The 40548-nt window shown below is 66.7% G+C and carries 32 protein-coding genes, 3 tRNA genes and 1 pseudogene; 34 read left to right on the plus strand and 2 right to left on the minus strand.

The genetic code is table 11. The features are described from left to right. Positions 1 to 356 precede the first annotated feature (356 nt). The 32 genes from ACN675_RS14990 to ACN675_RS15145 all read left to right on the plus strand — a co-directional run bounded on the left by ACN675_RS14990 (position 357) and on the right by ACN675_RS15145 (position 35330). Positions 357 to 429 (plus strand) — tRNA-Thr (locus tag ACN675_RS14990). 46 nt (positions 430 to 475) lie between these two features. Then, a tRNA-Met gene (locus tag ACN675_RS14995) sits at positions 476 to 551 on the plus strand. Positions 552 to 610: 59 nt separating this feature from the next. Continuing rightward, positions 611 to 778: a 50S ribosomal protein L33 gene (gene rpmG, locus ACN675_RS15000; RefSeq protein ID WP_068156180.1), complete on the plus strand. Its 168-nt coding sequence runs from the start codon at positions 611 to 613 to the stop codon at positions 776 to 778. Between the two features lie 85 nt (positions 779 to 863). After that, positions 864 to 1439 carry a (3R)-hydroxyacyl-ACP dehydratase subunit HadA gene (gene hadA, locus ACN675_RS15005; protein ID WP_197250544.1) on the plus strand — a complete coding sequence of 192 codons (576 nt, stop codon included), beginning with the start codon at positions 864 to 866 and terminating at the stop codon, positions 1437 to 1439. Next, the gene (gene hadB / locus ACN675_RS15010) at positions 1426 to 1851 is read left to right on the plus strand and encodes a (3R)-hydroxyacyl-ACP dehydratase subunit HadB (RefSeq protein WP_420751594.1); all 426 of its coding nucleotides are present in this window, start codon (positions 1426 to 1428) and stop codon (positions 1849 to 1851) included. Before hadA ends, hadB begins: the two co-directional genes overlap by 14 nt. Positions 1852 to 2024: 173 nt before the next feature. Further along, positions 2025 to 2097: transfer RNA gene (locus tag ACN675_RS15015), tRNA-Trp, on the plus strand. 32 nt (positions 2098 to 2129) lie between these two features. Beyond that, positions 2130 to 2564: a preprotein translocase subunit SecE gene (secE, locus tag ACN675_RS15020; protein ID WP_420751595.1), complete on the plus strand. Its 435-nt coding sequence runs from the start codon at positions 2130 to 2132 to the stop codon at positions 2562 to 2564. Positions 2565 to 2612: 48 nt separating this feature from the next. Continuing rightward, a complete protein-coding gene (nusG, locus tag ACN675_RS15025) occupies positions 2613 to 3386 on the plus strand; it encodes a transcription termination/antitermination protein NusG (protein WP_420751596.1) in 774 nt (257 codons plus the stop codon). A gap of 79 nt (positions 3387 to 3465) precedes the next feature. Next, on the plus strand, positions 3466 to 3900 hold the full coding sequence (gene rplK, locus ACN675_RS15030; protein ID WP_247273074.1) for a 50S ribosomal protein L11: 435 nt from the start codon (positions 3466 to 3468) through the stop codon (positions 3898 to 3900). A gap of 88 nt (positions 3901 to 3988) precedes the next feature. Continuing rightward, a complete protein-coding gene (rplA, locus tag ACN675_RS15035) occupies positions 3989 to 4705 on the plus strand; it encodes a 50S ribosomal protein L1 (RefSeq protein WP_420751597.1) in 717 nt (238 codons plus the stop codon). Positions 4706 to 5162: 457 nt separating this feature from the next. Then, positions 5163 to 5687, plus strand: coding sequence for a 50S ribosomal protein L10 (rplJ, locus tag ACN675_RS15040; protein ID WP_197250541.1), 525 nt, complete (start codon positions 5163 to 5165; stop codon positions 5685 to 5687). A 108-nt stretch (positions 5688 to 5795) separates the two neighbouring features. Further along, a complete protein-coding gene (gene rplL / locus ACN675_RS15045) occupies positions 5796 to 6182 on the plus strand; it encodes a 50S ribosomal protein L7/L12 (RefSeq protein ID WP_003937621.1) in 387 nt (128 codons plus the stop codon). A 309-nt stretch (positions 6183 to 6491) separates the two neighbouring features. Further along, positions 6492 to 7613, plus strand: a complete 1122-nt coding sequence (locus tag ACN675_RS15050) for an ABC transporter ATP-binding protein (protein ID WP_420751598.1) — start codon at positions 6492 to 6494, stop codon at positions 7611 to 7613. A gap of 8 nt (positions 7614 to 7621) precedes the next feature. Further along, complete coding sequence (locus ACN675_RS15055; RefSeq protein ID WP_197250540.1) at positions 7622 to 8416, plus strand: MlaE family ABC transporter permease; 795 nt, start codon at positions 7622 to 7624, stop codon at positions 8414 to 8416. A gap of 4 nt (positions 8417 to 8420) precedes the next feature. Beyond that, entirely contained in the window at positions 8421 to 9281 is an 861-nt protein-coding gene (locus ACN675_RS15060; RefSeq protein WP_420751599.1) for an MlaE family ABC transporter permease, read from the plus strand. Next, positions 9278 to 10633 carry an MCE family protein gene (locus tag ACN675_RS15065; protein WP_420751600.1) on the plus strand — a complete coding sequence of 452 codons (1356 nt, stop codon included), beginning with the start codon at positions 9278 to 9280 and terminating at the stop codon, positions 10631 to 10633. Before ACN675_RS15060 ends, ACN675_RS15065 begins: the two co-directional genes overlap by 4 nt. Further along, entirely contained in the window at positions 10630 to 11709 is a 1080-nt protein-coding gene (locus tag ACN675_RS15070; protein WP_420751601.1) for an MCE family protein, read from the plus strand. The genes ACN675_RS15065 and ACN675_RS15070 overlap by 4 nt, the downstream gene beginning before the upstream one ends. Further along, entirely contained in the window at positions 11706 to 12704 is a 999-nt protein-coding gene (locus ACN675_RS15075) for an MCE family protein (RefSeq protein ID WP_420751602.1), read from the plus strand. Before ACN675_RS15070 ends, ACN675_RS15075 begins: the two co-directional genes overlap by 4 nt. Then, positions 12704 to 13966 carry an MCE family protein gene (locus tag ACN675_RS15080; protein ID WP_420751603.1) on the plus strand — a complete coding sequence of 421 codons (1263 nt, stop codon included), beginning with the start codon at positions 12704 to 12706 and terminating at the stop codon, positions 13964 to 13966. The genes ACN675_RS15075 and ACN675_RS15080 overlap by 1 nt, the downstream gene beginning before the upstream one ends. Before the next feature lie 44 nt (positions 13967 to 14010). Then, positions 14011 to 15261, plus strand: a complete 1251-nt coding sequence (locus ACN675_RS15085) for an MCE family protein (protein ID WP_420751619.1) — start codon at positions 14011 to 14013, stop codon at positions 15259 to 15261. Beyond that, on the plus strand, positions 15258 to 16505 hold the full coding sequence (locus ACN675_RS15090) for an MCE family protein (RefSeq protein WP_420751604.1): 1248 nt from the start codon (positions 15258 to 15260) through the stop codon (positions 16503 to 16505). The genes ACN675_RS15085 and ACN675_RS15090 overlap by 4 nt, the downstream gene beginning before the upstream one ends. 18 nt (positions 16506 to 16523) lie before the next feature. Next, the gene (locus ACN675_RS15095; protein ID WP_420751605.1) at positions 16524 to 17171 is read left to right on the plus strand and encodes a hypothetical protein; all 648 of its coding nucleotides are present in this window, start codon (positions 16524 to 16526) and stop codon (positions 17169 to 17171) included. A 40-nt stretch (positions 17172 to 17211) separates the two neighbouring features. Then, positions 17212 to 18111, plus strand: a complete 900-nt coding sequence (locus tag ACN675_RS15100) for a hypothetical protein (RefSeq protein WP_420751606.1) — start codon at positions 17212 to 17214, stop codon at positions 18109 to 18111. A gap of 363 nt (positions 18112 to 18474) precedes the next feature. Further along, positions 18475 to 21981, plus strand: coding sequence for a DNA-directed RNA polymerase subunit beta (locus ACN675_RS15105; protein ID WP_420751607.1), 3507 nt, complete (start codon positions 18475 to 18477; stop codon positions 21979 to 21981). 129 nt (positions 21982 to 22110) lie between these two features. Next, positions 22111 to 26082 (plus strand): DNA-directed RNA polymerase subunit beta', encoded by a 3972-nt coding sequence (locus ACN675_RS15110; protein ID WP_420751608.1) that lies wholly within the window; start codon positions 22111 to 22113, stop codon positions 26080 to 26082. A 774-nt stretch (positions 26083 to 26856) separates the two neighbouring features. Next, positions 26857 to 27945: an NAD(P)/FAD-dependent oxidoreductase gene (locus ACN675_RS15115; protein WP_420751609.1), complete on the plus strand. Its 1089-nt coding sequence runs from the start codon at positions 26857 to 26859 to the stop codon at positions 27943 to 27945. Then, complete coding sequence (locus ACN675_RS15120; protein WP_420751610.1) at positions 27942 to 28229, plus strand: acyl carrier protein; 288 nt, start codon at positions 27942 to 27944, stop codon at positions 28227 to 28229. Before ACN675_RS15115 ends, ACN675_RS15120 begins: the two co-directional genes overlap by 4 nt. Then, on the plus strand, positions 28230 to 29918 hold the full coding sequence (locus ACN675_RS15125; RefSeq protein ID WP_420751611.1) for an AMP-binding protein: 1689 nt from the start codon (positions 28230 to 28232) through the stop codon (positions 29916 to 29918). It abuts the gene before it with no gap. A gap of 80 nt (positions 29919 to 29998) precedes the next feature. Then, complete coding sequence (locus tag ACN675_RS15130; protein ID WP_420751612.1) at positions 29999 to 31603, plus strand: AMP-binding protein; 1605 nt, start codon at positions 29999 to 30001, stop codon at positions 31601 to 31603. Then, positions 31594 to 32514 (plus strand): hypothetical protein, encoded by a 921-nt coding sequence (locus tag ACN675_RS15135; protein ID WP_420751613.1) that lies wholly within the window; start codon positions 31594 to 31596, stop codon positions 32512 to 32514. The genes ACN675_RS15130 and ACN675_RS15135 overlap by 10 nt, the downstream gene beginning before the upstream one ends. A gap of 2 nt (positions 32515 to 32516) precedes the next feature. Continuing rightward, positions 32517 to 33014 (plus strand): hypothetical protein, encoded by a 498-nt coding sequence (locus ACN675_RS15140; RefSeq protein WP_420751614.1) that lies wholly within the window; start codon positions 32517 to 32519, stop codon positions 33012 to 33014. A gap of 66 nt (positions 33015 to 33080) precedes the next feature. After that, a complete protein-coding gene (locus tag ACN675_RS15145) occupies positions 33081 to 35330 on the plus strand; it encodes an MMPL family transporter (RefSeq protein WP_420751615.1) in 2250 nt (749 codons plus the stop codon). A 22-nt stretch (positions 35331 to 35352) separates the two neighbouring features. Here ACN675_RS15145 and ACN675_RS15150 read toward each other — a convergent pair whose 3' ends face one another. Both ACN675_RS15150 and ACN675_RS15155 read right to left on the minus strand, forming a co-directional pair. Next, positions 35353 to 35844, minus strand: coding sequence for a SixA phosphatase family protein (locus ACN675_RS15150; RefSeq protein ID WP_420751616.1), 492 nt, complete (start codon positions 35842 to 35844; stop codon positions 35353 to 35355). Between the two features lie 149 nt (positions 35845 to 35993). Then, positions 35994 to 36770 (minus strand): annotated as a pseudogene (locus ACN675_RS15155) (acyl-[acyl-carrier-protein] thioesterase); the annotation flags it as partial. Between the two features lie 167 nt (positions 36771 to 36937). Here ACN675_RS15155 and ACN675_RS15160 point away from each other — a divergent pair. Together ACN675_RS15160 and ACN675_RS15165 are read left to right on the plus strand one after the other, a co-directional pair. Further along, positions 36938 to 38620: an FAD-dependent oxidoreductase gene (locus ACN675_RS15160; protein WP_420751617.1), complete on the plus strand. Its 1683-nt coding sequence runs from the start codon at positions 36938 to 36940 to the stop codon at positions 38618 to 38620. A gap of 213 nt (positions 38621 to 38833) precedes the next feature. After that, positions 38834 to 40357, plus strand: coding sequence for a DHA2 family efflux MFS transporter permease subunit (locus tag ACN675_RS15165; RefSeq protein WP_420751618.1), 1524 nt, complete (start codon positions 38834 to 38836; stop codon positions 40355 to 40357). Positions 40358 to 40548 lie beyond the last annotated feature (191 nt).

Below are 40548 nucleotides of genomic sequence, written 5' to 3' on the forward strand. Positions count from 1 at the left end.
TCGTTTCCGTACTCCCAGCCGGTGGCGTCGCCCCGACTCTCGCATCCCGCCTGCTGCGTCCCCGCTCGCTACGTCTCCGGCCCGCGCCGGGGTGCATCGAGGACGGCGATCGGGTGCCGGCGGTCCGGGGCCGCCCGGATCCAGGGTCGCCGCCCGGTGATGAGCACGGTGGTGGGGAGGGCGGTGCAGCCGGCGCTCCGTGCTGCCGGACGGACGCACGAGACTTCCGTACGGACACATCGGACAGGGCGCTCGAATGCCCGATTTATGCGCTCTGACCTGCTGATTTTGTACTGCGGGCGAGTGTGTGTAATCTTTTGGAGGCCGCAGGGAGCAGAGATGCGAACGGCGGCCACGCCCCCTTAGCTCAGTCGGCAGAGCGTTTCCATGGTAAGGAAAAGGTCGACGGTTCGATTCCGTCAGGGGGCTCGCTGGATTGTGGTGCCGCCCTATTTCGCGCGACACTCGACACCGAGGCGGTGTAGCTCAGTTGGTAGAGCAAACGACTCATAATCGTTGCGTCGCCGGTTCAAGTCCGGTCACCGCTACCAAAGTAGAATGAACCACCCTGATCTGACGAAGATCGGATTTACGCGAAAGAAGGCATCCCGTGGCCTCCTCAACTGACGTTCGGCCGAAGATCACTCTGGCCTGCGAGGTGTGCAAGCACCGCAACTACATCACCAAGAAGAACCGTCGCAACGACCCCGACCGGCTGGAACTGAAGAAGTTCTGCCCGAACTGCGGCAGCCACCAGGCGCACCGCGAGTCGAAGTAGTCAACAGGTCGACGTCGACGCGTGAGCTCTCCGCAGAACTGCCCACGTCACAGACGTCAGGGTGGATTTGCGGGGGGTTTTTCGTATGACGGACACACTGGTGAGTGAAGAGAACATCGTGGACGTGACCGAACAGGCCGGGATCCCGTTCGATGTCGCGGCTCACGCTGCGTCCATGGTCGGTCACCACTACCGGGTCGAGGACTTCTACGAGGTCGGCCGGGAGAAGGTGCGCGAGTATGCACGCGCCGTGCTGGATCCCAATCCGGCACACTACGACGAGGAAGCAGCGAAGGGCCTCGGTTACGACGGCCTCATCGCGCCGCTGACCTTCGTCTCGATCATCGGCATGATCGCCCAGCGCAAGTTGTTCGAAGAGATCGTCGTCGGCTACGACTTGAGCCAGATCATGCAGACCGATCAACGGATCGTGTTCCATCGCCCGATCCAGGTCGGTGACCGACTGTTCTGCGATGTGCACCTCGACGATTTCCGTCAGGCTGCCGGCAGTGACATCATCACCACCAAGAACATCATCACGGACCAGCACGACAACCTCGTGCTGACCACATGGACGACGCTGGTCGGTCGCACCGGCGGCGAGGTGGACGCTAATATCGCCCACGCGGTCAAGGATGTGATGATGCATGTCGCTTCGTAGGTTCGAGGACGTTTCGGTCGGAGACGAGCTGCCCCCGCGGGTCGTCACGCTGACCCGCGGCAACCTCGTCAACTACGCGGGTGTATCGGGTGATCCCAACCCGATCCACTGGAGCGACAAGGTTGCAGAACTCGCCGGGTTGCGCGGCGTCGTCGGTCACGGCATGCTCTCCATGGGCATCGCGGCCGGCTTCGTGACGGAGTGGCTCGGAGATCCGGGTGCGGTAACGGAATACAACGTCCGTTTCACCAGCCCGGTCTACGTGGAGGCCGACAAGGCCGCCGAGGTGGAGTTCACCGGCAAGATCCGGTCGGTGGACGAGACCAGCAAGACAGCAGTGGTCGCGATCGTGGCCAAGTCCGAGGGGCGTAAGATCTTCGGACGGGCCACCGCAACGGTTCGTCTGGCCTGAGTGCCGGGCGGATTGGGTTTGTTCCGGGGCTATGAAGTACACTAAGGCTTCTGGGATCGCATAGCGCAGCGCGCTGCTCTTCGGTGCTTGTAAAGACCGATTGGGTGGCGCGCGTGTCATGTGGTCACGGATAGGTCGACCGAAGACGCCGGTTCTCCGGTGAGGTCGACCAAAGGGGCGTAGCTCAACTGGCAGAGCAGCGGTCTCCAAAACCGCAGGTTGCAGGTTCAAGTCCTGTCGCCCCTGCACCCGGACGGCCAGCGACCGAGAGGAACGATGTGAGCGAGGAGCGCGGTACGCGCGACGGCAACACCGCCGGGATCTCCGATCCCCGCGACGGCCGGACTGCAACCGACGCAACCCCCGGCGTTTCCTCTCCGTCCTCCCGGCCGAGCGGCAAGCGTTCCGGTCGACGTTCCCCCGATTCCCCGCGCGCTGCCGCCGGGTCGGGACGTTCGGCAACCGCGGTCGCCACGAAGGCCCCCGCCGGAAAGTCCGGAAAATCCGGCACGAAGAAGCCCGAGAACATCTTCAAGCGTCTGCGGCGCTTCTTCCGCGAGGTCATCGCCGAGCTGCGTAAGGTCATCTGGCCCAATCGCAAGCAGCTCGTCACCTACACGACGGTCGTCGTGGTCTTCGTGACGGTCATGACCGCATTCATCTTTGGAATTGATCTGGCGTTCGTGAAGGGCGTCAGCTGGTTGTTCGGCTAGCGCGTACGCGTGCCGGCGAATTGTGATCGACGAGAGGAAAGTGCCCCGGTGAGCACCCCCGAGAACGACTCATACGAGCCTTCGGCCGAGGAGAGCGTTTCGGACGAGGTCTTTGTCGACGACACCGCGACCGCGGAAGCGGCCGAGGAGTCGGCAGAGGCGGGCATCGAGACCGTCGAAGAAGCGGCCGAAGCCGAGGCCGAGGTGGATCCCGCCGAGGCTCTCGAGAAGCAGCTGCGCCTCGAGCCCGGCGACTGGTACGTCGTGCATTCGTACGCGGGCTACGAGAACAAGGTGAAGGCCAACCTCGAGACCCGCGTGCAGAACCTGGACCTCGCCGAGTACATCTTCCAGGTCGAGGTGCCGACGGAAGAGGTCACCGAGATCAAGAACGGCCAGCGCAAGCAGGTCAACCGCAAGGTGCTGCCCGGCTACATCCTGGTGCGCATGGAACTGAACGACGAGTCGTGGGGCGCGGTGCGCAACACCCCCGGCGTCACCGGCTTCGTCGGCGCGACCTCGCGTCCGTCGCCGCTGACGATCAAGGAGGTCGTCAAGTTCCTGCTGCCGCAGCAGGCGAAGAAGAAGCCGGCCGCCGGTGCGGCTGCGACCGGCGAGGCCACCGCGGCCGCCGCCAAGCCCACGATCGAGGTGGACTTCGAGGTCGGCGAATCCGTGACCGTGATGGACGGACCGTTCGCGACGCTGCCCGCCTCCATCAGCGAGGTCAACGCCGAGCAGCAGAAGCTCAAGGTCCTGGTGTCGATCTTCGGTCGCGAGACACCCGTGGAACTGTCGTTCAACCAGGTCTCCAAGATCTGAGCGGCTCCGGGAACCGACCCCTCCAAACTTGCAGTAGCAGTACGCAAGAACCACACCGAGCAAGAAACTAGGAATAGAGATGCCCCCGAAGAAGAAGAAGATTGCCGGGCTCATCAAGCTCCAGATCCAGGCCGGTCAGGCCAACCCGGCGCCGCCGGTCGGCCCCGCGCTGGGCCAGCACGGCGTCAACATCATGGAGTTCTGCAAGGCCTACAACGCCGCGACCGAGTCGCAGCGCGGCAACGTCGTGCCGGTCGAGATCACGGTCTACGAGGACCGTACGTTCGACTTCAAGCTGAAGACCCCGCCGGCGGCGAAGCTGCTGCTCAAGGCTGCGGGTGTGCAGAAGGGCTCCGGCGAGCCGCACAAGACCAAGGTCGCCAAGGTCACCATGGACCAGGTGCGCGAGATCGCCAAGACCAAGCAGGAAGACCTGAACGCCAACGACATCGAGGCGGCCGCGAAGATCATCGCCGGCACCGCGCGCTCGATGGGCATCACGGTCGAGGGCTGACGCCCACAGCAGGAACCCGTGGGAGGGCCTGCCAGGCCCGCTACCACGACCGAACCATTCACCGTACGGTGAGAAGTTAGGACAGAACATGGCAAAGCGCAGCAAGGCGTACCTCGCCGCCGCTGAGAAGATCGACGCCTCCGCCCTCTACAGCCCGCTCGCGGCTGCGAAGCTGGCCAAGGAGACGTCGTCGAAGAACTACGACGCCACCGTCGAGGTCGCGATGCGTCTCGGTGTGGACCCCCGCAAGGCCGACCAGATGGTCCGCGGCACGGTCAACCTGCCGCACGGCACGGGTAAGACCGCCCGCGTCATCGTGTTCGCGGTCGGCGAGAAGGCCGCCGAGGCCGAGGCCGCCGGCGCCGATGTCGTCGGTGCCGAGGACCTGATCGAGCGGATCCAGGGCGGCTGGCTCGATTTCGACGCCGCGATCGCCACCCCGGACCAGATGGCCAAGGTCGGCCGCATCGCGCGTGTCCTCGGCCCGCGTGGTCTGATGCCGAACCCGAAGACGGGCACGGTCACCCCGGATGTCGCGAAGGCTGTCACCGACATCAAGGGCGGCAAGATCAACTTCCGCGTCGACAAGAACGCGAACCTGCACTTCGTGATCGGCAAGGCCTCGTTCGACGACGCCAAGCTGGTGGAGAACTACGCTGCTGCGCTGGACGAGGTCCTGCGTGCCAAGCCGTCCTCCGCGAAGGGCCGCTACCTCAAGAAGGTCACCATCGCGACGACCACCGGACCGGGCATCCCGGTGGATCCGGCGCGTACGCGTAACCTCCTCGAGGACGCCGACCAGTAAGGTCGACACCACGCTCTCGAAGCACGAACGGCCGGCCCGGACCTCGCGTCCGGGCCGGCCGTTCGCATTGCAGGGGAGGGGCCGTTCGCATCGCAGGGACTCCGTCCCGGGCCCGTTTTGCATTCACGGGACCGAGTCCGGTACTCTTTCCTGCGTAGTTCGGCATTGTGCCGATCTTCACCCCGATCATGTTCTACCCAAGACCGTTGGTCACCGGGTCCGCGTGCGGATTCGGTTGAAGGTCCGGAAACTGTCCGGCGGCCCACGCAGGTGAACGAGGTAAGGGGAGATGTGGACATCTCGCGCGGCGACGCGCGAATCGTGTGAGCCTTCTCCTTCTGCGCCCCGTGTGCCCTGCACCGGGGCGTTCGTCGTTTCCGGCCCGTGCGGTTTTCGTAAGTGGGACGTCCCGCACGGGACGGACGGGAAAACGACTGTTACTGAGAGGAGGCGAAGTATGGCAAAGCCCGAGAAGGTTTCCGCGGTTGCGGAGATCACCGAGCAGTTCAAGAACTCGACGGCCGCCGTGATCACGGAGTACCGCGGTCTGTCGGTCGGAAGTCTTACCCAGCTGCGACGCGCTCTCGGAGAGGGTGCCACCTACTCCGTCGCCAAGAACACCCTCGTCAAGCGTGCTGCCGCTGAGGCAGGCGTCGAGGGCCTTGACGATCTGTTCGTCGGACCCACCGCGATCGCTTTCATCGCCGGTGAGCCCGTCGACGCCGCGAAAGCTCTGAAGAACTTCGCGAAGGACAACAAGGCACTCGTCGTCAAGGGCGGGTACATGGACGGCGCTGTGCTGTCCGTGGACGAGGTCAACAAGATCGCGGACCTCGAGTCCCGCGAGGTGCTGTTGGCCAAGCTCGCAGGCGCGATGAAGGGCAACCTGGCAAAGGCCGCAGGCCTGTTCAACGCTCCTGCTTCGCAGGTGGCTCGCCTGGCGGCCGCCCTGCAGGAGAAGAAGGCCGAAGAGGCCGCCTGAAGCTGATCCGCGTCACCGCGAATCACTGACACATCCACGCGTGCTCCGGCACGCACCATCCCACGGTCGCGGATCAGCGACGAGGGACTTACAGGAAGGACCGCCATCATGGCGAAGCTCACCACCGAAGAGCTGCTCGACGCGTTCAAGGAACTGACCCTGCTCGAGCTCTCGGAGTTCGTGAAGGCATTCGAGGAGACCTTCGAGGTCACCGCTGCTGCTCCGGTCGCCGTTGCCGCTGCCGGCGCTCCGGCCGCCGCTGCCGAGGCCGAGTCCGAGCAGGACGAGTTCGACGTCATCCTCGAGGGTGCCGGCGACAAGAAGATCCAGGTCATCAAGGTCGTCCGCGAGATCGTCTCCGGCCTGGGCCTGAAGGAAGCCAAGGACCTCGTCGAGGGTGCTCCGAAGCCGATCCTGGAGAAGGTCGCCAAGGACGCTGCCGACGCTGCCAAGGCGAAGCTCGAGGAGGCCGGCGCCAAGGTCACCGTCAAGTAAGACGGCTGTTCCTGCGCTGCTCGCCGGGTGACCGGCGTTCGAGTGTGAACAGGGCCGTTTCCCATGGACCGCAAGGTCCGCGGGAAACGGCCCTGTTCGTGTTTTCCGGCAGTCCGGCGGGTTGGCCTGCGGGATCGAACGCACGGGGATATGTTGACGACGAACCGAGTGACGTGCGTCGCATCAGTGCAGGTCACAACATAAGTCAGGGTATGCAGCGCGCGTTGACCACCTTTCTTACTCTTGGGTAGTATCCAGTGTCACAGGTACCACTCCGATGCGATAGAGTGACGCGACCCACAGGTGGGGATGGTGTCGGAGAGGTGTGGAGGTAACACGGTGGGAGTTGAGGTAGCGGTCGAAGGACTCACCAAGTCGTTCGGCTCACAGAGGATCTGGCAGGACGTCACGCTGACGCTGCCCGCGGGTGAGGTCAGCGCGCTGCTGGGCCCGTCCGGTACGGGTAAGTCGGTGTTCCTGAAGTCGCTGATCGGCCTGCTCCGTCCGGAGCAGGGATCGATCGTCATCGACGGCACGGACATCCTGCAGTGCTCGAGCAAGGAGCTCTACGAGATCCGCAAGCTGTTCGGGGTGCTGTTCCAGGACGGCGCGCTGTTCGGGTCGATGAATCTGTACGACAACGTGGCGTTCCCGCTGCGCGAGCACACCAAGAAGTCCGAGTCCGACATCCGCAAGATCGTGATGGACAAGCTCGAGCTGGTCGGTCTGCTCGGTGCCGAGGACAAGCTGCCCGGTGAGATCTCCGGCGGTATGCGCAAGCGCGCCGGTCTGGCGCGGGCGCTGGTGCTCGATCCGCAGATCATCCTGGTCGACGAGCCGGACTCCGGTCTGGACCCGGTGCGCACGACGTACATCTCGCAGACGTTGATCGACATCAACGCCGAGATCGACGCGACGATCCTGATCGTCTCGCACAACATCAACCTGGCGCGCACGGTGCCGGACAACATCGGCATGCTGTTCCGTCGCGAACTGGTGATGTTCGGTCCGCGCGAGGTACTGCTGACCTCGGACGAGCCGGTGGTCAAGCAGTTCCTCAACGGCACGATGATCGGTCCGATCGGGATGTCGGAGGAGAAGGACGAGGCGCAGATGGCGCACGAGCAGGCGCTCGTCGACGCCGGGCATCATGCCGGTGGTGTCGACGACGTCGAGGGCATCGTGCCGCAGATGCAGGCCACCCCGGGCATGCCCGAACGCAAGGCCGTGGCGCGCCGTCACGAGCGGGTGCGGCAGATCCTGCACACCCTCCCGGAGAGCGCTCAGGCCGCCATCCTCGAGAGCTACGACCAGGAAGAAGCCGCCCACGTCGCGGCAGCGGTACCTGCGGGCTACGACGGCCGTGACGACGACACGCAGGTGATCCCCGTCTATCGCGAGGAATTCGATCAGCAGTACGGCCAGAAGTAGGAGACCAGATGGGGGTCGGCAGTAGTTCGCTGGTGCGTCCGGTACACGGTGCGCTCACTCAAGCCGGGAACATCGTCGAACTGTTCGTCGACGTCGTGCGGAACACCTTCCGTCGCCCGTTCCAGTTCCGGGAATTCATCGAGCAGGCGTGGTTCATCGCGAGCGTCACGATCCTGCCGACCGCGCTGGTCGCCATTCCGTTCGGGGCCGTCGTGTCCCTTCAGACCGGCTCGCTCATCAAGCAGCTCGGCGCCGAATCGTTCACCGGTGCCGCCAGCGTGCTCGCGGTGATCCAGCAGGGCAGTCCGATCGTGACCGCCCTGCTGATCGCCGGCGCGGCCGGATCCGCCGTCACCGCCGACCTCGGCTCGCGGACGATCCGCGAGGAGATCGACGCCATGAGGGTGCTGGGCATCGATCCGGTCCAGCGGCTCGTCGTCCCGCGTGTCCTGGCGATGATCCTGGTGGCGCTGCTGCTCAACGGACTCGTCTCGGTCGTCGGCATCGCCGGCGGCTACTTCTTCAACGTCATCCTGCAGGGAGGAACCCCGGGTGCGTATCTGGCGTCGTTCTCGGCGCTCGCCCAGTTGCCCGACCTGTACGTCGCCGAACTCAAGGCGGCCGTCTTCGGTCTCATCGCCGGAGTCGTCGCCGCCTACAAGGGACTGAATCCCGGGGCCGGCCCGAAGGGCGTCGGTGAAGCCGTCAACCAGACCGTCGTCATCACGTTCCTGCTGCTGTTCTTCGCGAACCTGATCCTGACGATGGTGTACCTGCAGATCGTGCCTGCGAAGGGATCCTGAAGCGATGACGATTGCAAAGGGCCGCGGAGATCTCTTCCTGCTCCGGGGCAGGAGGGTGCTGCGCACACCGTTGAACGTCCTGGATCGCGCCGGCGACCAGATGTCGTTCTATGCGCGGGCGGTCGCGTGGACTCCGAAGACGATCACGCACTACCGCAAGGAGGTGCTGCGGCTGCTCGCCGAAGTCACCTTCGGCAGCGGTGCGCTCGCCGTCATCGGCGGCACCATCGGCGTCATCGCGATGATGTCCGGTTTCACCGGCGTCGTCGTCGGCCTGCAGGGCTACGCCGCGCTCGAACAGCTCGGATCGTCGGTCCTGACCGGCTTCCTGTCGGCCTACGTCAACACCCGTGAGCTCGCGCCGGTCGTGGCCGCACTCGCGCTGTCCGCGACCGTGGGGTGCGGCTTCACCGCGCAGCTGGGCGCCATGCGCATCAGCGAGGAGATCGACGCGCTCGAGGTGATGGCGGTGCCGTCGGTGCCGTTCCTGGTCACCTCCCGGATGATCGCCGGATTCGTCGCCGTCATCCCGCTCTACATCATCGGCCTGCTCGCCGCGTATCTCGCGACACGTGTGATCAGCACGTTGTTCAACGGTCAGTCGTCCGGTTCGTACGACCACTACTTCTATCTGTTCCTGCCACCGGAGGACGTGCTCTATTCGTTCGCGAAGGTGCTGATCTTCGCGTTCGTGCTGATCCTCATCCACTGCTACTACGGCTTCCACGCCAGCGGTGGCCCGGCGGGTGTGGGTGTCGCGGTGGGCCGGGCGGTCCGTACCGCCATCGTCACCATCGCCGTTCTCGACTTCTTCCTCAGCCTCGCGATCTGGGGCACGACGACGACGGTGAGGGTGGCCGGATGATCGAGACACCCTCGACGCTCCGCCGCCGCGTGCTGGGACTGGTGTTCTTCCTGGTCCTGGCGTTGTTCCTCGGCGGCACCATCGCGATGTACAACAAGACCTTCAAGAAGGTCGTCGAGGTCGACCTGCTGACCGACAGCGTGGGCAACGCACTGCCGCACAATGCCGACGTCAAAGTTCGCGGCATGATCGTCGGCGAGGTGCGCTCGACCTCCGTCGAGGACGGTCAGGTCACCGCGCACCTGGCGATCGACCCGGACAAGGCGGAACTGATTCCGGCCAATTCGACGGCCCAGTTGCTGCCGAAGACGCTGTTCGGTGAGCGTTACGTCGCCCTGCTGCTGCCCGACGACCCGGCCCGTCCGCTCGCCGCCGGCGACGTCCTTGTGCAGGACACGAGCGCGCGGACCGTCGAACTCGGGGAAGTTCTCGACGGGGTTCTCCCGCTCCTGCAGGCCATCCCGCCGGAGGATCTGGCAAGCACGCTCGGTGCGCTCGCGCAGGGCCTCAGCGGTCGCGGCGAGACCCTGGGTCGCACGGTCGAGCATCTCGAGCAGATCTTCCGCGAGGTCGGAGCCGAGCTGCCGACCCTGCAGGAGGACCTGCGCGGACTCGCGGACTTCTCACAGACCTACGCGGAGGCGGCACCGGATCTGGTGAACGCGTTCAACAACCTGCGAACCACCGGAAACACCGTGGTCGAGCAGGAGAACCAGATCGCGACCCTGCTCGTGACCGCGACCGGTGCATCGTCCGACACCGCGGGCCTGCTGGAAACCAACGCGGCGTCGATCATCAGCATTTCCGCGGACTCGAAGGAGGCGTTGCAGCTGCTGGCCCGGTACTCACCGTCGTTCCCGTGCATGCTGAAGGGTTTCGCCGATGCCGCGCCGGCCGCCGCGGGTGTGCTCGCGGTGGACGATCCCTTCCCGGGTGTGCGCGCAAGCGTCCAGTTCACGAATCCGAAGGGTCGCTACCTGCCGAACCAGGACGAACCACGGCTGCTCGACGACCGGGGACCGGCCTGCTACGACAACGTCACCGCGCCCGGCCGGAAGTTCCCGCAGTACCCGGGCGGTTCGATCAACGACGGCTCCTACCAGGTTCCGTCCCGCAACCCCGGGCCCGAGACGATCCCGTTCTTCCCGGCCCCCGAGGGTTCCGGGGTTCCGGACGACGTCGGCGTGATCATCGGCACTGTGCCGGTGTCCTACACGGGCTCGGCGGCCGAACAGGAAACGCTCGACTTGGTCTACGGGGCCGCGACGGGTCTCGAGCCCGGTGAGGTGCCGCGGTGGACCACCCGGCTCGGCGCACCGGCGATGCGGGGAACGGAGGTGAGCTTCGAATGAGGGGACTGGCAGCGCCTCTGATCAAACTGATCGTCTTCGCGGTCGTCACGGTCGTCGCGACGGGCATCCTCGCCGCGACCATCGCCAGCTTCGGCGGCGGTGGCGGCGAGAAGTACCGCGCGATCTTCTCCGACGTCACCTCGCTCAACAAGGGTGACGAGATCCGTATCGCGGGCGTCCGGGTCGGCAAGGTGGAGGACATCGCGATCGTCGACGAGCGCAACGCCGAAGTGACGTTCACCGTCGAGGGCCGCGACTACCTGCCCGCATCGACCACCGCGACTATCCGGTACCGCAACCTCGTCGGCCAGCGGTACATCGCGCTCGGGCAGGGCGAAGGCGCACAGGGACAGAAACTGAATCCGGGTGAGACGATCCCGCTCGAGCGAACCAGGCCCGCCGTGAACCTGACGACGCTGTTCAACGGTTTCCGGCCCCTGTTCCAGACACTGTCCGCGGAGGACGTCAACAAGCTCTCGTACCAGATCGTCCAGGTGTTCCAAGGCGAATCGGGAACCGTCGACGACCTGGTGCGCAGCACCGCGTCGCTGACCAACACGATCGCCGACAAGGACGCGGTCATCGGTGCGGTCATCGACAACCTCAACACGGTGCTGACCACCGTCAACGAGCGGGACGACGAGCTCGATGCGCTGCTCGTGAACACCCAGGCACTGGTCAGCGGCCTGGCCGCGGATCGTGAGACGGTCGGCTCCGCGGTGCAGTCCCTCGCCGGTCTGACGGATGCGGTCGCCGACGTGCTCGAACCGACCCGTCCGGCGATCACGCAGTCGATCACCGCGGTGAACCAGCTCGCCGGCACCCTGAACGCCAATAGCGGCGCCGTCGACCAGGTGCTGGAGACGCTGCCCGTCAAGCTCGACAAGCTCGGCCGGGTCGCGAGCTACGGCTCGTGGTTCCAGTTCTACCTGTGCGGCATCGACATCATCGCCGGTCCGGGCTCGGTCCCGTATCTGAATCTGCCCACCGGGCTGCCCACGGTGAACCAGCCGATCTACACCAATGCCGCGAAACGGTGCACGCAGGACGGGATGCAGGAGTTGCAGGGACGATGAGTAGACGTCGCAGTCCGGCAGCGGCCGGGGCCCTGGGCATTCTGGTGGTTCTGCTGGCAACGCTGTCCGCGTTCTTCCTGGACTCGCTGCCGATCATCGGTGCCGGCGCCACCTACAAGGCCGAGTTCACCGAGGCGGCAGGCCTCAAGCCCACCAACGAGGTGCGCATCGCCGGCGTCAAGGTCGGCCAGGTCACCGCAGTCGAGCTCGAGGGCGACCGGGTCGTCGTCGAGTTCAACGCCAAGGACGCGTGGATCGGCGACGACACCTCGGCCTCGATCCAGATCAAGACGATCCTCGGCCAGAAGTACCTCGCTCTCGATCCGCGCGGAACCGAGGTGCTGAATCCGTCGGACGTGATTCCGCTCGAGCGCACGGTGGCGCCGTACGACGTGATCGAGGCGTTCTCGTCCGCAGCGACCACCCTCGGTGACATCGACTCCGAACAGCTCGCCGCCGGATTCGCTGCCCTGTCCGACGCGTTCTCCGAGACACCCGACGACGTGCGGGCCGCGCTCGACGGGGTGAGCCGGATCTCGGAGACGATCGCCAGCCGCGACCAGGAGCTGAAGAAGCTGCTCGACGCGACCGCGCAGACCTCGCAGATCCTCGCCGATCGCAATGCCGAGTTCAACAGGCTCATCAGCGACGGTGCGCTGCTGGTCGCGGAGCTCAACAACCGCCGGCAGGCGATTTCGCAGCTGCTCGACGGCACGCAGCGGATGTCGACCGAGCTGAGCGGTCTCGTCCAGGAGAACGAGGAGCAGTTCGGTCCCGCACTCGAACAGCTCCGCGGTGTCGTGCAGATCCTGCAGGACAACAACGACAATCTCGATCGTGCCTTCGAGCTGTACGAACCGTTCGTGCGCCTGTACACGAACGTCGTCGGCAACGGTCGCTGGTTCGACCAGGTCGTCGTGAACCTCACCCCGCCGGGGCTGCCGGACATTCCGGGCTACCGCGAGCCGGGCCGCACGCTGGAAGGGGGTAACTGATGGCGCACGCCGAGAACAGGGACGCCACCTCCCGCGGGAACGGACGCAAGGCAGTGCTCGTCGCGCTCGCCGCGGCACTGGTGGCAGCGCTGGTCGCCGGCGGCTGGTACGCCTACCAACGTGTCGGCACGACCGAGATCACCGCGTACTTCGACAAGGCCGTCGGCATCTACGAAGGCTCCGACGTCCGGGTGCTGGGGGTCGAGGTCGGCAAGGTCGTGTCGGTCGAACCGCAGGGCGATCTCGTGCAGGTCCGCATGCGGGTGAACCGCGGCGTGGACATCCCGGCCGACGCGCGGGCCGCGCAGATCACGCCGTCGGTCGTCGCCGACCGGTACGTGCAGCTCGCTCCCGCCTACACGGGCGGCGAGACGATGCAGAGCGGCGCGGTGATCCCGCGCGAACGCACGGCGACGCCCGTCGAGGTCGACGAGCTCTACGCCAGCATCGACGAGCTGTCGCGGGCGCTGGGACCGGAGGGCGCGAACAGGGAGGGCGCGCTGTCACAGTTCGTCGAGGTCGGCGCGGAGAACCTCGCCGGCAACGGGGAAGCGCTGGGCCGCAGTATCGATCAGCTGTCCGCGGCGACCCGCACCCTGAACTCCTCGCGTGACGACCTGTTCGGCACCGTCGAGAACCTGCAGGTGTTCGTGAGCGCTCTCGCCGCGAACGACGAGCAGGTGCGGGCCTTCAACAGCCAGCTCGCCGAGCTGTCCGGATTCCTCGCCGGGGAGCGGGAGGATCTCGGTCAGGCCCTGAATCAGCTGTCGGTGACGCTGGGGGACGTCGCGACGTTCGTGCAGGACAACCAGGCGATCCTGAAGGACAACGTCGACGCGCTCGTGCCGATCACGCAGACGCTCGCGGATCGCCGGGATTCGCTGGTCAACTCGCTGACCCTCCTGCCGCTCGCTGTGAGCAACCTCGTCAACTCGTACGACGCGGAGGCCGGGGCATTGTCGTCGCGGCTCGTGCTCACCGACCTCCAGGATCCGAACGCCGCCGTGTGCAAGCTGATCGACCTCGGAAAGCTGGTGCCGGGCGACGAACGCTTCGAACGGCTCGGACGACAGATGCAGCCGCTCATCGATCGATGCGGCGACATCATGGCGCAGGTGACCGCGGACCAGAGGTCGCCGGATCTGATCCTGCCGTTCGGCATCCTGAGCGGCGAGAACATCCAGCGGCAGGTAGTTCCGGGCACGGTGCCCGGCGTCGAATCGCCGCGACTGCAGCTCGGCGGAGAGGGGGGTGATCGGTGAGGCACTCGAAATCGGGGATCCCTCCGGTGGGATCGGGACGTGCGATCGCCCTCGCCGCGGGACTGTGTGTCGTGGCGGTGACGGTGTCGGGCTGCGGCGGGGTTTCCGACATTCCGCTGCCCGGTGGCCCGGACGTCGGAAGTGATCCGATGCACCTGACGATCGCGTTCGAGGACGTTCTGGACCTCGTGCCCCAGTCCGCGGTGAAGGTGGACGGTGTGCCGGTCGGCCGCGTCGAATCGATCTCCGTCGCCCCGGACGGCTGGACGGCGGATGTGGACGTCGTGGTGCAGTCCTCGGTGGATCTGCCGGCGAATGCGCTCGCGGAGGTGGAGCAGACCAGCATCCTCGGCGAGAAGTTCGTCCAGCTGAGCTCGCCTCCGACGGACCCGTCGGCGCAGCGGCTGGCCGACGGCGATTCGATCCCCGTCGAGCGGACCCGCGCCGCGACCGAAATCGAACCGGTGCTGGGCGCGCTGTCGCTGCTGCTCAACGGCGGCGGCGTGGGACAGCTCGCGCCGGTCGTCAAGGAACTGTCGACCGCGTTCGACGGGCGTGAGGGAACCACGCGCAGCCTGCTCGAACAGGCGGATCTGCTGATCGCCGGACTCGAACAGCAGAAGAACGACATCACGCGCGCGCTGGACGGCCTGGACATGCTGACCACGAACGTGGCCGCGCAGACCGACCGGATCGCCGGGATTCTCGACGACCTCCCGGTTGCGACGGAGGTCCTCGAGCAGCAACGGCCGCAGCTCGTCGAACTGCTCACGCAGCTCGACCGGCTCGGCACGGTCGGAACCGATGTCCTCGAACAGTCCAAGGACGATCTGATCGCCGACCTGCTGGCGCTGCGCCCGACGCTGCAGCAGCTCGCGACCTCCGGAGACGACCTGGTCGAGGCGTTGCCGTTCATCCCGACCGTGCCGTTCCCGGACGGGGTGGAGAAGATCGCGCTCGGCAACTCGGTGAACCTGTTCCTCCTCGTCGATCTGCAGATCGGGGACGCGCTCGCGGCCCTCGGTGTCGGACAGGGCGAGCCGGTCTACCGCGAGCCCAAGTTCGGCAACCCCAAGCCGCTGGTCGATCCGTCCAACCCGTATGTCGACGGCAACGGTCCGCGGCCGGGATGGCCGACCGTGTCGCTGCTGCCGATCCTGCCGACGCCGACCCTGCCCGAGACGGTCGCGGTGCCGGGTCTGCCGGCGGGTGTCCCCGGCCTCGGGGACGCGGCCGCGCCGCCCAATCCCCTGGAGGGCCTGATGAACCAGCTCGGACTCGGGGGTGGCCGATGAGATCGCGCCTGGTCAAAGCGCAGCTCGCGGTGTTCGTGGCGATCGCGCTGCTCGGTGTGCTGTTCGTCGGCGCCCGGTACGTCCGCCTCGACAACCTGCTGGGCTTCGGGCAGTACACGGTGAACGCGCAGTTCGCGACGTCCGGCGGTGTGTTCAAGAACGCGGAGGTCACCTACCGTGGTGTCCCGGTCGGCCGGGTCGGCGAACTGTCGCTCACCGAGGACGGCCTCAACGTCGAGCTGAAACTCGACAACGGCGGCCCGGAGATCCCGGCGTCGGCACGCGCGGTCGTGGCGAACCGCTCCGCGATCGGTGAGCAGTACGTCGATCTGCGGCCGGATACCGCCGAAGGCCCGTTCCTGGTGGACGGGTCGGTCATCGAGCAGGACCGGACCGCCGTTCCGATTCCGGTCGAGGACCTGCTGGTGAGCACGAACGACCTGGTGCGTTCGGTCCCGGTGGACGACCTGCACACTCTCATCACGGAACTCGGCGACGCGTTCGACGGCCGCGGTGACGACCTGCAGGTGCTCGTCGACTCGCTGGCCGAGCTCAGCGCGGCCGGAGTGGACTACCTGCCGCAGACGGTCACTCTCGTCCGGGACAGCGAGCCCGTGCTGAACACGCAGTCGGTGCAGTCGTCGGCGATTCAGCAGTTCAGTTCCGATCTGGACCTGGTCACAGCACAGCTGCGCGAGAGCGACCCGGACATCCGGCGGCTCATCGAGACGGGGCAGGCCGCCAGCGAGCAGCTGACCCAGCTGGTCGTTGAGAGCGGTCCGGGTCTGACGACCGATCTCACCAACCTGGCCCTGCTCGGCGACAAGCTCGCGCCGCAGGCGATCGCGTTGCAGCCGCTCCTGGCGTTCCTGCCCGCGGTGGCCGGCAGCTCCGGGACGGTCGCGCCGGGCGACGGCGCGGTCCGGCAGGGAATCGTGCTCGAGACGAACAACCCGCCGTCCTGCACGATCGGGTACGAGGGCACCTACGAGATCCTCGACGAGATGCACCGGCAGAACCCGAACTTCGACGACACCCAGCAGGACTTCCCGTTCAACACAAACGCGTCGTGCGAAGTGCCGCAGGGCAGCGTCACCGGCGTGCGCAGCGCGAACCGGATCGTGTTCGCCGACCCGCTGACCCTCCAGCCGTGGGACTTCATCCCGAAGAAGGACCCGGACAAGCTGAACCTGAACCCGATCGCGACGCAGCTGGCGCCGCTGCTCGGGGTCACCCCGAAGTGAAGTGAGTAGGTTGTTGGAGTGAGCGAGGAGACCACCACCCGACCGGCCGGCGACAGGTTCCGCACGGCGTGGCTCGCGGTCGTCGGCGTCGTCGCGCTGGTCGCGCTGGCGGCCGCGATCTGGTTCGGCGTCGGCTGGGGGCGGGCGTTGTTCGTCGAGCGGCCCACGGCCGACGCGAGGGACGCGGCGCTGTCCGGTGCGATGCAGGCGGCGATCAATCTGAACAGTGTCGACGCGGACGACGTCGACCGATCGCTCGACAATATGCGGTCGTCGATCACCGGTGATGCGCTGGTGAACGACCTGAACGCCACCGAACAGCAGATCCGCGACCAGGTCGCGGCCACCGGCACCGGGATGGCAGCCGAGGTTCTGTTCGGGTCGCTGACGGAGCTGAACACCGACGACGACGCCGCGCGTGCGCTCGTGGTGTTGTCGGTGACCACGACGACGCCCACGAACTTCGTGAAGAACAAGGTGTCGGTCGAGGTCGCCGTCCGCAAGGACGGGGACATCTGGAAGGCGGAGACGATCCAGCCGCTGGGTTCGGTGGAGCTCGAGTCCGGTGCGAATCCGGGGGCCGCTCCGGCTCCCGCGTCCCCGGCTGCACCGCCTGCCGAGGCACCCGCGCCCGCCGCGCCGACCGGCCCGGCGCCCGGTGAGTAAGGGGCACCGACATGACCGAGCAATCGAAGGAGTGTGTGTAGTGCCGCCGCAACGACGCAACCCGGGGACCGGCGGTCCGCGCCGGCGTCCGAAGATCGCCGGAACCGGCCGCACGCAGGGCCCTGCCGGTACCGGGCGGTCGACGTCGCCGAGTACGCCGCCGGCGTCGCCTGGTCAGGACGCGGTCGCGCCGGAGCCCGAGGTCGTCGAACAGCCCGAGGTCGTCGAACAGCCCGAGGTCGTCGAACAGCCCGAGGTCGTCGAACAGCCCGAGGTCGTCGAACGGACCGGGGGTACCGCGTCCGAGGACGCGGCGGTGGATCTGTCCAAGGGGTCCGAACCGGAAACCGTAGGCGAGACTGCCGCGCAGGAACCCGTCCGGGACCGTGCCGCGGAGGATGCTGCCGGGGCAGGGGAGGATGCTGCCGGGGCAGGGGAGGAGCACACAGCACAGCCCGGCACGCGTCCGCTGCTGCTCCTCGGCGGTGCCGCGGTCGCCCTGGGGGTGTTCGCGGCGGTCGCCGCGTTCCAGCCCGGTGCGAAGGTCGAGAACCGGGCGTGGGTCGACACTGCCGCAACCGCGCAGGTCGAGCGTGCGGCCACCGAGGCCATCGAGACGATGCACGGCTACAACTACGAGACGATCGACGACAACTTCGCGGCGATCCGCAAGCTGCTGACGCCGGAGATGCAGGAACAGTTCGACCGGACCGCAGAGGTGACGAAGCAGGCCGCGGTGCAGACGCACACGGTCACGCAGGTCGACGTTACGCACATCGGGGTGTCCATGCTCGACGATTCGCGTGCGGAGGTGGCGGCATACATCAACGTCAGCGCCACGGGCGACGGGATCGCCCAGGGCAGCGCGGCGGCGCCGCTGCGGGTGCGGATGGAGCGGATCGACGGCCGCTGGCTGGTCTCGGAACTGACCGACAGCTGACCCCGGTCGGGGCCTGTTTCGCTGTGGTCGGAGCGGTCTCGGCAAATCGATCTCTTGACGCGGAGAGCGGTAGCGGTCACTCTATCGGTACGCCCGCGCGAACTCGCGAGAAAGTCCGAGTTCCGGAGAGGGGCTTGCTTCAGGCACCCCTGTTGGACATCTGCCGTTTTTCGGTGTAGGTTAGGACTTTGCGCTGGCTGCCTCCTGTCCAAACCTCGTTCGCAAAGCCGGAAGTGCCCCCTCGCGGGGTGCCCGCCGCCGGTCTTCGTGATGGGGCTGTCGTTCGGGTTGTGACCAGCCGAAACGCCCCACTGAAGAAGCAGGTACAGCGGCGGTCGCACCGGTTGGAGCGGCCCGCGTGAGGTGCTGGAAGGACGCATCTTGGCAGTCTCTAGCCAGACCAAGGCAGTTGCCGGAATCCCCGGAGCCCCGAAGAGAGTCTCGTTCGCGAAGATTCGCGAGCCGCTCGAGGTCCCCGGGCTCCTCGATCTACAGACAGATTCCTTCGAATGGTTGATCGGCTCCGAGCGCTGGCGCGCGAAGGCTGCCGAACGTGGTGACGGGCCTGTTGTCGGCGGCCTCGAGGAGATCCTCGCAGAGCTCTCGCCGATCGAGGACTTCTCGGGTTCGATGTCCCTGTCCTTCTCCGACCCGCGCTTCGACGAGGTCAAGGCCTCCGTCGAGGAGTGCAAGGACAAGGACATGACGTACGCGGCTCCGCTGTTCGTCACGGCCGAGTTCATCAACAACAACACCGGCGAGATCAAGAGCCAGACGGTCTTCATGGGTGACTTCCCGATGATGACCGACAAGGGCACCTTCATCATCAACGGCACCGAGCGTGTCGTCGTGTCGCAGCTGGTGCGGTCCCCGGGCGTCTACTTCGACCGGAACGTCGACAAGAGCACCGAGAAGGACCTGCACAGCGTCAAGGTCATCCCGGGCCGCGGTGCGTGGCTCGAGTTCGACGTCGACAAGCGCGACACCGTCGGCGTCCGTATCGACCGCAAGCGCCGCCAGCCGGTCACCGTGCTGCTCAAGGCGCTGGGCTGGACGAACGAGCAGATCGTCCAGCGCTTCGGCTTCTCCGAGATCATGATGTCCACGCTGGAGAAGGACAACACGGCCGGCACCGACGAGGCGCTGCTCGACATCTACCGCAAGCTGCGCCCGGGCGAGCCGCCGACCAAGGAGTCCGCGCAGACCCTGCTGGAGAACCTCTTCTTCAAGGACAAGCGCTACGACCTGGCGCGCGTGGGACGTTACAAGATCAACAAGAAGCTGGGCCTGAACAGCGGCCAGCCGATCGCGGCGTCCACCCTCACCGAGGAAGACATCGTCGCCACGATCGAGTACCTGGTGCGCCTGCACGCCGGTGAGACCGTGATGACCGCGCCCGACGGCGTCGAGGTCCCGGTCGAGGTCGACGACATCGACCACTTCGGCAACCGTCGTCTGCGCACGGTCGGCGAGCTCATCCAGAACCAGATCCGTGTCGGCCTGTCCCGCATGGAGCGCGTGGTGCGCGAGCGCATGACCACGCAGGACGTCGAGGCGATCACGCCGCAGACGCTGATCAACATCCGTCCCGTCGTGGCCGCGATCAAGGAGTTCTTCGGAACCTCCCAGCTGTCGCAGTTCATGGACCAGAACAACCCGCTCTCGGGCCTGACCCACAAGCGCCGCCTGTCCGCGCTGGGCCCCGGCGGTCTGTCCCGTGAGCGTGCCGGCCTCGAGGTCCGCGACGTCCACTCGTCGCACTACGGCCGTATGTGCCCGATCGAGACCCCGGAAGGCCCGAACATCGGCCTGATCGGCTCGCTGTCGGTGTACGCGCGGGTCAACCCGTTCGGTTTCATCGAGACCCCGTACCGCAAGGTCGAGAACGGCGTCGTCACCGACGAGGTCGTCTACCTGACCGCCGACGAGGAGGACCGCCACGTCGTGGCGCAGGCCAACTCGCCGATCGGTGCCGACGGCCGGTTCACCGAGGATCGCGTTCTCGTCCGCAAGAAGGGCGGCGAGATCGAGTACATCCCGGCCGCCGAAGTCGACTTCATGGACGTTTCGCCGCGTCAGATGGTGTCCGTCGCGACCGCGATGATCCCGTTCCTCGAGCACGACGACGCCAACCGCGCCCTCATGGGTGCGAACATGCAGCGTCAGGCCGTGCCGCTGGTGCGCAGCGAGGCTCCGGTCGTCGGTACCGGCATGGAACTGCGTGCCGCCGTCGACGCCGGCGACGTCATCGTCACCGAGAAGAGCGGTGTGGTCGAGGAGGTGTCCGCCGACTTCATCACCGTGATGGCCGACGACGGCACCCGCAAGACCTACCGCCTGCGCAAGTTCGACCGTTCCAACCAGGGCACCTGCTCGAACCAGCGTCCGATCGTGGACGAGGGTCAGCGCGTCGAGTCCGGCCAGGTACTCGCCGACGGTCCCTGCACCCAGAACGGTGAGATGGCGCTCGGCAAGAACCTGCTCGTGGCGATCATGCCGTGGGAAGGCCACAACTACGAGGACGCGATCATCCTGTCGCAGCGCCTCGTGGAGGAGGACGTGCTCACCTCGATCCACATCGAGGAGCACGAGATCGACGCCCGCGACACCAAGCTCGGTGCCGAGGAGATCACCCGCGACATCCCGAACGTCTCGGACGAGGTCCTCGCCGACCTGGACGAGCGCGGCATCGTCCGCATCGGTGCCGAGGTCCGCGACGGCGACATCCTCGTCGGCAAGGTCACCCCGAAGGGTGAGACCGAGCTGACCCCCGAGGAGCGGCTGCTGCGCGCGATCTTCGGCGAGAAGGCCCGCGAGGTCCGCGACACGTCGCTGAAGGTGCCCCACGGCGAGACCGGCAAGGTCATCGGCGTGCGCGTGTTCTCCCGCGAGGACGACGACGATCTGCCTCCGGGCGTCAACGAGCTCGTCCGCGTGTACGTGGCGCAGAAGCGCAAGATCCAGGACGGCGACAAGCTCGCCGGCCGGCACGGCAACAAGGGCGTCATCGGCAAGATCCTCCCGCAGGAGGACATGCCGTTCCTGCCCGACGGCACCCCGGTCGACATCATCCTCAACACCCACGGTGTTCCGCGTCGTATGAACATCGGCCAGATCCTCGAGACGCATCTCGGCTGGATCGGCAAGGCCGGCTGGAACATTCAGGTCGCGGAGGACGGCAGCCGTCCCGAGTGGGCGCAGAACCTGTCCGACGAGATGCTGTCGGCGGAGCCGAACACCAACATCGCGACCCCGGTGTTCGACGGTGCGCGCGAGGACGAGCTCAGCGGTCTGCTGGCCTCGACCCTGCCGAACCGCGACGGCGAGGTCATGGTCGGTGAGGACGGCAAGGCGACGCTGTTCGACGGTCGTTCCGGCGAGCCGTTCCCGTACCCGGTGTCGGTCGGCTACATGTACATCATCAAGCTGCACCACCTCGTCGACGACAAGATCCACGCTCGTTCGACCGGTCCGTACTCGATGATCACCCAGCAGCCGCTCGGCGGTAAGGCCCAGTTCGGTGGCCAGCGCTTCGGTGAGATGGAGTGCTGGGCCATGCAGGCCTACGGTGCGGCGTACACGCTGCAGGAGCTCCTCACCATCAAGTCGGACGACGTCGTCGGCCGCGTGAAGGTGTACGAGGCGATCGTCAAGGGCGAGAACATCCCGGAGCCGGGCATCCCCGAGTCCTTCAAGGTTCTCCTGAAGGAACTCCAGTCGCTCTGCCTGAACGTCGAGGTGCTCTCGAGCGACGGCGCGGCCATCGCGATGGCCGACGGCGACGACGAGGACCTGGAGCGGGCGGCGGCCAACCTGGGCATCAACCTTTCCCGCAACGAGTCGGCCACGGTCGACGACCTCGCGAACTAGGAAGCCGACCCCGGAGGAGGCGCGTATGGACGGCAACGACGACGCCGCATCCTTCGCGCCTCCCCGGGGGCCCGGCAGCGATAGCGACAACTAGCAGCAACACAACCCGCACAGGGGAAAGGAAGTTACGTGCTCGACGTCAACTTCTTCGATGAACTCCGCATCGGCCTGGCCACCGCAGAGGACATCCGCAACTGGTCGTACGGCGAGGTCAAGAAGCCGGAGACCATCAACTACCGCACGCTCAAGCCCGAGAAGGACGGACTCTTCTGCGAGAAGATCTTCGGCCCCACCCGGGACTGGGAGTGCTACTGCGGTAAGTACAAGCGCGTCCGCTTCAAGGGCATCATCTGCGAGCGCTGCGGCGTCGAGGTGACCCGCGCGAAGGTCCGCCGCGAGCGGATGGGCCACATCGAACTGGCCGCACCCGTCACCCACATCTGGTACTTCAAGGGCGTGCCGAGCCGCCTCGGCTACCTCCTCGACCTGGCGCCGAAGGATCTCGAGAAGATCATCTACTTCGCCGCCTACGTCATCACCTCGGTCGACGACGAGCTGCGTCACAACGAGCTCTCGACCCTCGAGGCCGAGATGGAGGTCGAGAAGAAGACCGTCGCCGACCAGCGCGACGCCGACCTCGAGGCCCGCGCGCAGAAGCTCGAGGCCGACCTGGCCGAGCTGGAGGCCGAGGGCGCCAAGTCCGACGTCCGCCGCAAGGTCAAGGACGGCGGCGAGCGCGAGATGCGTCAGCTCCGCGACCGCGCCCAGCGCGAGCTGGACCGTCTCGACGAGATCTGGAACACCTTCACCAAGCTGGCTCCGAAGCAGCTCATCGTCGACGAGCTGATCTACCGCGAGCTGCAGGATCGCTACGGTGAGTACTTCACCGGCGCGATGGGTGCCGAGGCCATCCAGAAGCTCATCGAGACCTTCGACATCGACGCCGAGGCCGAGCAGCTGCGCGAGATCATCCGCAGCGGCAAGGGCCAGAAGAAGCTGCGTGCGCTGAAGCGACTCAAGGTCGTCGCGGCGTTCCAGCAGTCCGGCAACTCGCCGATGGGCATGGTCCTCGACGCCGTTCCGGTGATTCCGCCGGAGCTGCGCCCGATGGTTCAGCTCGACGGTGGCCGCTTCGCGACCTCCGACCTGAACGACCTGTACCGCCGTGTCATCAACCGCAACAACCGCCTCAAGCGACTGATCGACCTCGGCGCACCCGAGATCATCGTCAACAACGAGAAGCGGATGCTGCAGGAGTCCGTCGACGCGCTGTTCGACAACGGCCGTCGCGGCCGGCCGGTGACCGGTCCGGGCAACCGCCCGCTCAAGTCGCTGTCCGACCTGCTCAAGGGCAAGCAGGGTCGATTCCGTCAGAACCTGCTCGGTAAGCGTGTCGACTACTCGGGCCGTTCGGTCATCGTCGTCGGCCCGCAGCTCAAGCTGCACCAGTGCGGTCTGCCGAAGCTGATGGCGCTCGAGCTGTTCAAGCCGTTCGTGATGAAGCGTCTGGTCGACCTGAACCACGCGCAGAACATCAAGTCCGCCAAGCGCATGGTCGAGCGTCAGCGTCCGCAGGTGTGGGACGTCCTCGAAGAGGTCATCAACGAGCACCCGGTGCTGCTGAACCGTGCACCGACGCTGCACCGCCTCGGCATCCAGGCGTTCGAGCCGCAGCTCGTCGAGGGCAAGGCGATCCAGCTGCACCCGCTGGTGTGTGAGGCCTTCAACGCCGACTTCGACGGTGACCAGATGGCCGTGCACCTGCCGCTGTCCGCGGAGGCGCAGGCCGAGGCCCGCATCCTGATGCTGTCCTCGAACAACATCCTGTCGCCGGCATCGGGTCGTCCGCTCGCCATGCCGCGTCTGGACATGGTCACGGGTCTGTTCCACCTGACCCGGCTCGTCGAGGACGCCGTCGGCGCGTACGCCCCGGCCACGGCCGATCAGCCGGAGCAGGGCGTGTACTCGTCCCCGGCCGAGGCCATCATGGCCGTCGACCGCGGTGCGCTGTCGGTGCAGGCCCCGATCAAGGTGCGTCTGACGCAGCAGCGTCCGCCGCGCGAGATCGAGAACGAGCTGTTCCCCGAGGGCTGGCGGTACGGCGACGCGTGGACCGCGCACACGACTCTCGGTCGCGTGCTGTTCAACGAGCTGCTGCCGGTCAACTACGGCTTCGTCAACGACATCATGCCGAAGAAGCGTCAGGCCGCGATCATCAACGATCTCGCCGAGCGCTACCCGATGATCGTCGTCGCGCAGACCGTCGACAAGCTCAAGGACGCCGGCTTCTACTGGGCGACCCGTTCGGGTGTGACCGTCTCGATGGCGGACGTGCTCGTTCCGCCGGAGAAGAAGGAAATCCTCGAGCGGTACGAGGCGCAGGCCGATCAGCTCGAGCGCAAGTTCGCGCGTGGTGCTCTCTCCAAGGAGGAGCGTCGCGACTCGCTGGTGAAGCTGTGGCAGGAAGCGACCGAAGAGGTCGGTCAGGCCATGGAGGCGCACTACCCGGACGAGAACCCGATCCCGACGATCGTCAAGTCCGGTGCTGCGGGCAACATGACCCAGATCCGCTCGCTCGCGGGCATGAAGGGTCTGGTGACGAACCCGAAGGGCGAGTTCATCCCGCGTCCGATCAAGTCCTCGTTCCGTGAGGGCCTGACCGTTCTCGAGTACTTCATCAACACGCACGGTGCCCGTAAGGGTCTGGCCGATACCGCTCTGCGTACCGCCGACTCGGGTTACCTGACCCGTCGTCTGGTGGACGTCTCGCAGGACGTCATCGTCCGCGAGGTCGACTGCGGCACGCCGCGCGGCATCGAGATGACCATCGCGGAGCCGGAGCGCGACGCCGAGGGCAACGAGACCGGCAAGCTGGTCCGCGACGCCCACATCGAGACGAGCACGTACGCCCGTACGCTCGCCTCCGATGCGGTCGACGCGAACGGCAACGTGATCGTCGAGCGCGGTTCCGACCTGGGCGATCCGGCCATCGAGGCGCTGCTCGAGGCCGGTATCCAGAAGGTCCGTGTCCGTTCGGTGCTGACCTGCGACACCGGTACCGGTGTCTGCGCCACCTGCTACGGCCGCTCGATGGCGACCGGCAAGCTCGTCGACATCGGCGAGGCCGTCGGTATCGTCGCCGCGCAGTCCATCGGTGAGCCGGGTACGCAGCTGACGATGCGTACCTTCCACCAGGGTGGCGTCGGTGAGGACATCACCGGTGGTCTGCCGCGTGTCCAGGAGCTGTTCGAGGCCCGCGTCCCGAAGGGCAAGGCCCCGATCGCCGACGTCTCCGGCCGCATCCGGCTCGAGGACGACGACCGCTTCTACAAGATCACGATCGTGCCGGACGACGGTGGCGACGAGGTCGTGTACGACAAGCTGTCGAAGCGTCAGCGCCTGCACGTCATCCGCAAGGCGAACGGCACCGAGGGTGTCCTCGCCGACGGTGACTACGTGGAGGTCGGTCAGCAGCTCCTCGAGGGTGCTGCCGATCCGCACGAGGTGCTGCGTGTGATGGGTCCCCGCCAGGTGCAGATCCACCTCGTCAACGAGGTCCAGGAGGTGTACCGGAGCCAGGGTGTGTCGATCCACGACAAGCACATCGAGGTCATCGTGCGCCAGATGCTGCGCCGCGTGACGATCATCGATTCGGGCGCGACGGAGTTCCTGCCCGGTTCGCTGGTCGAGCGGAGCGAGTTCGAGGCATCGAACCGCCGGGTCGTGGCCGAGGGCGGCGAGCCTGCTGCCGGTCGCCCCGTGCTCATGGGTATCACGAAGGCGTCGCTGGCCACCGATTCGTGGCTGTCGGCGGCGTCGTTCCAGGAGACCACTCGCGTGCTGACCGACGCGGCGATCAACTGCCGCTCGGACAAGCTGATCGGTCTCAAGGAGAACGTGATCATCGGTAAGCTGATCCCGGCCGGCACCGGCATCAACCGGTACCGGAACATCCAGGTCCAGCCGACCGAGGAGGCCCGCGCGGCCGCGTACGCCATCCCGGCCTACGACGACCAGTACTACTCGCCGGAGGGCTTCGGCCAGAATACCGGCGCCGCGGTCCCGCTCGACGACTACGGTTACTCGAGCGACTACCGGTAGGCAACTACCGTAGACACGCAGGTCCCGCCCCTTTCTCTTCGGGGGCGGGACCTTCGTGTATTCGGCGTACAGGACGCCGCACCCATCCGTGGACGGACTCCGGCGCGAAAACTCCTCGCGCCGGTCGTATCGTGATGGATCGTTCTCAAATTCTCTTGTGCCGCAATGGATTCCGAACGCAGGTCGCGCGCTGCCCGCGCTGCTCGAAGGCGCTGGATCCGTGCCGCCGCGTGATCCGGGCCCGTCGGCGGGATTCCCGTAACGCAAATCCCCGCGATAGTCGAATTTTCGATTATCCGGCCCCGGGTGAGTGGGTTCCGTATCGACAACTTCGAGCCCATAGACAGTTTCCTTGACTGGATCCGCATATTTGTAAACGAATACGACCCCCAGTGGGTATTAATTGTGCTATGTGGAACGCCCGTGCTAGCCTGTGAAAGTCGATCGGGAGGGGTCGGCGAAATTCGATACACCTTGGGGGCACGGTGACTTATCGCATTCGGCTGCTCGGGCAGCTTTCGGCGTCGATATCCGACCGGTTCATGAATTCCTGCGGATCGGTTCTTCGGCATCCGTCGAATTCTCGCTTTTCGTAATTCGGGTTATTTCCGAAGTTTCGATCGACGCGGTATTGCCGGGCTCGCGTGACGTGTGCGAGCAGCGGAAAACAATGCGTCGGCACATCTCGAAACGAACTGCACATTCTCTGTCTGCCGCACTGCAATTGCAGTGCGGTATCGAATCCTGCGCGGATGAAAAATAAGGAGAAGTGGTATGCGTGTCGTCGTCGTGGGCGCCGGATATGCGGGAACCATTGCCGCCAATCGGCTTGCGAAGAAGGTTCCCGATGCCGAAATCACGATTGTGAATGATCGTCCGGAGTTCGTGGAGCGGGTTCGGCTGCACCAGCAGACCACCGGCACCGGTGGCGCCGCGACGCCACTGTCGTCGATGCTGCGCAAGGGGATTGCGTTCCGTCTCGGAACCGCCGTGAAGATCGGGGGCAACCAGGTCGTGCTCGCCGACGGCGAGCAGCTGGGATTCGACTACGCCGTCATCGCCACCGGCGGATCGGTCCATCCCATTCCCGGGTCGATTCCCGTCGGGACCTGGGAAGGTGCCCGCGCCGCGGAAGGGAGGCTCACCGCTCTGCAGGACGGCGGCGACGTCACGGTCGTCGGCGGGGGATTGACGGGCATCGAAACCGCATCCGAGATCGCACGTTCCCGCAAGGGACTGAAGGTGCGGCTCGTTGCCGACGAGTTCGCAGCGGGCCTGTCCGACGGCGCCCGCCGGAAGGTGCGGAAGTCGCTGGAGAAGGCCGGTGTCGAAATCCTGGCAGACCGGATCGTCGGCATATCCCAGGGACGGGGGCGTGACGTCGTCCGTCTCGCATCGGGTTCCGCGTTCGAGTCGGACGTGACGTTGTGGGCCGTGATCTCCGGTGTGTCGGACTTCGTGGCGCAGAGTGGCCTCGCCGTCGACGAACGGGGCCGGGCGCTGGTCGATCGGTTCCTGCGGAGCGAGGGATCGCCCAACGTCTTCGTCGTGGGGGACTGTGCGGCGGTTCCCGGCGCGCGTCCGTCCTGTGCGACTGCGTCACCGCAAGGCGCGCACACGGCCGACAACCTGCGGCGGATCTCCCGTGGGAAGGATCTCGAGCCGTATTCGATGGGTTACGTCGGCCAGGCTGTCGGCCTGGGTGGGATGAATGCACTCATGCAGCTGGTGCGATCCGACGACAGCCCACGGAATCTGTATTTCTCCGGATTCTTCGCAGCCGTGACGAAGGAGATCGTCAGCCGGTATGCAAAATTCGGATCACGAACCGCGATCTATGTATGGAGAAAGGGTCGAATTTGAGTGGGGGTCTCATCACTGTCGGCCACCTGGAGGATCGGATAAGGGAGCGACTGGGGGATGTCGTTCCGGACGAATTCGAGATCACGACGGAAACGCGACTGGACGACCTGGGTTTGACGAGCCTGCAGTTCGGCGACCTTCTCATGGAATTGGAAGACGAGCTCGGCTCGGACTTCGACCTTTATCTGGTCGCCGATGTCGTCACGGTCGGTGAACTCGCCGACATTCTCGAACAGCAGACGCCCCGGTGGTCTGCGACGGAACGGGCAGGGGAAGTTACCTAATTGAATCCGCGAAACGAAGCGCCGGACAATTTCTGGACGCGAATATTTGTCACCGCAACCGAGTATCGGACCAACCTGAATTTCTGGGAGGGTCGCCAGTATGCGCCCTATTCGCGCGCGGATCTCGTCGCCGCGGCCAGGCGGGTGGCGGGAGAGCTCGCCTCGCACGGGGTTCGGAAGGGCGACGTCGTGGCCATCGTGCTCGACAACTCCGCTGCCGCCGTGACGTCGCTGCTGGGCTGCTGGTACCTGGGCGCCTCCGTTGCGTCCCTACCCGAACGGGTGGTCGGAACCGACGCCGAAAGCTACTGCACCCAGATCGAATCCATCGTTGGTCAGATCCGTCCGCCACTCCTTCTCTGCAGCGATCGGGCGCTTGCGGATATCCGGCAGTCGGCCGGCGTTGCGTCGGTCGTGCGCAGCTTCGAGCCTCTGGGATCGGAGCAGGCCGCACTCGCAACGGAACCGGACTTTCCCGGTCTCCACGACCCGGCGTTCGTCCAGTTCTCGTCGGGGAGTACCGGGAATCCGAAGGGCTGTGTGCTCAGTGCTTCGGCCATCGCGCACCAGCTGGACATGATCGCCGAGATGGTCGACTTCGGGCCCGGCACGGTCGGTGTGAACTGGGCGCCGTTCTCGCACGACATGGGGTTCTTCGGCGGTCTGATGAGCGGACTGTGGAACGACGGCGAGGGCTACTACTCGACGACGGCACGATTCCGCCTGTCTCCGCGCACCTGGCTGGAAGATCTCGCCCACTATCGCGCGACGTACACCTCGGCATCGCCGACGGCGCTGCATGTCGCGGCGAAGGTCATGCAGATCCGGAGGAAGCCGTTGCCGGGCGACCTCGCCTCCCTCAGGTGCCTCATGGTGGGCGCGGAACGGATCAGCTGGGAGGTCGTGGCCGACGTGCAGGAATGCCTGGGTCCCTACGGGCTCCGAGCGGACGCGGTACGGCCTGCGTACGGACTCGCGGAAGGCACGCTGGTGGTTACCGCGTCCGAGAACGATCGCGAACCCGGATACTGCAGTGTCGACGCGCTCGAGCTGGCGGAGGGACACGTCCGGTTCGTGCCCGAGAGCGACGAGAACTCGTGCCGGATCGTCAGCTGTGGTGTGCCACTGCCGGGTGTCGAACTGGACGTGCCGGAAGGAGCCGGCCGATTGGCGTCGATCAGGTTCCGATCGCCGTCGGCGGCGACAGGTTACTACTCGAACCGGGAGGCCACGGCCGCCCGCTTCGGCGCCGACGGATTCGTCGACACCGGCGATCTGGGTTTCGTGCACGGCGGCGAGCTGTACCCGGTCGGCCGCGCGGACGACCTGATCTGTATCGGCGGGCGCAACGTGTACGTCAACGCCATCGAGTCGGAGATCGAGGCCACGATCGACGGCTTGCGCAGCGGAAGCACCGCGCTGATCGACTCGACACCCCACGCCGGTGACCGCACGCTGGTCTACATCGCCGAGGTGGGCGGGACGAACATCGACGGCGCCGGTATCGCGCGCGAGATCGCACACACGTGCAGGCGCAGAAGTGCACTCGTCCTCGACAGGGTCGTCCTGGTTCCGCGGCGCACGTTGCCCCGCACGCCGTCCGGCAAGATTCAGCGGCACAAGTGCCGATCGATCGTCGAGCATTCCGGCGGCGCGCACCAGATCATCGAGTCCATCAGCGTTCGCTGATTGCTCTTCCTCTGCTTCACCCGCGCGCGATACGGCGCGCGGGCCTCCTCTGCGATCTAGAGCGAAAGTGGTTGTTACACATGATTGAGCGACCCAAGAACTTGGGATTGATGTTCGAATGGCACGCGGGCAGGTCGAGGCAGCTGACTGTCCATCTCGATCGTCCACTCGATATCGAAGGTCCGGACGGGCCGCTCTTCTACAACGGCCGGGCGCTCGCCGACCTCGTCGCGGAAGCCTCGGGCTGGCTCCGCGCCGCGGGGGTCGGCCGCGGCGACCACGTGGCGGTCGTGAAACCGAATCATTTCGACATGATCGTGCTGGCGGCGGCCGCGGCGCGGATCGGCGCCGTCGCAGCGCTCGTGTCCGCCGCGGACACGCCGCACCACCACGCCGCACTGCTCGACCGGATTCGGCCGGTCGTCTCGATCATCTCGGCGGACGTCCTCGAACGAGCCGCATCCGCCGGGCTCGATCTTCGAGGACACGGCACGACGATCGTGCTCGGTCGCGACGCGGATCCCGCCCGCGCCGACGAACTCGACCTGAAGTCGCTACGGGGAAAGCCCGTTCCGAAGCCCGACCCCGCCCCCGACGACGCGCCGATGTTCATCACCCACACGTCCGGCACGACCGGGGTGCCGAAGCTGGTCGTCCACTCCGCGACGTCCAACCACTACGCGAGCAGGCTCGAGCTGACGCCGTTCCCCGTGATCGTCAATCGCCGGTCGGACACGACCCTGGTATCGATTTCGTTCGCCCACTCCCGCTCGCTCGCATGGATCGGTGCGCAACTCAAGTGGGCGCCGGCGAAGGTGGTCGTGGCGAGCCGGTACGAACCCGAATCCGTGGAGAAGGTGTTCGAGCAGCACCTGCCCACGACCGTCGAGGCGACACCGAACGTCTACCAGCGGTGGAAGGGCCTGGCGGAGAGGCGGCCCGAGCTGTTCGCTCACGTGCGGTTCTACCTCAACACCTTCGACCTCATGCACCCGTCGACCGTCCGGACGTTCCTGAACGCGTCGAGCCGGCGGCTTCCCGTCTGGGCACAATCGTGGGGGCAGAGCGAGGTGGGCCCGATCGCAGGTGCGCTGTACACGCGGTCGATGGTCCGCCGGCGGGGCGTCGCCTCGACGAACAACGTCGGGTGGTCGGTGCCCTGGCTCATCCGGACCCGGGTCGTCGACCCGGAAACGGGAGAACCGGTGAAGCGCGGACGGACCGGAATACTCATGTCGCGCAGTCGATCCCGGTGCATCGACTATCTGGGTGAGACGGATCGGCACGAACTGAAGTCCGCCGGAGAATGGTGGAACACCGGCGATCTCGGATACAAGGATCTGCTGGGCCGGGTCAGGTTCGTCGATCGCGCGGTCGACGAGATTCCCGGGCTGAGCGGTACCGAACTCGAAAGTATCCTGCTCGACCGCATTCCCAACGCGATAGAGGTGGTCGTGCTGGGGGTTTCGGGAAGTGCGCCGCTGCCCGTGCTGAGCCTGGAGGGGGGCTCGATCAGCGACGCGGAATGGCGGGCGGCGACGAAGGGCCTGCCTGCGATGGCCGATCCGGTGGTGATCGCGTGGGAGGACCTCCCGCGGACCTCGACCTGGAAGGTTCGCCGCGGCGCACTCCGGCGGTCGCTGGTGGGGACCGAGCTCGGTGACGGAGTGAGCACGTGGACCTAGAGGCGACCGCGAGGGACGGCCTCGACGACGAGGTGTTCGCGGTTTTCGAAGGTGAGCTCCGGGAGGTCCTGCGCACCGTTCCCTACAACAGTGCCGCGCAGTTCGTCGACATCTTCGGCGACGGGGAACGCAGTCCGCGGCTCGGAGCGGCGTGCGTGTTCCAGACACTGGAGGTCGCGAGGAGGGTGGAGGAACGCACGGGTATTCCCGCTCGTCTGATACCGGACGGTCGGCACCTGGCGGCGATCTTCGAATACGAGGGCGGACTCGTCCTGCTCGATCCCTACCTGCTGCACACGACTCCGATCCATATCGAGGCACGCACTGTACGCGCGGGGTCGGGCCGGGTGGTCTCGACCGCGGCACCCGTGCGCACGGACTCGAGGGGAGTGGTCCGGCCGGGGCGTCTCACCGCGCGCTACCGGACCTACGGCGGCGGCTGGGTCGTTCGCCTGGAGTACTCGAAGTTCAGCCCCACCCGGGGCAGATATCTGCTGTCCAGGCTGTTCACGTTGCGCTCGGAGGACGCGTTCGGCCGGCCCGACGGCCGCCTGCGGGTCGAGGCGCTGCCGCGGGAGTTCCTGACGTCGATCCTGACCGATCCCGAGCAGACCAGCCTGTCCATCCGGGCACTGGACGATTCGCTGGAACACACCTCCGAGGTCATCCTTCCGCTGCACGGCTATGCAGGGCGAAACTTCTCGGCCGGCGACCTCTGGCTGCGGGACAGTGCGGGTGTGGCGTACCCGCCCGCGGATCCGGCCGCAGCGCCGGTGTGGGACGAACTGGTCGCCTCGACGGGGCTCGCTTCCACCGACCTTGTCGATCACCTGCTGTGTGCCGCCGACATCTATCGGAGCGTCGCCGACCCCGACGACGACGTCCAACCCTATTCGTTCGAGAGTGAGTGACGATGAGCAAGTTTCGGACGGTGTTCGTCGCCGGCACCATGCAGGGCGCGACTCCGGGATTCGCGATCCGGGATCAGAGCTATCGAGACGACATCGGTGACATCCTGCGTGCCTACAACCCCGGCATCGAGTGCTTCGACCCGCACCAGGCGATGCAGAGTTTCATCGCGTCGATAGGGATGCCGCTGGCCGTCGGTTACCAGAAGCTCGCCGAGACGGCGGTTGTCGACGAGGCGGAACTCGACAGCGAAGTGAGCCTGATCCGGGAGAAGTTCCGGGAATTGACGGCCTACGCCGGCAAGTGCGACCTGTTGGTCGCCTTCCTGCCGGGCGGTGTGCCGAGCATGGGTACCGCGATGGAGATGTATTCCGCGCATTGCGGCGGCGGCGTCGTCGCCAGCATCACCGACATGCGGCAGAACCTGGCGGTGCTGTCCACCTCCGAGGTGATCGTTCCCGATCTTCCTGCGTTCGAGAGCTGGCTCGCGACAAAGGGTTGAGCCGGTGGGCAACGCAGTGTGGTGCGAAGCGAACGATTCCGTGAGGCAGGGACCCGAGTGATCAAGATGGCAACGCGCACTGCGATCGCCGCGCCGCGGCTGCTCCTGGGCATCTGGATCGCCGTGGTGGCGATGTTGGGTGTGTTCGGCGCCGGGGTGACCTCGCACCTCGGCGCGGGAGGGTTCGTCGCTGCGACCGCCGAATCCTCCGTCGCTGCACAGCAACTCGAAGAAGTCTTCGACCGCGGTGGGATGACACTGGTCTTTTCGGTGAAGGCCCGGGACGGGGCGGATTCGTCGGCGGCCCGCGATGCCGGTACCCGAATCGCGGAGGGGCTCGCCGGTGATCCGCGGGTGACATCGGTCGTGTCGTTGTGGGGTGACCCCGAACTGGCGATCGCGCTGCGCAGTACGGACGGCTCGACGGGATTGGTGGTCGCCGGTGTGCGGGGCGGTGACAACGACGGTGCGGCCAACTCTCGGGCACTCGCGGACGAGTACGGCGGTTCCACCGGGGACGTGGAGGTCGATGTCGCGGGCGAGGGGATGGTCTACGACTGGATGTCCACCCAGTTGGAGAAGGACCTGCGGCTCGCGGAGTCGATCGCGGTGCCGATCACGTTCGTCGTGCTGGTGTTCGTGTTCGGCAGTGTGGTGTCGGCGTTGATACCGGTCGCGGTCGGGGTGGCGACGATCGTCGCCACGGCAGGCATCCTCAGAGCGCTCACGCTGGTGACCGACGTGTCGATCTTCGCGCTCAATCTCGCCGCATCGTTGAGTCTGGCACTCGCGATCGACTACAGCCTGCTCATCGTCAACCGGTACAGACACGAACGTGCCGCCGGATTCGGCAGTGCCGACGCGTTGGTCCGGACGATGAGCACGGCCGGGCGGACGGTGTTGTTCTCGGGCCTGATCGTGGGACTCAGCCTGTCCGCAATGGCCTTGTTCCCGCTGTACTTCATGCGGTCCTTCGCGTACGCCGGGGTCGCCGTGGTCGCCTTCGCCGTTCTGGTGACGATGACCGTCACCCCGGCGATCGTGTCCGTCCTCGGTGATCGTCTGGAGATGTTCGCGGTGCAGAAGAGCGCGCGGCAGGCCGCCGCCGAACGGCCCGTCGAGCGGACGGGGTGGTATCGGCTCACGCACCGCGTGATGCGGAATTCGGCGGTGGTGGCTGCGTCGCTCGTCGTGTTGCTGCTCGCCGTCGGCGCGCCGATCCTCGGAATCCGCCTCGGGTATCCCGACGAACGGGTCCTGGCGGAGGATGCGCCGCCGCGCCGGGCCGCAGAGCAACTGAGCGCGGACTTCACCCAGAGTGCTCTCGCGCAGACGCAGATCGTTCTGCCCGAAGGGGCGTCCGTGCGGTCGGAGTTGAATACCTATGCCGCCGAACTGTCCTCGGTCGACGGAGTTGCGGCAGTACTGGCGCCGGACGGCACCTACGTCGACGGGGTCGCGATTGCGAACGGCGATCCGGGTGCTGTCGCGGGCCGGGCGGCGATGATGACGATCGCCACCTCGTCCGACGCACGGGACGACCTCGCGACGATGCTGGCCGATCTGCGCGCCGTGCCGGCCCCCGCCGAGACGCTGTTCCACAGCAAGGAGCAGCACGACCGGGATGCGGTCGACGGGATCATGGGCACACTCCCGTGGGCGCTCGGACTGATCGCGCTGACGACGTCGGTCGTCCTGTTCGTGCTCACCGGGAGCCTCCTGCTTCCGATCAAGGCACTCGTGATGAACCTTCTCTCGCTTTCGGCGGTATTCGGGTTCCTCGTCTGGGTCTTCCAGGACGGCAACCTGGGCGGACTGGGTGCCACGGGCACCGGCTTCCTGGTGGCCATCGTCCCGGTGCTGATGTTCTGCGTCGCGTTCGGGTTGTCGATGGACTACGAGGTCTTCCTCCTCGATCGGATCAGGGAGTTCTGGATGGCTTCGGACCGCACCCGCCGATCCAACGAGGAGGCAGTGGCCCGCGGACTCGCCCACACCGGCCGGGTGGTCACGGCCGCAGCGTTGCTCATGGCGATCGTCTTCGCCGCGCTCGGCACGTCGTCGGTGGCGTTGATGCGCATGTTCGGGGTCGGGATGGCGCTCGCGGTCGTCCTGGACGCCACGGTGGTCCGGGTTCTGCTGGTGCCGTCGTTCATGAAGCTGATGGGGCGGCTCAACTGGTGGGCGCCGCCGCCGCTCGCGCGGTTCCACGCGAAGATCCAGGGCTGGAGCCACCCGGAGACCGGCGACCCCGGCGCCGGTATGTCCGGGGGCGTGGCGTCGAGTGGCGACGGGGCAGTGGCAAAGGTGCCCTGACAGAAGGTTTTCCGGGAGGAAATCAGCGGGGGATGTGGAAGTCCGTGAGCTCGGCGCGGCCGGCCTCGAGTTCGTGCCAGGCTCCGCGGACGGTCAGCACCACGACGGCGGACGTGGGGAACTTCTCGGCGAGCTGGTGGGCCGCCTCGCTCTCGTGATCGGGAGCGAGCAGCAGTGCCGTCTGCGACAGGGTCGGTTCGTGGCCGACGACGAGCAGGGTCGCCACGTCGTCGTCGACGGTGCGGACGGCGTCGATGAGGATGTCCGGGGACGTCTCGTACAGATCGTCCCGGAAGTCGACCGGCGCCTCGATCGCCGCTTCGGCCAGCGTCTTGCGGGTACGCACCGCGGTGGAGCACAGCACTGCGTCGATCGGCGGCTGGTGTGCCCGGAGCCACCGGCCGGCGAGTCCGGCTTCACGCCGTCCGCGCGGGGCCAGGGGGCGCTCGTGGTCGGCGACGCCTTCCGGGTACGCGGACTTGCCGTGTCGCAGCAGGATGAGGGTGCGCGTCATGCGTCCCACCGTAGGTGCTCCGACCCGTTGCCGGACGGAGCGGCGATATCGGATCTGCCGGGTGTCGGCACCGTCGCCCCCGCGGGCTTCGTGACCGTTGCCCCCGCGGGCTTCGTGACCGTTGCCCCCGCGGCCTTTGTGACCGTCGCCCGCGCGACCCTGGCGACGGCCCGGACCTCGTCGCCGACGGTGAACCACAATGAGAGCGCGTCGTCCTCGTGGCGGGTGCGGATGGTCAGCTCGTCGCCGGCGACGACGGGCCGCAGGTGTTCGACGACCGCCCGGTACGGACCGTCCTGCAGGTCGCTGCGCTCGGCGAGGTGTTCCTCGACGCCGTGCCAGTAGGTCGCGTTGTTGACGTGGTCGAACGGGTCGATGTCGGTGACGCGCAGCGGAAACGGCGCCGCGTGGTCGGTGCCGCCGGCGTCGGGGGAGAGCCACGCGCGCCACCGGAGCCGGGTGTCGTGGGCGTACCGCGCCATGTGCTCGAACAGCGGGTCGCTGATGCGGGTGGGGGCCCCGCTGGTCGGGCTGATGTCGATCCAGAATCCCGCGGTGTCGATCAGAGCTCCCTCGCCGTCGGGCTCGATCTCGTCCATCCGCACCCGGACATTGGCCCATCGGGTGGACAGCGCGTCGCACCACCGGCGCAGCCGCAGGTGTTGCGGGTACCGCGCGGGGCGGTGCACATCGATGACGGTGCGCCGGACGATCCAGAGGGGATCGGTGCCGATCGCGTCGACGGCGGCGAGGTTGTCGGTGCCGATGTCCTGAAGGTACCGGGCGATGCCGTCGAGCCGCAGCCGCTGGTTGTTGTCGACGTCGCCGGTGCGGACGGTGCGTTCCGTGGTGTAGGGCGACGCGTCCGCGGGTAGATCGCTCAGCGGTTGTGTCGCCAACGGTGTGGCAGTCGTGTCGGTCCCCATCCGCAACCCCCTTGCGTTCGTGGATCGCCCGATTCTCGCAGGAGCGGACGTCGTGCGCAGTGTGTCTTGCGGTGTTCGCGGCGGGGCGACTACAGTTGCATTTAACTGTTACGCAGTGTCACACAAAATTCGGCGGCCCGGCCGCCCGGCTCCCGAGGACCCAGACCATGGCCTACGTGATCACCCAGACGTGCTGCAACGACGCCAGCTGCGTGGCCGTCTGCCCGGTCAACTGCATCCACCCGACCCCCGAGGAACGGGAATTCGCGACCGCCGAGATGCTGCACATCGACCCGCAGGCCTGCATCGACTGCGGGGCCTGCGCCGATGCGTGCCCGGTCGAGGCGATCTTCCCGGAGGACACCCTCACCCCGGAACAGGCCCGGTTCACCGAACTGAACGCCGCCTACTACACCGCGCACCCGACGCCCGACGGCTGGATTCCGCTCACCCCCAGCCCGGCGCCGCCCCGCGATCGCGGCACGTTGCGGGTTGCGATCGTGGGGGCAGGGCCCGCCGCCTGCTACGCCGCGCAGGAGCTGCTCGAACGATCCGACGTCGAGGTCGAGATGTTCGACCGGCTGCCGACACCCTTCGGCCTCGTCCGCGCCGGCGTCGCACCGGATCATCCCGGCACCAAGACGGTCACCGAGTCGTTCGAGCGGTCGTTCCGGCGCGAGGCGTTCGGGCTGCACCTCGACGTCGAGATCGGCCGCGACCTCACCCACTCCGATCTGCTCGCGCACCACCACGCCGTGATCTACGCCGTCGGTGCCTCCGCCGACCGGCACCTCGGCATTCCCGGTGAGGACCTCGCCGGTAGCCACGCCGCCACCGAGTTCGTCGGGTGGTACAACGGGCACCCCGACTACGCGGACCGCACCTTCGACCTCAGCGGAACCACCGTGGTGGTCGTCGGAAACGGCAACGTGGCGATCGACGTCGCACGGATCCTCACGATGGACGTCGACGAGCTGGCCCGCACCGACATCGCCGATCACGCGCTGGAGGCCCTGCGCCGCAGCAACATCCGCGAGGTCGTGCTGCTGGGCCGGCGTGGTCCGGCCCAGGCCGCCTACAGCAACCCCGAGTTCCTGGCGCTGCGCGACCTGCACGGCGTCGACGTCGTCGTCGACGAGTCCGAGCTGGAACTCGATCCCGTCAGCGCGCGGATCGCCGACGCCGATCCCGCCGTCGAGCTGCGCATGCGTCTCGCGCGCGAGTACGCGCAGACCCCGCCGCTGCCCGGCCGCAAGCGCATCGTCTTCCGGTACCTGACCTCGCCCACCGAACTGCTCGGCGACGACCGCGTCACCGATGTCCGGCTCGTGCGCAACGAGCTGATCGAAGGGGAGAACGGCACGCTCGTGGCCCGGCCCACCGGCGACCACGAGGATCTGCCTGCGCAGCTGGTGCTGCGGTCGATCGGGTACCGGGGCGTGCCGGTGCCCGGCGTGCCGTTCGACGAGCGTCGCGGCGTCGTCCCGAACACCGGCGGCCGCGTCGAGGACGGCGTGTACGTCACCGGATGGATCAAACGCGGCCCGAGCGGGGTCATCGGCACCAACAAGGCCTGTGCGAAGGAGACGGTCGCGGCACTGCTCGCCGACTTCGACGCCGGCCGGTTGCCCGCACCGGCCGCGGGACGTCGCGAGCTGACGCGCCTGCTCGCCTCGCGCCGCCCGAACCGGGTGGATCTGCGTGGCTGGCAGGCGATCGACGACGCCGAGCGCACCGCCGGCCGGGCGCACGGCCGCCCGCGGGTCAAGATCACCGATCGCGCCCGGCTCGTCGAGATCGGTGCCCGCCGCGGACCCGCCCGGCTGCTCCGTCGCCTGGTCCCGATGTGACGTAGGTCGCCCCGGCGCCGCTTTCGGGCCGTCTGACCAGCGAAAATGCCGCGCCACGAAAATTAAGTCACTTGGGAAGCGTCGGCGGAACTCGTTACGATCGCGGAACATCGGCACCGCGACTTCGCTGATGAGTCATCACGCGCTTCTCCGACGTCGTCCTCGGCGCGGGTTGGCGTGCACTGTGCCACCTGCGACCCAGGAGAAACACCCATGACACCCCCATCCGAGGGTTCCAACGTCGCCGCGTCCGACGGCAAACTCGACGCTGCCGTACTGAAGATCGCCTCCGTGGTGGTCCTCGGTGCCATCATGTCCATCCTCGACGTCACCGTCGTGTCCGTCGCCCTGCCGACGTTCATGCAGGAATTCCAGGCCAGCTACGCCACCGTCGCCTGGACGATGACCGGCTACACGCTGGCGCTGGCCAGCGTCATCCCGCTGACCGGCTGGGCAGCCGACCGGTTCGGCTCGAAGCGGCTGTACCTGACCGCGCTCGTGCTGTTCGTCGCGGGCTCCGTGCTCTGCAGCATGGCGTGGGACATCACCTCGCTCATCGCGTTCCGCGTGGTGCAGGGTCTCGGCGGCGGCATGCTCATGCCACTCGGCATGACGATCATGACCCGTGCCGCCGGCCCGCATCGCGTCGGCCGCGTCATGGCAGTGCTCGGCATCCCGATGCTGCTCGGCCCCATCGGCGGCCCCATCCTCGGCGGCTGGCTGATCGAGTCCGCGAGCTGGCACTGGATCTTCCTCATCAACCTGCCGATCGGCATCGTCGCGCTGATCACCGCCTTCGTCGTGCTGCCCAAGGACGAGCCCAGCGAATCCGAGTCGTTCGACTTCGTCGGCATGCTGCTGCTGTCGCCAGGCCTGGCGCTGTTCCTGTTCGGCGTCTCGTCGATTCCCGAAGTCGGGACCGTCGCGTCTCCGCGCGTGCTGATCAACGGCATCATCGGTGTGATCCTGATCGCGGCGTTCGTGTTCCACGCGCTGCGCGCGAAGAACCCGCTGGTGGATCTGCGTCTGTTCCGCAACCGTCAGCTCACCTTCGCGGTGCTCACCATGTCGGTGTTCGCCATCGGCTTCTTCGGCGCGGGTCTGCTGTTCCCCAGCTACTTCCTCCAGGTGCGGGGTGAGACCACGCTGTCCGCCGGTCTGCTGCTCGCACCGCAGGGCATCGGCGCGATGCTCACGATGCCGATCGCCGGTCAGCTCGTGGACCGGATCGGCCCCGGCAAGATCGTCCTGGTCGGTCTGACCCTGATCGGCATCGGCATGTCGGTGTTCACGCAGGTCGGTGTCGACACCTCCTACGTGCTGCTCCTCGGCGCCCTGTTCGTGATGGGTATGGGTATGGGGTGCACCATGATGCCGACGATGACCGCGGCACTGCAGACCCTCACCGACCACAGCATCGCGCGAGGATCGACGCTGATGAACATCGTGCAGCAGGTCGCCGGTTCGATCGGCACGGCCACCATGTCGGTGATCCTCACCAACCAGATGGCCGCTCCCGCCGGTGCCCCCGAGGGCGCCGCGACCCCCGACGCCGACATGGTCGCGCAACTTCCGCCCGAGGTGCAGCAGTCGATCCTGTCCTCGCTCGCCGACGCATTCGGAACCACCTTCCTCGTCGCGACGTGCGTCATGGTGCTCGCACTGATCCCGGCCGCGTTCCTGCCGCGCAAGCGTTCGGAGCACGCCGACCAGGCAGCGCCGGTCGTCGTGCACTGACACCGCACATCCACACCGCCGGGCGCGGGCAGTGACGCAGGTCGCTGCCCGCGCCCGGCGTCGTCGATAGGCTTTCCGGCGCACATCACGGCGACCGGAACGGAAACGCGCATGAACACCGAACACCGCGGCAGTGGTGCCGTCGGAGGAGCATCGGAGACACGAGCCACGACACCGACCACACTGCCGCG

It is taken from the genome of Rhodococcus sp. O3 (assembly GCF_048897285.1).
GTDB lineage: Bacteria > Actinomycetota > Actinomycetes > Mycobacteriales > Mycobacteriaceae > Rhodococcus.

Coding starts and splice junctions, on each gene's coding strand:
- ACN675_RS15160 (WP_420751617.1), top strand. CDS start 36,938: ATGGCCTACGTGATCACCCAGACGTGCTGCAACGACGCCAGCTGCGTG.
- ACN675_RS15140 (WP_420751614.1), top strand. CDS start 32,517: ATGAGCAAGTTTCGGACGGTGTTCGTCGCCGGCACCATGCAGGGCGCG.
- ACN675_RS15145 (WP_420751615.1), top strand. CDS start 33,081: ATGGCAACGCGCACTGCGATCGCCGCGCCGCGGCTGCTCCTGGGCATC.
- ACN675_RS15115 (WP_420751609.1), top strand. CDS start 26,857: ATGCGTGTCGTCGTCGTGGGCGCCGGATATGCGGGAACCATTGCCGCC.
- ACN675_RS15165 (WP_420751618.1), top strand. CDS start 38,834: ATGACACCCCCATCCGAGGGTTCCAACGTCGCCGCGTCCGACGGCAAA.
- ACN675_RS15075 (WP_420751602.1), top strand. CDS start 11,706: ATGAGTAGACGTCGCAGTCCGGCAGCGGCCGGGGCCCTGGGCATTCTG.
- rplL (WP_003937621.1), top strand. CDS start 5,796: ATGGCGAAGCTCACCACCGAAGAGCTGCTCGACGCGTTCAAGGAACTG.
- rplK (WP_247273074.1), top strand. CDS start 3,466: ATGCCCCCGAAGAAGAAGAAGATTGCCGGGCTCATCAAGCTCCAGATC.
- hadA (WP_197250544.1), top strand. CDS start 864: ATGACGGACACACTGGTGAGTGAAGAGAACATCGTGGACGTGACCGAA.
- ACN675_RS15150 (WP_420751616.1), bottom strand. CDS start 35,844: ATGACGCGCACCCTCATCCTGCTGCGACACGGCAAGTCCGCGTACCCG.
- ACN675_RS15065 (WP_420751600.1), top strand. CDS start 9,278: ATGATCGAGACACCCTCGACGCTCCGCCGCCGCGTGCTGGGACTGGTG.
- ACN675_RS15055 (WP_197250540.1), top strand. CDS start 7,622: ATGGGGGTCGGCAGTAGTTCGCTGGTGCGTCCGGTACACGGTGCGCTC.
- ACN675_RS15090 (WP_420751604.1), top strand. CDS start 15,258: ATGAGATCGCGCCTGGTCAAAGCGCAGCTCGCGGTGTTCGTGGCGATC.
- rplJ (WP_197250541.1), top strand. CDS start 5,163: ATGGCAAAGCCCGAGAAGGTTTCCGCGGTTGCGGAGATCACCGAGCAG.
- ACN675_RS15060 (WP_420751599.1), top strand. CDS start 8,421: ATGACGATTGCAAAGGGCCGCGGAGATCTCTTCCTGCTCCGGGGCAGG.
- rplA (WP_420751597.1), top strand. CDS start 3,989: ATGGCAAAGCGCAGCAAGGCGTACCTCGCCGCCGCTGAGAAGATCGAC.
- ACN675_RS15070 (WP_420751601.1), top strand. CDS start 10,630: ATGAGGGGACTGGCAGCGCCTCTGATCAAACTGATCGTCTTCGCGGTC.
- ACN675_RS15050 (WP_420751598.1), top strand. CDS start 6,492: ATGGTGTCGGAGAGGTGTGGAGGTAACACGGTGGGAGTTGAGGTAGCG.
- hadB (WP_420751594.1), top strand. CDS start 1,426: ATGTCGCTTCGTAGGTTCGAGGACGTTTCGGTCGGAGACGAGCTGCCC.
- ACN675_RS15130 (WP_420751612.1), top strand. CDS start 29,999: ATGATTGAGCGACCCAAGAACTTGGGATTGATGTTCGAATGGCACGCG.
- ACN675_RS15080 (WP_420751603.1), top strand. CDS start 12,704: ATGGCGCACGCCGAGAACAGGGACGCCACCTCCCGCGGGAACGGACGC.